This window comes from Paenibacillus sp. FSL H3-0321 (assembly GCF_038002865.1).
GTDB lineage: Bacteria > Bacillota > Bacilli > Paenibacillales > Paenibacillaceae > Paenibacillus_AQ.
The window spans coordinates 3,631,930-3,689,600 of record NZ_JBBODH010000001.1 but is presented as its reverse complement, the minus strand read 5'-3'; the positions used below and the strand labels follow the sequence as shown (position 1 = coordinate 3,689,600).

The 57,671-nt window shown below is 52.7% G+C and carries 48 protein-coding genes, 1 pseudogene and 1 riboswitch (2 of these 50 only partly in view); of the genes and pseudogenes, 31 read left to right on the top strand and 18 right to left on the bottom strand.

The annotated features are described in order from the left end of the window. Positions 1–511 carry the 3' portion of a formate--tetrahydrofolate ligase gene (locus MHI45_RS16305; RefSeq protein WP_341119207.1) on the top strand. 1,124 nt of this gene lie to the left of the window's left edge, so only the last 511 of its 1,635 coding nucleotides appear in the window; the start codon falls outside the window, past its left edge; it ends in the stop codon at positions 509–511. Between the two features lie 366 nt (positions 512–877). Next, a complete protein-coding gene (locus MHI45_RS16300; RefSeq protein ID WP_076109732.1) occupies positions 878–2,242 on the top strand; it encodes an FAD-dependent oxidoreductase in 1,365 nt (454 codons plus the stop codon). A gap of 75 nt (positions 2,243–2,317) precedes the next feature. Here MHI45_RS16300 and MHI45_RS16295 read toward each other — a convergent pair whose 3' ends face one another. Further along, positions 2,318–3,904, bottom strand: a complete 1,587-nt coding sequence (locus MHI45_RS16295) for a hypothetical protein (RefSeq protein WP_341119206.1) — start codon at positions 3,902–3,904, stop codon at positions 2,318–2,320. Between MHI45_RS16295 and MHI45_RS16290 the strand changes: the two genes are divergently transcribed. After that, positions 3,882–4,793, top strand: a complete 912-nt coding sequence (locus tag MHI45_RS16290; RefSeq protein ID WP_341119205.1) for a hypothetical protein — start codon at positions 3,882–3,884, stop codon at positions 4,791–4,793. The genes MHI45_RS16295 and MHI45_RS16290 overlap by 23 nt on opposite strands. 143 nt (positions 4,794–4,936) lie before the next feature. On the opposite strand, the pseudogene MHI45_RS35195 reads toward MHI45_RS16290, so the two are convergent. Then, a pseudogene (locus MHI45_RS35195) lies at positions 4,937–5,413 on the bottom strand (S-layer homology domain-containing protein); the annotation flags it as partial. A 385-nt stretch (positions 5,414–5,798) separates the two neighbouring features. Here MHI45_RS35195 and MHI45_RS16285 point away from each other — a divergent pair. The 4 genes from MHI45_RS16285 (at position 5,799) to MHI45_RS16270 (ending at position 9,521) form a co-directional block, all read left to right on the top strand. After that, positions 5,799–6,626 carry a formate/nitrite transporter family protein gene (locus MHI45_RS16285; RefSeq protein WP_076109687.1) on the top strand — a complete coding sequence of 276 codons (828 nt, stop codon included), beginning with the start codon at positions 5,799–5,801 and terminating at the stop codon, positions 6,624–6,626. A 472-nt stretch (positions 6,627–7,098) separates the two neighbouring features. After that, positions 7,099–8,316 carry an MFS transporter gene (locus tag MHI45_RS16280; RefSeq protein ID WP_341119204.1) on the top strand — a complete coding sequence of 406 codons (1,218 nt, stop codon included), beginning with the start codon at positions 7,099–7,101 and terminating at the stop codon, positions 8,314–8,316. A 49-nt stretch (positions 8,317–8,365) separates the two neighbouring features. After that, positions 8,366–8,896, top strand: a complete 531-nt coding sequence (locus MHI45_RS16275) for a GNAT family N-acetyltransferase (RefSeq protein WP_341119203.1) — start codon at positions 8,366–8,368, stop codon at positions 8,894–8,896. Further along, positions 8,877–9,521, top strand: a complete 645-nt coding sequence (locus MHI45_RS16270) for an MOSC domain-containing protein (RefSeq protein ID WP_341119202.1) — start codon at positions 8,877–8,879, stop codon at positions 9,519–9,521. Before MHI45_RS16275 ends, MHI45_RS16270 begins: the two co-directional genes overlap by 20 nt. Positions 9,522–9,655: 134 nt before the next feature. On the opposite strand, the gene MHI45_RS16265 is transcribed toward MHI45_RS16270, so the two are convergent. Continuing rightward, positions 9,656–10,204, bottom strand: coding sequence for a GNAT family N-acetyltransferase (locus MHI45_RS16265; protein ID WP_038597519.1), 549 nt, complete (start codon positions 10,202–10,204; stop codon positions 9,656–9,658). A 40-nt stretch (positions 10,205–10,244) separates the two neighbouring features. Next, positions 10,245–10,490 carry a DUF2164 domain-containing protein gene (locus MHI45_RS16260; protein ID WP_038597516.1) on the bottom strand — a complete coding sequence of 82 codons (246 nt, stop codon included), beginning with the start codon at positions 10,488–10,490 and terminating at the stop codon, positions 10,245–10,247. 205 nt (positions 10,491–10,695) lie between these two features. Between MHI45_RS16260 and MHI45_RS16255 the strand changes: the two genes are divergently transcribed. After that, positions 10,696–12,402 (top strand): glutamine--tRNA ligase/YqeY domain fusion protein, encoded by a 1,707-nt coding sequence (locus MHI45_RS16255; protein ID WP_038597513.1) that lies wholly within the window; start codon positions 10,696–10,698, stop codon positions 12,400–12,402. 117 nt (positions 12,403–12,519) lie between these two features. Here MHI45_RS16255 and MHI45_RS16250 read toward each other — a convergent pair whose 3' ends face one another. The 7 genes from MHI45_RS16250 to MHI45_RS16220 all read right to left on the bottom strand — a co-directional run bounded on the left by MHI45_RS16250 (position 12,520) and on the right by MHI45_RS16220 (position 21,937). After that, positions 12,520–13,740, bottom strand: coding sequence for an MFS transporter (locus tag MHI45_RS16250; RefSeq protein WP_076109683.1), 1,221 nt, complete (start codon positions 13,738–13,740; stop codon positions 12,520–12,522). 202 nt (positions 13,741–13,942) lie between these two features. Next, complete coding sequence (locus tag MHI45_RS16245; RefSeq protein WP_341119201.1) at positions 13,943–15,511, bottom strand: glycoside hydrolase family 43 protein; 1,569 nt, start codon at positions 15,509–15,511, stop codon at positions 13,943–13,945. Positions 15,512–15,538: 27 nt separating this feature from the next. Beyond that, positions 15,539–16,888 (bottom strand): ABC transporter substrate-binding protein, encoded by a 1,350-nt coding sequence (locus tag MHI45_RS16240; protein WP_341119200.1) that lies wholly within the window; start codon positions 16,886–16,888, stop codon positions 15,539–15,541. Positions 16,889–16,986: 98 nt separating this feature from the next. Continuing rightward, entirely contained in the window at positions 16,987–17,826 is an 840-nt protein-coding gene (locus MHI45_RS16235; protein WP_038597501.1) for a carbohydrate ABC transporter permease, read from the bottom strand. After that, the gene (locus tag MHI45_RS16230; RefSeq protein ID WP_341119199.1) at positions 17,819–18,763 is read right to left on the bottom strand and encodes a carbohydrate ABC transporter permease; all 945 of its coding nucleotides are present in this window, start codon (positions 18,761–18,763) and stop codon (positions 17,819–17,821) included. The genes MHI45_RS16235 and MHI45_RS16230 overlap by 8 nt, the downstream gene beginning before the upstream one ends. Before the next feature lie 112 nt (positions 18,764–18,875). Next, complete coding sequence (locus MHI45_RS16225) at positions 18,876–20,141, bottom strand: response regulator (protein ID WP_076109680.1); 1,266 nt, start codon at positions 20,139–20,141, stop codon at positions 18,876–18,878. Beyond that, a complete protein-coding gene (locus MHI45_RS16220) occupies positions 20,141–21,937 on the bottom strand; it encodes a sensor histidine kinase (RefSeq protein WP_341119198.1) in 1,797 nt (598 codons plus the stop codon). The genes MHI45_RS16225 and MHI45_RS16220 overlap by 1 nt, the downstream gene beginning before the upstream one ends. A 317-nt stretch (positions 21,938–22,254) precedes the next feature. Here MHI45_RS16220 and mobA point away from each other — a divergent pair, with 317 nt between their 5' ends. The 4 genes from mobA (at position 22,255) to MHI45_RS16200 (ending at position 26,555) form a co-directional block, all read left to right on the top strand. After that, positions 22,255–22,908 carry a molybdenum cofactor guanylyltransferase gene (gene mobA, locus MHI45_RS16215; protein ID WP_341119197.1) on the top strand — a complete coding sequence of 218 codons (654 nt, stop codon included), beginning with the start codon at positions 22,255–22,257 and terminating at the stop codon, positions 22,906–22,908. Between the two features lie 116 nt (positions 22,909–23,024). Further along, entirely contained in the window at positions 23,025–24,890 is a 1,866-nt protein-coding gene (locus tag MHI45_RS16210) for an ABC transporter ATP-binding protein (RefSeq protein ID WP_341119196.1), read from the top strand. Beyond that, the gene (locus tag MHI45_RS16205) at positions 24,820–25,500 is read left to right on the top strand and encodes a response regulator transcription factor (RefSeq protein WP_340896200.1); all 681 of its coding nucleotides are present in this window, start codon (positions 24,820–24,822) and stop codon (positions 25,498–25,500) included. Before MHI45_RS16210 ends, MHI45_RS16205 begins: the two co-directional genes overlap by 71 nt. After that, positions 25,497–26,555 (top strand): sensor histidine kinase, encoded by a 1,059-nt coding sequence (locus MHI45_RS16200; protein ID WP_341119195.1) that lies wholly within the window; start codon positions 25,497–25,499, stop codon positions 26,553–26,555. Before MHI45_RS16205 ends, MHI45_RS16200 begins: the two co-directional genes overlap by 4 nt. On the opposite strand, the gene MHI45_RS16195 is transcribed toward MHI45_RS16200, so the two are convergent. The 3 genes from MHI45_RS16195 to MHI45_RS16185 all read right to left on the bottom strand — a co-directional run bounded on the left by MHI45_RS16195 (position 26,548) and on the right by MHI45_RS16185 (position 29,713). Continuing rightward, complete coding sequence (locus tag MHI45_RS16195; RefSeq protein WP_076109676.1) at positions 26,548–27,291, bottom strand: SDR family oxidoreductase; 744 nt, start codon at positions 27,289–27,291, stop codon at positions 26,548–26,550. The two genes, MHI45_RS16200 and MHI45_RS16195, sit on opposite strands and share 8 nt — an antisense overlap. A 169-nt stretch (positions 27,292–27,460) precedes the next feature. Then, positions 27,461–28,069: a TetR family transcriptional regulator gene (locus MHI45_RS16190; RefSeq protein ID WP_341119194.1), complete on the bottom strand. Its 609-nt coding sequence runs from the start codon at positions 28,067–28,069 to the stop codon at positions 27,461–27,463. A gap of 63 nt (positions 28,070–28,132) precedes the next feature. Further along, complete coding sequence (locus tag MHI45_RS16185; RefSeq protein WP_341119192.1) at positions 28,133–29,713, bottom strand: aminotransferase-like domain-containing protein; 1,581 nt, start codon at positions 29,711–29,713, stop codon at positions 28,133–28,135. Positions 29,714–29,941: 228 nt separating this feature from the next. On the opposite strand from MHI45_RS16185, the gene MHI45_RS16180 reads away from it, so the two are divergent. Then, on the top strand, positions 29,942–30,553 hold the full coding sequence (locus tag MHI45_RS16180; protein ID WP_341119191.1) for a LysE/ArgO family amino acid transporter: 612 nt from the start codon (positions 29,942–29,944) through the stop codon (positions 30,551–30,553). Positions 30,554–30,644: 91 nt separating this feature from the next. On the opposite strand, the gene moaA is transcribed toward MHI45_RS16180, so the two are convergent. Further along, positions 30,645–31,646, bottom strand: a complete 1,002-nt coding sequence (gene moaA / locus MHI45_RS16175) for a GTP 3',8-cyclase MoaA (RefSeq protein WP_076109673.1) — start codon at positions 31,644–31,646, stop codon at positions 30,645–30,647. A gap of 384 nt (positions 31,647–32,030) precedes the next feature. On the opposite strand from moaA, the gene MHI45_RS16170 reads away from it, so the two are divergent. Next, a complete protein-coding gene (locus MHI45_RS16170; RefSeq protein WP_038597471.1) occupies positions 32,031–32,708 on the top strand; it encodes a TorD/DmsD family molecular chaperone in 678 nt (225 codons plus the stop codon). A 133-nt stretch (positions 32,709–32,841) separates the two neighbouring features. On the opposite strand, the gene MHI45_RS16165 is transcribed toward MHI45_RS16170, so the two are convergent. Next, entirely contained in the window at positions 32,842–36,042 is a 3,201-nt protein-coding gene (locus tag MHI45_RS16165; protein WP_340896214.1) for an efflux RND transporter permease subunit, read from the bottom strand. A gap of 114 nt (positions 36,043–36,156) precedes the next feature. Continuing rightward, the gene (locus MHI45_RS16160) at positions 36,157–37,068 is read right to left on the bottom strand and encodes a TetR/AcrR family transcriptional regulator (RefSeq protein ID WP_076109671.1); all 912 of its coding nucleotides are present in this window, start codon (positions 37,066–37,068) and stop codon (positions 36,157–36,159) included. A 227-nt stretch (positions 37,069–37,295) separates the two neighbouring features. Here MHI45_RS16160 and cls point away from each other — a divergent pair, with 227 nt between their 5' ends. Next, entirely contained in the window at positions 37,296–38,804 is a 1,509-nt protein-coding gene (cls, locus tag MHI45_RS16155; protein ID WP_341119190.1) for a cardiolipin synthase, read from the top strand. A 129-nt stretch (positions 38,805–38,933) separates the two neighbouring features. Here cls and MHI45_RS16150 read toward each other — a convergent pair whose 3' ends face one another. Next, positions 38,934–40,469: a phospholipase D family protein gene (locus tag MHI45_RS16150; protein WP_341119189.1), complete on the bottom strand. Its 1,536-nt coding sequence runs from the start codon at positions 40,467–40,469 to the stop codon at positions 38,934–38,936. Between the two features lie 258 nt (positions 40,470–40,727). On the opposite strand from MHI45_RS16150, the gene fni reads away from it, so the two are divergent. The 16 genes from fni to wecB form a co-directional block, all read left to right on the top strand. Further along, complete coding sequence (fni, locus tag MHI45_RS16145; RefSeq protein WP_445667519.1) at positions 40,728–41,858, top strand: type 2 isopentenyl-diphosphate Delta-isomerase; 1,131 nt, start codon at positions 40,728–40,730, stop codon at positions 41,856–41,858. A 40-nt stretch (positions 41,859–41,898) separates the two neighbouring features. Then, on the top strand, positions 41,899–42,369 hold the full coding sequence (locus MHI45_RS16140) for a GNAT family N-acetyltransferase (RefSeq protein WP_341119187.1): 471 nt from the start codon (positions 41,899–41,901) through the stop codon (positions 42,367–42,369). A 148-nt stretch (positions 42,370–42,517) separates the two neighbouring features. Beyond that, positions 42,518–43,861: a S41 family peptidase gene (locus tag MHI45_RS16135; protein WP_341119186.1), complete on the top strand. Its 1,344-nt coding sequence runs from the start codon at positions 42,518–42,520 to the stop codon at positions 43,859–43,861. A 190-nt stretch (positions 43,862–44,051) separates the two neighbouring features. Then, complete coding sequence (gene ychF, locus MHI45_RS16130) at positions 44,052–45,152, top strand: redox-regulated ATPase YchF (protein ID WP_038597457.1); 1,101 nt, start codon at positions 44,052–44,054, stop codon at positions 45,150–45,152. 353 nt (positions 45,153–45,505) lie between these two features. After that, entirely contained in the window at positions 45,506–46,573 is a 1,068-nt protein-coding gene (prfA, locus tag MHI45_RS16125) for a peptide chain release factor 1 (protein ID WP_076109669.1), read from the top strand. Positions 46,574–46,598: 25 nt separating this feature from the next. After that, positions 46,599–47,618, top strand: a complete 1,020-nt coding sequence (locus MHI45_RS16120; RefSeq protein WP_341119825.1) for a N5-glutamine methyltransferase family protein — start codon at positions 46,599–46,601, stop codon at positions 47,616–47,618. Positions 47,619–47,747: 129 nt separating this feature from the next. Beyond that, positions 47,748–48,932 carry an FtsW/RodA/SpoVE family cell cycle protein gene (locus MHI45_RS16115; protein ID WP_341119185.1) on the top strand — a complete coding sequence of 395 codons (1,185 nt, stop codon included), beginning with the start codon at positions 47,748–47,750 and terminating at the stop codon, positions 48,930–48,932. Positions 48,933–49,165: 233 nt separating this feature from the next. Next, positions 49,166–50,377: an FtsW/RodA/SpoVE family cell cycle protein gene (locus MHI45_RS16110; protein WP_076109666.1), complete on the top strand. Its 1,212-nt coding sequence runs from the start codon at positions 49,166–49,168 to the stop codon at positions 50,375–50,377. A gap of 108 nt (positions 50,378–50,485) precedes the next feature. Beyond that, the gene (spoIIR, locus tag MHI45_RS16105) at positions 50,486–51,235 is read left to right on the top strand and encodes a stage II sporulation protein R (RefSeq protein WP_256718050.1); all 750 of its coding nucleotides are present in this window, start codon (positions 50,486–50,488) and stop codon (positions 51,233–51,235) included. 130 nt (positions 51,236–51,365) lie between these two features. Beyond that, positions 51,366–52,643, top strand: coding sequence for an L-threonylcarbamoyladenylate synthase (locus tag MHI45_RS16100; protein WP_076109665.1), 1,278 nt, complete (start codon positions 51,366–51,368; stop codon positions 52,641–52,643). Positions 52,644–52,858: 215 nt separating this feature from the next. Then, a complete protein-coding gene (locus MHI45_RS16095) occupies positions 52,859–53,431 on the top strand; it encodes a manganese efflux pump MntP (protein WP_076109663.1) in 573 nt (190 codons plus the stop codon). 52 nt (positions 53,432–53,483) lie between these two features. Beyond that, a complete protein-coding gene (locus MHI45_RS16090; protein WP_076109662.1) occupies positions 53,484–54,071 on the top strand; it encodes a low molecular weight protein arginine phosphatase in 588 nt (195 codons plus the stop codon). A gap of 50 nt (positions 54,072–54,121) precedes the next feature. Further along, a riboswitch (ZMP/ZTP riboswitch) is annotated at positions 54,122–54,204 on the top strand. A 233-nt stretch (positions 54,205–54,437) separates the two neighbouring features. Next, positions 54,438–55,028: a TIGR01440 family protein gene (locus MHI45_RS16085; RefSeq protein ID WP_076109726.1), complete on the top strand. Its 591-nt coding sequence runs from the start codon at positions 54,438–54,440 to the stop codon at positions 55,026–55,028. Between the two features lie 87 nt (positions 55,029–55,115). Beyond that, complete coding sequence (gene glyA / locus MHI45_RS16080; protein WP_038597437.1) at positions 55,116–56,366, top strand: serine hydroxymethyltransferase; 1,251 nt, start codon at positions 55,116–55,118, stop codon at positions 56,364–56,366. Between the two features lie 460 nt (positions 56,367–56,826). After that, complete coding sequence (upp, locus tag MHI45_RS16075) at positions 56,827–57,456, top strand: uracil phosphoribosyltransferase (RefSeq protein ID WP_038597434.1); 630 nt, start codon at positions 56,827–56,829, stop codon at positions 57,454–57,456. 66 nt (positions 57,457–57,522) lie between these two features. Continuing rightward, positions 57,523–57,671: the beginning of a non-hydrolyzing UDP-N-acetylglucosamine 2-epimerase gene (gene wecB, locus MHI45_RS16070; RefSeq protein ID WP_038597431.1), read on the top strand. Its footprint extends 1,012 nt past the window's final position; only the first 149 of its 1,161 coding nucleotides appear in the window; its start codon is at positions 57,523–57,525; its stop codon lies off the right edge, out of view.

Sequence of the window (57,671 nt, the reverse complement as noted above, 5' to 3'; positions counted from 1 at the left end):
GATTGAAGAGGTGCTGAACGCCTGCAGCCGCCTTGGCGTGCCTGCGGCCGTTTCCAAGGTATGGGCAGAAGGCAGTGCCGGTGGACTCGAGCTGGCAGCGGAGCTGAAGAAACTGCTGGATCGTGAAGATGCAGGGAGATATGCCCCACTGTATGAAGAGAATTTGGATATTCCGTCCAAAATCAATAAAATCGTCACCGAAATTTACCGTGGTGCGGAAGTCGTGTTCTCCCCTGCGGCCAAACGCAGTTTGGCCATTATCGAACGGCTGGGCTTACAGCAGCTTCAGGTGTGCATGGCCAAAACACCGTATTCCTTCTCAGATCAGCCAAGACTGCTGGGTGCGCCGGAAGGCTTCACGATGGGTGTGCGTGATATTACATTGTCGCTGGGCGCAGGCTTCGCTGTTGTGATTACCGGTAATATTGTGACCATGCCGGGGCTCCCGGCCAAGCCGGCCGCCGAAGGGCTTTCCGTCGACGAAGACGGTGTAATTCACGGCTTGGAGTAGTCTCTATATCTTTTAGTATGGCCGAAACCCCGGACCCGCTGCGTAATTTGCGCGGGCTCCGGGTTTTTTTGCGTGATGGGTTTCCTGGATTGATATTATCCTGCTGCGCTGCTGCTGTTATCCTAGGCTGGCTGCTGCTTCCTGCATTTTTAAGACATAATGTCTTGCCGCCAGGGAAAAGCTAAAGGAAGCCGCAGAGCGCCGAAAAACGGCGTAGTTTATACATTTCAATTGTGAACAATATGAGAAGATGTACCAAAGGGCTTGCAATGTGATATTAATCACAATATAATCAGTATATAAAGTGAAATATATCACAAACAAAGAGACAAAAATATGCTTGCCAATTTGGAGGAGGAAGAAATCATGAAAGTAGCAGTCATTGGATGTACCCATGCCGGAACCGCCGCAATTGTTAATACCGCCCAGCTTTACCCGGATGCCGAAATTACGGTGTACGAACGCAATGATAATATTTCCTTCCTGTCGTGCGGCATTGCTCTATATGTCGGCGGAGTGGTTAAAGATCCGCAAGGCCTGTTTTATTCTTCGCCTGAGAAGCTCGCTGAACTGGGTGTCAATACAAAGATGCGCCATGAAGTGATCAATGTGGATACAGCCCGCAAAACCTTAAAAGCCCGTAATCTGGCAAACGGCCAGGAATTTGAAGATACGTACGACAAACTCATTATGACTACCGGCTCGTGGCCGATTGTGCCAAAGCTGGAAGGCATGGAGCTGGATGGCATCCTGCTCTCGAAGAACTACAATCACTCCAACACCATTATCGAAAAAGCGCAGCAGGTGGACAGAATCACCGTTGTCGGAGCCGGTTATATCGGTGTCGAGCTGGTGGAGGCTTTTCAAATGAACGGCAAGCAGGTTACGCTGATCGATGGTGAGGACCGGATCCTGAGCAAATATCTGGATGAAGAATTCACTACACCGATCCAGCAGACACTGGAGGATCACGGCATCAAGCTGGCGCTCGGTGAGAAGGTCAGCTCGTTTACGGGAGAGAACGGTAAAGTGACCAAGGTGATCACAAGCAAAGGGGAGCATGAGACCGACCTGGTTATCCTCTGCATCGGTTTCCGTCCGAATACAGAACTGCTGAAAGGGCAAGTGGATATGCTGCCTAACGGGGCGATTATCGTCAATGATTATATGCAGACCAGCCTCCCGGATGTCTATGCCGCTGGCGACAGCTGTGCGATTCATTATAACCCAACCGGCAAACATGCCTATATTCCGCTGGCTACGAATGCCGTACGTATGGGAACACTGGTAGCGCGCAACCTGGTGGCGAATACGATCCCATACATGGGTACGCAGGGAACATCGGGGATTAAGATTTATGAGGATAACATCGCCGGAACAGGACTGACGGAAGACGCGGCCAAAGCCGAAGGCATGGATATCGAGAGCGTGCTGCTGATCGACAACTACCGTCCGGAGTTTATGCCGACCTTTGAGCAGGTTCAGTTAAAAGTAGTATTTGACCGCGCCACCCGCCGGGTTCTCGGAGCGCAGATTATGTCCAAGATGGATCTGACACAGTCGATCAATACCGTGTCTGTCTGCATCCAGAACAAAATGACGGTGGATCAGCTGGCCTTCATTGATTTCTTCTTCCAGCCGCATTACAACAAGCCGTGGAACTTTCTGAACACTGCCGGCCTTCAGGCTTTGCCAAAGAGTGTGACACATAAAGAAACAGTGACGGTATAACAGATAAGAAAATACGCCCTGTCCAATCCTTCGAAAAGGTTGGCAGGGCGTATTTTTTTTAGCATGGTTTATTGGTCATTGGTAGTCGATATCCTCATGGAAATCAATGACATTCAGCCGGGCGCGGATACGTTCGATTTCTGTTGAGGTTAACGGAGCCGCGGGAGTCAGCTTGTAGTTTCTCCCTGTGATGTAGCTTATATCGTCCGCCGCTCCATTGGACGTATATGGAAGCTTAGTAACAGGCGATCTGGAGTAATCGGTGAAGTCAATGATGCTCCAGAGGGGGTCTCCGTCTCTTTTGGCAAGGACAATACGCTCTGTTGCAGTTTCTGTCCACAGATACCTTAAATCCCCCGGAGAATTCTCTCCGCTGACCGTGGTATATCCAGCCCCCCGGAACATCAGGGTGAATTCTGAATGTTCATTGCTGTGGGCTGTTTTTGTTTTGTAGATCTCTGCCAGTCCATGAACACCCAATATTTCAACGCCGGCATCTTTCGGGAACCTGCTGATGAAGTCCTGCCAGGTTGCGAATAGGTTGGGTGACCTCATCACCCAGTTGGTACCAATTACCAGGGAGAGGTAATTGACCGTATTTCTGTTCTGAAAAGGATTGTTGAGATACTGAGAGGCCAGATGCAGCTGAGGTTCTGCCTTCGTATCGCTTACAAATGGATCCGCCGGATGCAGTGTCCATCTGGATGCCCCTGTAATATAGCGGGAGCCGATGGGATCAATGCTTAGGGCATTCATAAATACATTGTTACTGTTAGTAGCAGCATCCTGTGCGGGCAGCATCGGATTAGCGATATGTGCCCAGTATGGCATCAGCGGTGATCCTTCAGCAGACAATTGGCCTACATTATACTGTGTTGCAGCCCAGCCCATGAACGCATCGATCCGGAAGTTGTCTTTTAACCAGGCAGCCTGTTCGGGGTTGATGGCATAGGTGGACAGTGACTTGGGACGATACTTGTCAGGAATACTCTCCCATACGGAGCTATCTCCGTTGGTGCCCCCCTGGTGCAGGGAATTGAGCGCATTATATCTGTACATGTACAGCCACGAGTTCATCTCTACAATCCATTGGGCCAGGTTGAAATTATCATTCGGATAGCCGGATGCGATCCCTACCTCATCTCCGTATAGATCCACGTAGTTAAGCACCTGTTGCAATTGAGGGCGCTGTGCATCATCGAACACAAACCGGCTGTCCATGGCCCAGGTTACCCGCAAATCGGGATCAATAGTTGCCAGTGTATTCCGCATGGTTTGCATTTCGGCAACTGTTGTAGCGTTTGCTCCTGTATCTTCCAGCAACAAGGATACAGTGAAATAAGCTGTTGAATTGTATTGAGGCGATAGTACCTCAAGTTCGAAGTTGCTGATGATGCTAAAGTCGGCGACCTCGGAACTGAGCAGGATTCGACCATGGATCATAGTTCCAGGCTTCGGGATGTTATAAAAGTTTGCTACCGTCCCATCCTCTGCCAGTACAGAGTAATCATCAGTAACCAGCACTTTGAGGTCTGGCGGCAAATGCTCCGGCATGATTTCGCTACCGTATACATCCAAGGTCACATAAGCCAGCTTCCAATCTTCCATAGATACATTAAACGAAGCGTCAATTGTATCGGTGGTTACCTGTACAGAATCCACTGCCTCATATACTGGCGGAACCGGTGTTGAAGCCGGTGAAGCGGATGGCACCGTTGTTGAAGCCGGTGGCACCGTTGTTGGATTCGGTGAAGCGGATGGCACCGGTGTTGGAGCCGGTGAAGCGGATGGCACCGGTGTTGGAGCCGGTGAAGCCGATGGCACCGGTGTTGGAACCGGTGAAGCGGATGGCGCCGGTGTTGGATTCGGTGAAGCCGATGGCACCAGTGTTGGAACCGGTGAAGCTGATGGCACCGGTGTTGGATTCGGTGAAGCGGATGGCACCGTTGTTGGAGCCGGTGAAGCGGATGGCACCGTTGTTGGATTCGGTGAAGCCGATGACACCGTTGTTGGAGCCGGTGAAGCGGATGGCACCGTTGTTGGATTCGGTGAAGCGGATGGCACCGTTGTTGGAGCCGGTGAAGCGGATGGCGCCGTTGTTGGATTCGGTGAAACCGATGGAACCTTTGGTGGCAGCGGTAAAACCGATGGAACCTTTGGTGGAACTGGTGAAGCGGATGGCACCGGTGTTGGATTCGGCGAAGCCGATGGCACCGTTGTTGGAGCCGGTGAAGCGGATGGCACCGTTGTTGGAGCCGGTGAAGCGGATGGCACCGTTGTTGGATTCGGCGAAGCCGATGGCACCGTTGTTGGAGCCGGTGAAGCCGATGGCACCGTTGTTGGATTCGGCGAAGCCGATGGCACCGTTGTTGGAGCCGGTGAAGCGGATGGCCCCGGTGTTGGAGCTGGTGAAGCCGATGGAACCGGCGTTGGATTCGGTGAAGCCGATGGAACCATTGTTGGAACCTGTGAAGCGGATGGACCCAGCGTTGGATCCGGTGAAGCCGGTGGAACTGGTGTTACGAGATCTGTAGAAGAAGCGTTTGGATAAGCGATCTCGCTATCTTCTAAAGGTGCGCCTTTGGGGACTTCAGGATAATCAGGCAAGTCACTACCAGGCTCAAGCAAATCTTGTATACGGTTGGCATCCTCAAGCAGAAGACATGCACGAGCAGTTACCATAGCTGCGCTTTGACGGTCAACGGACTGCTTTGGGTTAAACCGCTGATATTCATCTCCTTGGAACAGCCCGAGCTGCTGGGCTGCCCAGACGCTTGTTCGGGCTTTTTCCGAGATAGAATGACTATCCTTAAACGCGGGCATATCGCCTTGTTTTTGGACCTGGTCATACACTCCAAAGGCCCGGATATACCATACTGCCAAGCTCTCTCGTGTTAATTCACCTCTCCATGCTATTGTCTGGTCTTGTATAATGCCTGCAGACAAAAGCGAGCGTATGGAGGGAATGGCCCAATTCGGTGCCGCTTCCGTTGTTAGCGGATAGTCCGAACTAGGAATGGGAATGGATAAAGCCCTTGACATCATGGTGCCCATCTCTGCAATAGTAATCGGCTGATAGGGTCTGAACGTTGCGTTGCCATAGCCTTGAACGATCCCTCTGGAGAACAGCTGTGCAATTTCTTGATGGGCATAGCTGCGCTCAGTATCCACAAATGGAGCGCTATTTGCCCTTGCAGCTGGAGTGACAGCAGCAGTTCCGATTAGGATCAGACATAGCAGTGCCAGGCTGACACGCCTCAGGTTGTCTATCAATATGTATGTGCTTTTTCCTGTGTTTACGGGAACACGATCACCACCTCTTTTACTCCACTATCGGTACAATCGGCCCGAATATTTAGCGTGATATGGGATGTATGGTGAGAAATGTTTTTGTGATTAAGTTAATCTGAATTGTGTAGATAAGGTAAATTTGACATGTCAGTGAAAACTTTCACTTAGTTTTCCTGGACGTGACTTTTATCACGTAAATGTGATTGCGATCACGCTACAATGGCATAAAGGAACAAATTTTAAGTATTAAAAGGGGATAGGAATCATGGCTTATAACAAACCGCAGCAGATTGCCGAGGTAACGGTAGAGAACGGAATCAAGAAGGCTCACAACCCGCTTGCCACCGTACTTATTCTCGGTTTTCTGGGGGGAGCGTTTATTGCGCTCGGATTTTTACTGGATATTCGTGTCATTGCCGGTGCTCCGGCGGAATGGGGCTCCATCGCAAACTTTATCGGGGCATCGGTGTTCCCGGTAGGACTGATCCTGGTGCTGCTGGCCGGCGGGGAACTGCTGACAGGCAATATGATGGCCGTGCCGCTGGCATTTATTGCGAAAAAGATTTCCTTCTGGGAAGTCATCAAGAACCTTGTGCTGATCACGCTCAGCAACCTGGCAGGCGCGTTGTTCGTTGCTTATTTCTTCGGCCACGTTGTCGGCCTCACCGCAGACGGAGTGTATCTCGATAAACTGGTCGATATGGCTGAACATAAGATTGATGCAACCTTCCTGCAGGCCTTTGTCTCCGGGATCGGCTGTAACTGGCTGGTGGCTCTGGCCGTGTGGCTCTCATACGGGGCGGATAATTTCAGCGGCAAAATCCTCGGTATCTGGTTCCCGACCATGGCATTTGTGGCCATCGGATTCCAGCACGTTGTAGCCAACATGTTTCTTATTCCTGCTGCTATATTTGAGGGGCATTTTACCTGGGCACAATATTTCGGCAACTTTGCCCCGGTATGGCTGGGCAACCTTACGGGCGGAGCCATCTTCGTAGCCGCAGCCTATTATGTGGCTTACCTTCGCAAAGGGCCGGCGGCTGTGCAATCCGTAGAAGGTGTATCCTCTGTCGGAGTGAAGAAACACGCTTAATCCTTACTAATTAAATGCCGTGTTAAACGGCAATAGACACTCCTTGTAACCTTCTCTCTTCCAGCTAACGGCTCAAGAGGGAAGGTTCCCGGGGTGTTTTTTTGTGAGGTGAAATAGGGGTGCACAACACAAAATTCGCCGTGCATATCCGACTCGGGGGAACGAAATCGGGCTCACGGCGAATTAATAGGGAGTGTTTCATATGCTCTATTACCCGGGCAAACGAAGAACGAATCAGTCTTTGTTCAGCAATTTTATTTACGCATGGTGGCAGCAGTTATAAAATATAAAGATCCGATTGGACAGGCTTTTCACTGCTGGGCCTGGATAGGCCTTGGTCAAGAATCATGGGGGATGTTGTGTTTGAGTGACGCGATAATGCGTCAGTGTGAATGCTTGCTCTTCGTCCTGTTTTGGGATGATACTGGATGGAATTAATGACACATATATTACAGGGGTTGAAAGACAAGTCATGAGGTTTTTACAAGCTTATCCAAAGGAAGTCAAAGTATTTCTGATTGCCAGTCTCATTAATGCAACAGGCAGCGCGCTGATGTGGCCGCTTGTCACGATGTATGTATTTGATGAACTGGGCCGCAGTATGACAGATGCCGCACTCGTTATTGTTATTCAATCCCTCGGAGGCATATTCGGACAACTGCTGGGTGGATCACTCTATCATAAAGTTGGTGTCAAACGCCTGATCGTCGGCGCGCTGGCCATGAATGCCCTAGCCTTGTTTACCTTGCCGGCGGCAAGCGTGAACTGGAATATGTTCATGCTGGTGATGGGGCTGGTGGGTCTGTTCAATTCGTTGTCATTGCCGGCCATTCAGGCCTTTATAGGTTTCCGCTTCGCAGAACAGCGCGGAGAGCTTTTTAATGTAATTTATGTCGCCAATAATATTGGGGTAGCGCTGGGCACGATGCTGGCTGGTTTTCTGGCCGATATTTCCTATCTGCTGAGTTTTGTGCTTAATGGGCTGACCTCAGCCGTGTTTGCCGCATTTTTCTTTGTGTATTTGCGGAAGGTTGACACAGAGCCGGCCCATGCCGAGCCGCATAGGAGAAACGGCCCCGGAGAGCTGTCAAACTGGAAGCTTATAGGCCACACCCGAATCTATCTGTATATGGCCTTAGGCTCGATGTTTTTATTGATCGGCAACTCGATCTGGAATACGGGAGTTTCTCCGTTTATTATTTCGGAAGGCTGGGCTAAGAGCACTTACAGCCTTCTTTGGACGCTCAACGGGATTCTGATCTTCGCCGCGCAGCCGCTGGTAAGCTTGATCAAACGCTGGTTCGCGGAGACCTCGACGGCGCAGATGACGGCAAGCGCTGTTTTTTACCTGAGTGGATATGCAGTGATCTTGTTAATGCCAAGCTATCCTGGCCTGGTGCTGGCGATGCTGCTGACCACGCTGGGGGAGATGCTTATTTCTCCGGCGATGCCTTCATTTATTTCCGATCATGCGGACCGCAGTGCGCCCTTCTATCTCGGGCTTAGCGGTGGGATCGGCGCGGTCGGCAGAGTTCTCGGCCCCTATATGATGGGCAGCCTGTATGACCGGGGAGGCCTTGCGCCGACAGGCTGGCTGGCTTGCGGAATGGCATTGCTGGCGGTGGGATTCTTCGCGGTCCATGCCTTCATCAACCGTTCTGGCCGTGCACTGGAACAAAATGGGGTATAATGGTCTGTAGAAGAATCACTTAAAGGTAAGTCAAGGAGTGCAAAGAGCTATGCAACAAATTATTAGAGGCTCGCTCACGATTCGTCCCTCGGAGTTCAAGGATACCCGTGAGCTGATTATTCTCGATAACATGATTTGGACAGAGGAGACCACACCGGGTCCATTAATGTGGTGTTCCCGTGAGGATTATCTGCTCCATGCCCCTCCCGGTTCCCAGCTTGTAGCCTTGCAGGAAGGAGAACTATGCGGGTATGTCGGTTTCGGCTGTCCCAGCGGGATGGAGAGCAACCGCCATGTGTGCGAGGTGAACATCGCTGTCCATCCGAAGTTCCAGCGGCTTGGCATCGGCGGACAGCTGATCGAGGCGATCAAGCAGCATGCCGGAGAGAACGGGATACGCAAACTCCGCTTGCGGGTACTGTCCAGCAATACTCCTGCGCTCTCGTTCTACCGGAAATGCGGATTTGAGGAAGAGGGCCGGCTCAGGGAAGAGTTTTATCTTGGCGGACATTATGTAGATGAGGTATTTATGAGCTGTATGCTGACTGGAGGGAAGGGAAATGGAGGTCATTTCGCTTAATGTAGGCAAACCTGTAACGGTAGATTACCGTGGTAAGCCGCTGGAAACGGGGATTTATAAAATGCCGGCGGCTGGACCGGTACAGCTTCATCTTGAGGGATTCGCCGGTGACGGGCAAGCGGACCTGGTGAACCATGGGGGCCCGGACAAAGCGGTCTGTGTGTATCCGATTGAGCATTATGCCTTTTGGGAGGAGCAGCTCGGCAAGAAACTGGAGTTCTCCGCCTTCGGCGAGAATATCACAGTCAGCGGGCTGCTGGAGACCGAGGTCTGCATCGGTGATGTGTATGAGATCGGTTCGACTCTGCTGCAGGTCAGCCAGCCGCGGTTTCCTTGCTTTAAGCTCTCGCAGAAGCATGGCCCGGCTGATATGCCGGCCAAAGTGCTGGCTACCGGATACAGCGGATTTTATTTCCGTGTACTGCGTGAAGGTCAGATTACAGCCGGTGATCGAATCGTCAAGAAGGAACCCGGTGCGGGAGGCTACCCTGTAAAGCGGGTGCTCTACCTGATGGAGCATGGCCGTAAGGACAAGAGCGGTCTGGCCGAGCTATCGGAACTGGACAGCCTGGCGTCGGGAACCCGGATGAAGTTCCGGAGCTGGCTTGAGGCTGCGGAGAGCTAACGACTGCTGATATCCAAAATCGGTGAATTTGATGGTATGCCAAGTCCCCCCGGACGCCTGTTACGGGGGGCTTGGTTTGTTATAAAAGATCTAAAATTCCGTTACATCCGGCCGGGTTGTATATTTCCCACTGTTTAGCTCAGCAGCTTCCATTCACTGCGCAGCAGGCCGTATACCGCATGATTCACATAGCCCTCGGGCAGCTTCTCTGCCTGGCGCAGAACCCCTTCGAATACGAAGCCCAGCCGCTCGGGAATCGCCCGGCTGGGCTTGTTGCCCGTGGCGCAGCGGATTTCAATGCGGTTCAGCTCCATTTCCAGCAGCGCATAATCTACGAAAACCCGGCAGGCGCTGGTCATGTAGCCTTTGCCTTCATATCCTTCGCCAAGCCAATAGCCGATTCCGACAGAGCGGCTCTGCCAGTCTATCTCATGATAGCCGATAATGCCGGCCAGTTCTCCCCGGACCCACAGTCCGGCGGTGAAGCCGCCGTTGTCGCTGCCCTGCTTGACGGCATTTTTGATAAATGTGGCGATGTGGTCCTGTTCGGTGACTCCGTCAACCCAAGGCAGCCACTGCCTGAGCCTGCTCCGCGAGCGCTCTACCAGCGCGAACATGTGGCGGGCCTGCTCCGGCATCAACAGTTTCAGTACAAGCTCTTCATCAATGACATAATTAAACAAGCGGCTGCCTCCTCTGTGCCACTAGGGCCGGATGTACTGATTAACGTTTCTTCCATTCCAGAGCGTAAATATCTTCTTCCAGCGACTGCATCCGCTGTCCTACAAGGGCGCGGCAATCGCTCAGCGCTCCATTGTATAGGGCAGGTCCTAGCTCCTTAAGGAAGAAATCCAGCAAATTGTCGGCTGCGAGATGGCCGATGGTCTCTCCGCGTTCGGCTTCGAAGTAAGTGCGGATGTTCTCTGTAATAATGTCGCGCTGCTCTTTAGGCAGTTTCATCGGTTTCATAAGAATGAGTCCCCCATTGTTAAGTTATTCATTAATCATGCCTTATAATTTCCATGCTACTCTATCGCCGGGAGAGAAGTCAAAGCGTCCGGCAAGGATGAGTGAGTCACCCATTTTATTGAACATTCTACGGTTAACGGGTATATTAGTAGGAAACATGTTCATACAAGGAAGTAGAACAATACAGAACGAGAGGTTGATAGCTGTGGAGAACCGTGGAACACCCTCCAATTTTATTAAGAATGTCATTACTGAAGATCTGAGCTCGGGGAAGGTTAAGGAGATCGTCACCCGTTTTCCGCCGGAGCCGAACGGTTACTTACATATCGGACATGCCAAGGCGATCTGGATTAACTTTACGCTGGCTGATGAGTTCGGCGGAAAGACTAATCTGAGATTTGATGACACCAATCCGCTTAAAGAGGATACAGAATATGTGAATTCCATTCAAGAGGATGTAAAGTGGCTCGGCTATGAATGGGATGAACTGCGTTTTGCCTCCGATTATTTCGGAGAAATGTACGAGCGGGCAGAACTGCTTATCCAAAAGGGCAAAGCCTATGTCGATGACCTCAGCGCCGACGAAATCCGCCAGCTGCGCGGTACGCTGACCCAGCCGGGGCAGAACAGCCCGCACCGTGAGCGCGGAATCGAAGAGAACCTGGATCTGTTCCGCCGTATGCGGGCTGGGGAATTCAAGGACGGCGAAAAGGTGCTTCGTGCCAAAATTGACATGTCCTCGCCGAATATCAACCTGCGTGATCCGGTCATTTACCGTATTTCCCACTCGCATCATCATAATACAGGCGATGCATGGTGCATCTATCCGATGTATACCTTTGCACATCCTCTGGAAGATGCTATTGAGAGTGTAACTCACTCCCTCTGCTCATTGGAATTTGAAGATCAGCGCCCGTTCTATGATTGGGTGGTAGCAGAATGCGAGATGCCGGCTGTGCCGCATCAGTATGAATTCGGCCGGCTCAACCTGGCCCAGACGGTAACGAGCAAGCGCAAGCTGAAACTGCTGGTGGATGAAGGCCATGTGGACGGCTGGGATGATCCCCGTATGCCGACGATTTCCGGGCTGCGCCGCCGCGGGTACACTCCCGAAGCGATCCGCAGCTTTGTGCACGAAACAGGCATTTCCAAAAGCCAGGGTCTGGTGGACCTGCAAATGCTGGAGCATTTCATCCGTGAAGACCTGAAGCTGACCGTTCCCCGGACGATGGCCGTGCTGCGGCCGCTGAAAGTGGTCATTACCAACTATCCGGAAGGCCAGACCGAATACTTCGAGATTGAGAACAACGTGGAGAATCCGGAAATGGGCAACCGGCAGATTCCGTTTTCCCGTGAAATCTACATCGAGCGCGATGACTTCATGGAGATTCCGCCGAACAAATATTTCCGTCTTTTTCCCGGCAACGAAGTGCGCTTGAAGAACGCCTATTTCATTAAGTGCAACGAGTTCATCAAGGATGAGAACGGCGAGGTTGTGGAGCTGCACTGCACGTATGATCCCGAGACGAAGAGCGGCAGCGGATTTACCGGCCGCAAGGTCAAGGGAACACTGCACTGGGTGGATGCCAGCCAGGCGGTACCGGCGGAATTCCGCCTCTATGAGCCGCTGATTTCCGCTGAAGAAGCGGATGCGGAGGCTGAGATCGAAGGAATGGAGCCCGTGGCCGACAAACCGGAGCCGAGTTTCCTCGATCAGCTGAACCCGCAATCCATTGAGATTCTGCAGGGCTTTGTGGAGCCGGGTCTGAAGGACAGCGTGCCGCAGGACAAGTTCCAATTCTTCCGCCATGGCTATTTTAACGTGGACAGCAAATACTCCGCGCCGGGACATCTTGTGTTCAATCTTGTGGTATCCCTCAAAAGCTCATTCCAGCCGCCTAAACAGGGATAATTCATTGAATTGTAATCTGGCGGGCTAACACAAAAGCAGGCTTGGCTTCCTTATCGGGAAGTCCAAGCCTGCTTTTGTGTTATGTCCTAGGGGGTGTATCCGCTGCTTATGAGGCTATTATTCGTGGCCCGCCAGCTCTTCCTCCTGCTCCGCCGGGTTCAGGTAGTCGCCGCGGCTGACGAACAGCCACATTAAGCCGAAGCCAAGCGTTCCAATGAACGAGAGGAATACACCGGACTGGTACATGCTCTGGGCCCCGAGGTTCTGATACAGCCAACCGCCGAGAACACCGCCCAGAATCCCGGAGATGCCGCTCCAGGCCAGAGTGTAGAGGGCTTGTCCAGAGGAACGGTAGGGGCGTGGAACCAGCAGCATGGTCAGCTGCGTTCCCACATAGAAGAAGCCGCCAAACGTAATGCAGTGCAGAATTTGAATAAAAGCCACCTGAAGCGGTGTTGTCGCACCGGCCATCAGCCACCAGCGCAGGACAAATAAGACGCTTACGAGTGCCAGCCAGCCCAGCAGCACCGAGACCTTGCGTTTCAGGAAACGGTTGCACAGCAGCAGCACTCCTACCTCCAGGATGGAGGAGAGGAATACGGCAAGGCCGATCATTGTTTTGCTGCCCCCAAGCTCTGTAATGTAGAGCGACACGAAGGTGTTGTTCATCGTATTGGGGATGGAGACCAGAATGCCGAAGAAGATAAAACATAGAAAAAACGGATTATAAAAGATTTTTTGGAAGCCCTTGAACGGCAATGGCGCAACGCCTATGGAATGATCGAGCCTCGGCAGGGCAACCAGCGAGAGCATAGCTGCGCAGAGCAGTGCAGCAAAGAGATAAGACAAGATAGATACGCCGGCCCACTCAATAACGGGCCCGGCCAGGATCGCGGTCAGCGCCCATCCGAGTGAGCCCCAGAGCCGGAAAGAGCCGAACTTGTGATTCGTGCCGTCAATATAGCTAAGAATCATCGTGTTGCTCTGGGCGAACAGCGGACCCTGGAAGAAATAGAAGAAAAGGATGGAAACATAAATCATTTCATATGTATGCGCCTGAAATACAAGCTGAGACAATACCAGTGTTCCCGTCAGCATGACGAGGACAATCCGCCGCATATTCTGATAACGGTCACTCCATATGCCCCAGAAAGGATTGGCAATAATTGAAACGAGTGCGCCTACCGACATTAAGCTCCCGATCTCCAACTTGTTCATTCCTACATCCTGCAGATATAGTGGGAAGAAGCTGGTGAAGAGGACCACGGTTCCATACACGAAGAAATTGAACCATTTCAGAGAGCTGAAGGATGGATGCTTATTAAGGTACTCCCGCAAATTGGGCACTCCTTTCCCGCCAGATGTCTTGCATTCCTTGCTTCAGCCTAAAAATAGGCCGTTTCTAACACTGTAACACTTGTTGAAAAGGGATACAAACCAAGTTTTGAATGATTTTCCAGCCAGCTGTCTAATTTCTGCTCCCGCCAGCTTGTTAAGCGGAAAAAAGCCGATATCCTGGGATATCGGCGAGGAATTTAGCTTAGATATGGAAATGGTCAAAGTCCGCAAAGCCCCCGGACTGGACCGGGGCAAAGGAAGCTGCGAACAGGCCAACTTTGGCTCCGACCCACCGTCCTTCGGCAATCGTGAACGGCTCACCGAAATCGGTGTATTGTGAACCGTCCTTACTGAAGCTGAACCGGCAAAGGCAATCTTCCCCTAAGCTGAACCTTAAGTGCAGGCTGTCTGCACCGGTGAGTATCTCAGCTTTTTTAATATCCCCGGCTTCCGTGAGGTTCTCTGTAACACCACTGCTCTCATACTGGGTCAGCCGGAGCGCTCCGTCCTGGTCCATAGACAAGGCCAGATAGAAGGCCCGCTGTCCCAAGACCACGAGGCCCGCCCGTTCTTCGGAGGTGGCAAAGCTGGGCGTAATCTGTGCGGCTGCCGAAAAAACGGGAGCGGCGAACTTCTGCATGAGCAGCTGCGGGGCGTCATAAAGAGTGCGGCAGCCCTCTGGAAGTGCTGCGGCATACAGTCTCAAGCCGCCCCAGGGATTCAGGCTGTACCAGCCGGTGGCCGGATTGGCCTGCCACTGCCATTGCAGGCCGAGCGACGGTCCGCGGAAGTCATCTGCAGTTTGGGGAACGGCAATTTCTCCGGCGGCACGGATATTGGGCTTGCTCCAGAGCTCTACCGGCTCTCCGGTGTCCTGCCCGGGTGCAAGCCGGCCCATCAGCGGCCAATCCTCCTGCCATTCCATGGGCTGCAAATGGACGATCCGCCCGTGGGCGCCTTTATCCTGGAAATGAATAAACCAGGATTCGCCGGACGAAAGCTCAACCCATCCTCCCTGATGCGGGCCGTTCACCGGGGTATCCCCTTGATGCAGCACGATTTTATCCTCATAAGGCCCTTCGATGGAGCTGGAGCGGAAGACGGCCTGCCAGCCTGTGGGCACTCCGCCCGCCGGTGCAAAGATATAATAATAGCCATTTCTTTTGTACAGCTTCGGACCTTCCAGTGTAGGATGCTTTACTGTCCCGTCGATGATAATCCGGCCTTCATCCAGCAGGCTTCTGCCGTCCGGGGACATCCTGCAGAGGCTCAGAATATGCTTCAGGCCGGAACGGCTATGGGCAAAGGCATGGACCAGATAGGCCTGCCCGTCTTCATCCCAGAAAGGGCAGGGGTCGATCCAGCCTTTGGCGGCCTTCACCAGATGCGGCGGTTCCCAGGCACCAAACGGGTTATCCGTCTTGGTCATGAAGATGCCTTCGTCGGGTGTTGCGTAGAAGATCCAGAATTGCCCGTCATGAAAGCGCAGGCTGGGCGCCCACACGCCTTTGCCATGCTGCACGCGCTCATAGCCGGGAAGCTCCAGCTGCGGCAGCGCATGATTGACGAGGCTCCAGTTGACCAGATCCCGGGAATGAAGGATCGGCAGACCTGGCGTATGCGCAAAGCTGGAGGCGGTCATAAAGAAATCATCGCCTGCACGGATAACATCGGGATCAGAGTAATCGGCATAGATGATCGGATTTCTGTAAGTTCCGTCTCCCTGATCGGGAATCCAGCGTCCGGAACCTGTAACAGCATGAGTATTCATTCCAGCCCTCCCATTCGCGGCGGCGTATTATTTTTGAGTCTGATCATAGGACTGTTTCTCTGCCTCAAGCAGTTTAGCCCATTCGTCCAGCATTTCCGTTCCGGTCATTTTTTTAGCCATCACCTTTTGAATCATAGGCTCAATCTTTTTCTGGATATTGCTGTAGCCCGGTAGATAATACGGAGTGCCGGCAAAATGCGTATCGGCTGAACTCAGCAGCTCCGAAGCGGATTTCATATAAGGAATGTCCTGAATCCAGGCATCGGCGGCCGCCTCCTGATTGGCAGGGATTTCACCATAAAGCTTGGCGTACTGGCTGTTGATGTCATGGGACAGGTAGAAGGTCATGAATTTCCATACCGCGTCTTTGTTTTCGGCGGTTTTGGTCATGGTCAGACCCAGCGGCATGAGGCCGGGGTGTTCACGATAGCCGTTGACACCCTTCGGAAACGGTACGGCTTCAAATTTGGTATAGTCTCCGTTGAATGCTTTTTCATGGGAGCTTGCCGAGCCAAGGTTATGCACAACAACAGCCGCTTTGTCCGATTGGAAGGTGGCGGCGAGCTCGCTCCAGCCCTTGTTGAGATCATCCTCTGGAGTATAGACATTATACGCGCCTAAATATTTGTCCAGAAACTCTGCGTGCAGCGGATCATTGATCGTTGCTTTTCCTTCAGGCGTAAAATAATCGGCAATTCCGGAGTAGGAATACATCAGCATTTCCAGCGTATTGGCACTTCCGGCACCACCGCGGATACTGAGCCCGTAGCGGTCTTTGGATTTATCGGTAAGCTTGGCGACATCCTCGAAGAATTGATCCCAGGTATCGGGGAGCGCAAGGCCGGCTTCTTTGAACCAGTCAGGGCGCAGCCAGAGATTCCAGGTCTGGGAGCTGTATGGTAGCGCATACAATTTTCCTTCTTTGGTATCCAGCTTGCGGTTGCTGGCAATCAGCTCAGCGGAAATCAGATCCTTGTCGGCCCAGCTGTCATAATAGGCATCGAGGGGCTCCAGCACATCTCTGGCGAGCAGGTCGGCCTTGAAATCATTCATGATATCCGGTGCCTGTTCTGCGGAGATCGCGACATTTACCTTTTGCTCGTAAGCGGACAAATCGCCGGGAACCCCGAGATAATCCACCTTAATGTCCGGGTTCTCTTCCTCAAACTGCTTGATGATCTTCTCGAAAAAAGCGTTGCGCTCCGTAGTCACCGCAGCTGCCCAGAAGCTGATGGTTGTCTGCTTAGCCTTATCCCCGTTCTTGCTGCCTTCGCCTGATGAGGCGGAGTTCGTTGTCTTGTTCGAACCGCAGCCGGTCAATGCCAGCAGAAGCGAGGCGCCTACCAATACGGAACTCCGTAATTTTCTTGTCTTCATAAATCTTTAGACCTCCCTGAAAGTTATATTGTTGTATATATTAAGGACGTTTCCGGGAAAAGCCGGCCCGGCCCCGTCCTTAATGACTGGAGCCGGATTCAGCCCTTGACGGCACCGCCGAGGCCTTCCACCAAATAACGCTGGATGTACATGAACAGCAGCACAGGAGGGATCAGCCCGATAATGCTTCCCGCTGCCAGTGAGGCATACTGTACACTGAATTCACCGATCATAAATTTCAGCCCGATAGGAATTGTGAAGCGGTCCGGCGTTGTGATAAACGAGAACGCGACCAGGAATTCATTCCAGACGCCGATGAATGCGAAGGCGCTGGTTGCCACGATGCCCGGAAGCACGATCGGCGCAATAATGGCGAAGATAATGCGGAATCTTCCCGCACCGTCGACCATGGCCGCTTCGTCAATCTCCTTCGGAGTGGAGGCGATGAAGCCGCGCATCAATATCGTATTGAACGGGACCTGCAGCACGATATAGAACAGGACTAGCGAGTAAGGCGTGTTGATTAGCCCGAGGTTCTTGAAAATCAGGAACAGCGGAATTACAAACAGGATGACGGGCATCATCTGTGTAGCCAGCAGGATCAGCATAAAGGCGCTTTTTCCCTTGAACTTGAACCGGCTCATCGCATAACCGTTCATCACCGACAGCAGTGTAATGACGATCACCGACAGGATGGAGACCAGCACACTGTTGAGGAAATATTGCGAGAAATTATTATCGTTCCACACATTGATATAATTCTCGAAAGTCAGCGGAGACGGAAGATATTGAATCGTCGAGCTCATAATGTCCGTTTCTTTTTTTAGAGAGGTGGAGATAGCCCATAGAAAAGGAACGAGTACAAAGATCAGCGTTAAGGCCAGCGGAATGTAAAAGAGCAGCCTGCTGCCTATTTTGCGGCCGGTAGTCTTATTCATCCTGCATTCCTCCCCGGTTGAGTCTCAGGTACAGAATGACAAAGAACATCAGGAACAGGAAGGTGACGACGCCAAGCGCTGAGCCGTATCCGTAGTTGCCCTCAAGGATCGAGGTCTTCATCATATAAATCGGCAGCGTTGTCGTCATATCCATCGGGCCGCCGTTCGTCATCGTAAAGATCATGTCGATGGAGTTGAATTCCCAGATGGCTCTGAGCAGGGTGGCGAAAATAATGCTCTCCTTCAGATATGGAAGAGTGATATGAAACAGCTTCTTCAGGGGCCCGGCACCGTCCACCTCGCAGGATTCGTACACTTCGTGCGGAATGGTCTGCAGTGCGGCGAGCAGGGTGATCGCAAAGAACGGAATACCCCGCCACAGCTCGGCGAAGACTACGGAGCCGAACACAGTGCTCGGATTAGCCAGCCAGGCGATGGCTTCATCAATGATGCCAAGCTTCATCAGGATGTCGTTGATGATCCCGATATGCTGGTTGAACATGAGCGACCACAGCATGGTCGTTAGCACGCCGGATACGGCCCAGGGAACCAGCACCAGCGAGCGGACCAGGCCGCGCAGCCGGAAGGACTGGTTCAGCAGCAGAGCAACAATCAGCCCGAAGACCAGCTGAAGGGCCACCTCGGAAAACACCCATTTCAGCGTAGTGACCAGTGTGGTGTAGAACAAATCGTCTTCCGTGAAGATATGGCGGAAATTCTCCAGTCCGATATAGCCTGCTTCCTGCAGACGGGTGAAATCGTAGCTTTGAACACTCAGGTCGAATACCCGGAATATCGGAAAGATCAGGATGCCCGCAATGAGCAGGACTGTGGGGGCGATAAGTAAATAGGGAAGCCACCCGTCCCCTTTGATGCGTTTTCTTTTTCCCGGTTTGGATAAGGCAAGCTTGCCCCCGGTTTGTCGCGTAATATCCATAACTGCACCTCCAAAACAATCGTAATTCAGATAGCGGATCAGCTGAATAAGATATATTTCAAAGGTTGTTTGTTTTCTTTAACAGTTTGCGTATAAGTTAGCGGCTGCCGGCTTAACCCTGCTGAGCCTTACGGTAGTCCGAAGGGGACATGCCGAAGTGCTTTTTGAACAGCACGCTGAAGTATTGAGGATTAGGGTAGCCTACCTTTTCGCTAATTTCATAGGATTTGTAATCTGTCTGCTTCAGCAGCTCCGCCGCCTTTTCCATCCGGATACCGGCGATATATTCGATTACGTTGATCTCTCTGTATTTTTTGAAGAGAGTGCTTACGTACGATGGTGAGATATGAACTTCACCGGCAATTGCCGCGAGACTCAGCTTCTCATCAGCGTAATGTTTGATAATATACTGCTCCATTTGCTTCAGCAGCATGTGATGCGAATGCTGTGAATGGCGCATTTCATCACAGAAGAACAGGCCGGGTTCGCCGGCAACATCCTTCATATGCGCAGCCGTCAGGGCTTTATTGTAGGAGTAGGGGATCTGGGCGAAACCTTCGCACACGCTGCCTACACCGATGCTAACCGGAATTTTAAGACAGGCCTCAATCGTATTCCTCATCTCCTCCAGCAATTGGGCAAAGGAACCGTCTGGTTGATCCGCCTCGCCCGGTTTCTCCAGGTTAAAGAGAATATTGATTCTGTGATTGTAATGGACGAAAAAAGGCTTTGGAGCCCGGCCGCTGAACTGTTCAACGCCTATATTACGGATGGAGAACAGCAGCAGCTCGGCGTTCTCCTCAATGCCGGGCCGGGAGAAGCGCCGCAGATCTTCGGGCTGGATCACCGCGACCCGGAAGTAGTTCCCCTCCCAGCGGATGCCGAGGAGATCCATTTCGCGGCGTGCCCAGTCGATGCTGGGAACACCGGACAGCAGATCGGAGAAGAACTTGTTTTCAATCAGGGTTTGGCTTTTTTGAGCCTTCTCAGATTCCCGCAGCTCCTGCAGCAGACTGCGCCCGGCCGCAGCCACGGACTTCAGGATGGTATCATTGTCCTCGTATTTCAGAATGTAGTCGGAAGCCTGCAGGTGGAGAGCTTTCTTGGCATAGGAGAAATCATCATAGCCGGTCAGGAAAATAATCCGGGTCAGCGGATACGCCCTGTTCACCATCTCCGCCAGCTGGAGCCCGTCCAGCAGGGGCATCTGAATATCGGTCAGCAGGATATCCGGACGGAGCTGCTGAACAAGCAGCCAGCCCTCTTCCCCGTTCGCGGCGGTTCCGGTCACCTCGATGTCTTCAGTACTCCATTTCACATTGGCCCGTATGCCTTCCCGGATCCATTTATCATCATCCACAATCAGCAGTTTCAGCATTATAATCGTTCTCCTTTCGTATCGCCTGTATAGGGGAGGTACACCTTTACCTGTGTGTACAGGCCCTCTTCACTGTCGAGCGTTAATCCATAGCGGCTGCCGAAATGCAGGACAATCCTGCGGTGGGCGTTCCACAGCCCGTAGGTGATGGCTTCATGTCCTACCGTCTCTGATTCCAGCGAGGCGCGGAGCTGTGAGAGCTTGTCCCGGCTGATCCCGTGCCCGTTGTCATACACTTCAAAGACAGCATAGTCCCCCTCACGGCGGCCGGAAATGGAGAGGAAGCCGTGGCCGTGCTTGTTTTTGATTCCATGGTAAATGGCATTCTCCACCAGCGGCTGCAGCGTAAGCTTCAGAATGGGTAGCTCAAGCAGCTCGTCTTCGACTTCAATCTCGAAGTCAAATTCCTGGCTGTACCGGATGTTCAGTATCATCAGATAGCTGCGCACATGCTCCATCTCCTCACGGACCGGAATAATCTCGCGGCCTTTGCTGATGCTGATCCGGAAATAGGAGGTCAATGCGCTGACCATGGTGGAAGCGCGCTGCCGCTCATTCATATCAATCAGATGTTTGATGGAGCTTAGCGTGTTGTAGAGAAAATGGGGCTGGATCTGGGCCTGCATAGCCTGCAGCTCGATCTGGCGTTTCTTCTCCTGCTCACTGCGTACTGTCTCGAGCAGCTGGGCTACCGAAGCCACCAGGCCGGAGAGCCCGCGGGCCAACACGCCGATTTCATTATGCTGGTCCAGCTCAAAGCTGACGCCGAGGTCTCCCCGCTCGAAGCGTTTAACCTGCTTGGACAGGTAGCGGAGCGGGTTGCTGAGATTGCGGGCGACAACCGCGGCAGCCACGATGAACACAATTAGGATAAACAAGATCAGAACCAGGGAGATGTATTTGATGCGGGTTGCTCCCTCCAGAATATCCTTCTCCGGCACAACCGCTGCAAGCACCCAATGATTGAGCGGCAGGGTATTGTAGGCAATGGCCATTTTCCGGCCCGCCTTGCTGTCGGCTGTCAGGCTGCCGCTGTCCTGTGATCCGTTTCTTAGTGCGTTAATGGTTTCCCCGCTGAGTTCATATTCGGCATCCAAGGTCTTGGAGTAGAGCTCACCCTCCGGGCTGATCAGCATCAGCGTCCCGCCCGGACTGATCTTTACATTCTCCATAATCTCGAGAAAATAGCTTTCACGTAAATTAATAAGGACAATGCCGCTGGCCGGGGAATGTTCGGTGCCGATCATTTTGAAGCTGCTCATAACTCTCCGCTGCTCCACCGTCTCAAAGATCGTATCCTTATGGCTGTTCAGCCAATAGTAGCCTTTCTGCGAGGTATTATAGCGTCTGAGCCAATCGTTCAGATCAATATGGACCTGCCGGGGGACATATTCCTGCTGCAGGTTGAAGGATCTTCCGTTATTGAACGCGACGAAGATGGAATCGATCATCTGGAAATAGGAATGGTACACATCGTCAAGCTGGTCGTGCAGCTTAATGAGATCGTCATACCGGTTCTGGTCGGCCGCCTGGCCTTCTCCCGAGAGAATGCTCTGCAGGGCATCATTATCCTCCAGGCGCACCAGCTGTTCGAAGATTGTGAGAAACTTGTCGTTCATGAACAGGGCTGTCTGATGAGTGGTGTCGGCGAGGGCGTAGAAAGCGTTTTCTTTTAATTGCCGACTGGACGAAAGATAGGAGAAGAATCCGGTCAGCACGACGGATAAGACCAAAATGGGCAAAAAACAGATTAACAGCTTCGATTGGATAGGCCTGTCTACGAGGTAACGTTTCATGGGATAACTCCTTTTTGCAGATAAGATTTCCATAATGTTTACGTGAACATTTATGGAATGAGCCTCGCTTATCCTTAGGCAGCTGCCGGAACCGGCGCTTAGGAGGCCTTGAATTTAGAGTCTAGCACAGACCTCTGCAAAATCAACCAGTGTCTATATTTTTTCGAATTTTGAAAAAGTTCGCCCGCGTAATAAATTTCATTTCTTTCCTGCAGCAAAGGATATTTGAAGTGATAACTCGTCAGACTTGCTGTTTTCGCGCTGTAAAGTTTGATACGATACCCATAGAGAACAGGAGATTTCAGCGGGAGGGAAAAATGACACAATACACGGGAATTATTCTGACAGGGGGGGCTTCGAGGCGGATGGGCAGCGATAAAGCGCTGCTTACACTTGCCGGAGAACCTGTGATTGCCCGGCTGGCGGACGAGTTGGCCAAGCTCGCCGAAAGTACGGTCATTGCCTGCGGCCCCCGGGAGCGCAGGGAGTACGACTTCTTGCAGCTTCCCCAGATCACGGACCATTATCAAGGCTGCGGTCCTCTGGCCGGTCTTCATGCGGCGCTCAGCCATTCACCGACGGAATGGAATCTGGTGACGGCTTGCGACCTGCCGTTTGCTTCGGCGATATTTCTGCAGTACATACTCAGCTGCCATGCGGCAGCGTATCCCGAGACAGTGAGGTATAGAGCCGATTTGGGCGCGTCTGCCGCTGTTCCGGTGTCCGCCTCCGGCCGGACGCAGCCCCTGCTAGGGCTGTACCATAAGCGGACACTTCCGGCGCTGGAAGCAGCGCTGAGCGGTGGAAGGTTCAAAGTCATGGAGTGCCTGGAGTCGCTGGACGTTCTATATGTTTCAGAATCCGGCTTTACGCCTAGCCAGCCGGCGCCCTCCCCTTTGTACAATATGAATACAACGGATGATTATTTGGCTGCCGTCAAGCTGCTGCCACAGTTCAAGGGTCCTTGCTGAGAGCACAAATTTTTCCTTCGTTTAACTTCAGTTTACAAAGCGGCGTTAATGTGGAGAGGAAGGCGGACAGGAGCGGGACAGCTCCGAGATCTATCCGTCAGAAAAGAGGAAGTTCTATGAATAAATCCAAATCTTCACGGAAGCAGGGAGCGTCCTTGAAGCCGTTCCTGAAGCTGCTGCATGAGACTAAACCCTCCTACGGGCTGCTGGCTCTGGCGGTAGGGCTTAGTATGATATCGACGCTGGTGGGTCTGGTCATTCCTATGTTCACCAAGAATCTGGTGGACGGATTCTCGCTGGCCTCCATCAGCAAGCTGCAGATTGCGGGAATTGCCGGAGCTTTTGTAGCCCAGACGATTGCCGGAGGCGTCTCCATTTATTTGCTGAACTACGTAGGGCAGAAGATTGTTGCGGGACTGCGCGACCGGCTGTGGCGCAAATTTCTTGTGCTGCCGGTGGCCTACTACAATGATAACCGCACAGGTGAAAGCGTCAGCCGGATGACGAACGATACCGGAATTCTCAAGACGCTGATCTCCGAGCATTTGGCCAGCTTGTTTACCGGGGTAATCTCCATCGTCGGTTCGATATCGGTGCTGCTGTATCTGAACTGGAAAATGACGCTGGTGCTGTTCACGGTGCTTCCGCTGTCCGCACTCATTCTGGTGCCGCTGGGCCGGCAGATGTACAAAATCTCCAAGGGCACTCAGGATGAAACAGCATCCTTTACCGCTACACTGAGCGGTGTGTTGTCCGAAATCCGGCTGGTGAAATCTTCGGGCGCGGAGCAAAAGGAATATGAAGCCGGGCGGACCGGAATTATGAATCTGCTGTCCTTCGGCATCCGGGAGGGCAAAATCAGTGCGATGATCAGTCCGCTAGTCTCGTTTGTGTTCATGATGCTGCTGGTCGTCATTATCGGCTATGGCGGCATGCAGGTGTCCTCGGGTGCCTTGACTGCAGGTGAATTGGTAGCCTTTATTCTGTATTTGATCCAGATCGTAATGCCGCTCACCCAGCTGACCCAATTCTTCACCCAGGTGCAGAAGGCCAAAGGTGCCTCGGAACGGATCATTGAAACACTGGCTGCGGAAGAGGAGATTTACGAAGGGGCAGAGGAAGCGGATGGATTGCAGGGACCGATTGCTATAGAGGATTTAAGCTTTGGCTATAAAACAGGTGAGCAGGTGCTGGACAAGGTCAGCTTCTCCATGCTGCCGGGTCAGGTTACGGCGATTGTCGGACCAAGCGGAGGCGGCAAAACGACGTTATTCTCAATGCTGGAACGGTTCTATGAACCGCAGCATGGCGTCATCAAGCTGGGCGGTAAGCCAGTGTCGGTGTTTTCCCTGCGTTCCTGGCGCAAGCTGATCGGGTATGTCTCCCAGGAAAGCCCGCTGCTCTCCGGCACGATTGCCGATAATCTCGGCTATGGGCTGGACCGGAAGATCAGCGAGGAGGAGATGCGCCGTGCTGCAGCCATGGCCTATGCCGACGGCTTTATCCGTGAGCTTCCGGACGGCTATCAGACGGATGTGGGGGAACGGGGCGTGAAGCTGTCCGGCGGACAGCGCCAGCGGATTGCCATTGCGAGGGCGTTGCTGCGTGATCCGAAGATTCTGATGCTGGACGAAGCTACCTCCAGTCTCGACAGTCAATCCGAAGCAGTGGTGCAGAGTGCGTTATCGAACCTTATGCAAGGCCGGACCACGATTGTGATTGCTCACAGACTGGCAACCGTGGTAAATGCGGATCAGATTATCTTTATAGAGAAAGGCCGGATCACCGGCAAAGGAACGCACGAAGAGCTGCTGCGCAGTCACGAGTTGTACCGGGAATTTGCGGAACAGCAGCTGCAAATGAACACACCGCAGCTTTTGGAGGGCGGCAAAGAGGAGGCTACAGCAGAATATGGCCAAAATACTGGTAGTGGACGACGATCCGCACATCCGCGAATTGGTGGAGCTGTTTCTGAGAGCTGAGGGGATGGATGAGGTCTACGGCGCTTCCGATGGGGTGGAGGCGCTGCGGCTGCTTGAGGACAACAGCGTGGATCTGGCAATCATTGATGTGATGATGCCGAAGATGGATGGCTGGGAGCTGTGCCGCGCGCTGCGGGAAAGCTATGATTTTCCTATTCTGATGTTGACAGCCAAAGGGGAAACCTCACAAATTGTTAAAGGCTTCGAGCTGGGCACGGACGATTATCTGGTGAAGCCGTTTGAACCGCTGGTGCTGATCGCCAGAGTTAAAGCGTTGCTGAAGCGGTACCAGATTTCCTCCGCACAGAGTGTAAACGTCGGAAATTTGCGGATGAACCGCAAGACTTATGAAGCCTCCTCGGAGTTTGGGGAAATCACGCTGCCGCTGAAGGAATTCGAGCTGCTGTTCAAGCTGGCAAGCTATCCCGGGCAGACATTAACGCGCGACAGGCTGATTGAAGAAATCTGGGGTTATGATTTTGGGGGCAATGAACGGACGCTGGATGTGCATGTGGGCCGTCTGCGCGAACGTTTCCCCCGGGAAAAATATGGCTTCAATATCCGTACCATCCGTGGGCTGGGCTACCGTCTGGAGGTGGTTAATGGATGAGAAGACTTGGTAGGATTGTGAGAGAGATCCTTGGAATGGGGATATTGATCGCTGCCCTCTATGTTTCCTGGAATGGAGGATATTACGGAGTAAAGCTGCTGTCGGGACATTTTGAATGGTCTCTGTCCCCTTATGGATCGGGGCTGCTTGTTATGGCGCTGCAGTTTCTCATTCTTTTCGTTGTGGGCGGTAGCGTAGCTCTTATCGGACATGCCAGGGGGGATGAGAGAGCTTTCTATATTCCCATCCTGACAGCAATGCGGCAAATTTCCAAAGGCAATTTCAAGGTGGAGCTGGAAAACAGCAAGCGTTACGGGCAGTTTGGCGGAATCGTGGAGGGGATTAATGAAATGGCCAGCGAGCTGGGCCGGATGGAGATTATGCGCCAGGATTTCATCTCCAACGTCTCACATGAGATCCAGTCGCCGCTGACCTCGATTCGCGGGTTCGCCCGTGCGCTGCGGGAAGAGGGCCTTAGTGCAGACAACCGGAGACATTATCTGGACATCATCGAAGCAGAGGGCAGCCGGCTCTCCGGGCTCAGCGACAATCTGCTGAAGCTGTCGGCATTGGAGGCGGGCAGCTTTCCGTTTGAAGTGAAGTCATACCGGCTGGACAAACAGCTGCAAGATATGATTCTGGCCTCGGAGCCGCAGTGGCTGGATAAAGAGATCGAGTTGGAAGCCGAGCTGGAGGAGATTTCGGTGGACGCTGTGCAGGATCTGATGAGCCAGGTATGGACCAATCTGCTGCATAACAGCATCAAGTTTACCCCTGAGGGCGGGCATATCACCATACGTGTGCATCACGCAGAGGGTCAAGCCATTGTGGAAATCAGGGACAGCGGCATAGGCATCGCCGAGGAGGAGCTGCCCCGCATCTTCGAACGATTCTACAAGGCCGATAAAGCAAGAAGCGCCAGCGGAGGCGGGAGCGGACTGGGATTGTCACTGGTGAAGAAAATCGTAGATTTGCATAACGGGACGATAAACGTAACAAGCCGTCCCGGTGAGGGGACGGCTTGTACGGTGAGCCTGCCATTGCGGCTTAAATAAATCCGCCGTTTACGCGCAGCGTTTGTCCGGTAATCCACTTGGACTCTTCCCCGGCGAGGAAGCTGACGGCTCCGGCAATATCCTCAGGCTGGCCCAGGCGGCCAAAAGCATTGGCTTTCTTCAGCCCTTCAAGCTGTGCCTCGGATTTGCCTTCCAGGAATAAATCCGTGGCAACCGGCCCCGGCGCAACTGCGTTGATCGTAATGCCTTTGGCCCCGAATTCCTTGGCGAGCTGGCGGGTGAATTGTTCTACTGCACCTTTCGTTCCGGCATAGATGCTGTAAGCCGGGAACATTTGGCCATTGACCGAGGTGGAGAAATTAATGACCCGGCCGCCCTCTTCCAGATGGAAGAAAGCCTGCTGGCAGGAGAAGTAGGTCCCTTTGACATTGATAGCAAACTGCTTGTCGAATTCCTCCTCAGTAGCTGCGCCGATGAGGCTGTTTATCATGATTCCGGCGTTGTTGACCACGATATCAATCTTGCCGAACAGCTCCTTGGTATCCTTGAACAACTGCTCAATCTGCGCGGGTTTGCTGATGTCGGCCTGAAGGGCGGCTGCCTTTCCGCCTTTTCCCTGAATACCCTGCACCACAGCCTCAGCTTGTTTAGGACTGCTGGAATAGTTAATGATTACAGCGGCCCCTTGCTCCGCCAATCTCTCCGCAACGCTCCGTCCGATCCCTCTAGAGGACCCCGTAATGATAGCTACCTTACCCTGCAGGTTTTGATTCATGAATTGTTCCTCCTCAAAGTTTTGTTAGCATCACATCATAAGAATTTGCTTCGGACAAAACTGGCTTCGGAAGCATTCGCTTAGTTTTGTTAGCGTTACTTCATAAGAATTTGCTTCGGACAAAACTGACATCGGAAGCATTCGCTTAGTTTTGTATAAGATACCGGGTTTAACTGGTGACAGCCGCGAGGCCTCTGGCAAGTATTGTCCAGAGCTGTTCAAATTCCTGTCCGATGCTTCCGCTATGCCATTCATAGGCATGGGAAGGATGGTGGAACCGTGCCGTCGCGTAAAAAAGTGAACGGGCAATCGTCTCCGTAACGGCGATTGGCGTAATCATGCCTTCCTGAATGCCTTTGTCGATTACACTGCCCATCTGGCTGATAATCCGCTGAATATGAGTGTCAATGAGCTCGGAGGCTTCTTCCGTAACAGATGCATACATCTTGAACATTTCGCTGTCCTGCTCGGCGTAGTGATGTTTAAGCTCGATCAGCTTCGCGATATATTTCCTTAGCTGCTCCAGAGCATTTCCGGCTGCTGCAGCTGCCGCGATTTCTGTCAGAGGGGCAAGAATCAACTCGTCCAGCCATCTTTCCGTTACAGCCTCCCGCAATGCCGCTTTGCTGGGAAAATGCCGGTACAAGGTACCATGGCTGACGCCCAGCAGCTTGGCTACATCGGTCACTGAGGTTTTGTCAGGGCCGAACCTGCGCAAGGTCTGTTCAGCGGCGTCCAATATTTCCGTCTTGCTTAAAAAAGCGCTTGGTTTGTTCACGGGTGGATTCTCCCTTCGGTAGGTACAGCTTAACATGGAAGATGACAAATGACAAATATTAATTTATGTCATTTGATTAATTATGATATTTGCCAAGGCTGCTATTCCGTGCTCCATCTCATCCTCAGAGGCATAGGCGAAGGACAGGCGGAGATGTCTGCTGTCGCTGCGGTCATACAGATCCCCTGTATTCAGGAGTACTCCAGCCTGTAGTGCAGCCTTGAAGAGCCGGCGCAGCGAAAGAGTTCCATTCAGGGAGAGCCAGATGTAGAAACCTCCGGCCGGAATGCTCCAGGAAGCCAGCCCCGCAAAATGGATATCAAGCAGCTGCAGCATGAAATCGCGCCGCCGCCGCAGTTTTCCGCGTAACAGGATGAGATGCTGCTCATGATAACCGCCTTCCAGCCAGCGCGCGGCGGCGAGCTGCGACAGGGAGCTTGCGCCGTAATCGGTCTGCATCTTGATATCGGCCAGCCGGCGGACTACCGGCTCCGGGCCGACAATCCAGCCGATGCGCAGGCCGGGGCTTGCCGCCTTCGACAGCGTGCCCAGGTGGAGCACTCTTCCCTCGCGGTCCCGGGCTTTCAGGGGGTTGGGCGGGCGATCATCCAGCCATAGATCCTGATAAGCCCCATCCTCGAGAATGGGCAGTCCAAGTCCGCCTGCAATGTCCATTAAGGCGTCCCGTCGTCCCGCATCCATCAGAATTCCGGTGGGATTATGGAAGCTGGGGATGGTATAGAGCATGGCCGCCTTGCTCCGGATGGCTGCGGCTGCCAGCTGATCCGGTAAGAGGCCGTCTTTGTCCATCGGCAGGCCGCTGAATTTCACCCCCGCCGACTGGAAGGCGTGAATGGAATACAGGTAGGAGGGCTTCTCCAGCAGCACCGTCGAGCCGCGCGGCAGCAGGCCCAGCGCAATGAGCTGCAGACCCTGCAGCGCGCCCGAGGTAATGAGGATGGAAGACGGATCGGCCGCTATTCCGTTCTTCGACAGCTCCTGGCTGACCGCTCTGCGAAGGCTAAGGCTGCCAAGCGGCTCCTCGTAGGAGAGTGGCGGAAGCGGGTTCTGTGCCAGCTCGAGCAGCACCTGGCGCATCGACTCGCCGGGCAGCAGCCCGGGCGCAGGCTCACCGGTGCCGAGACGGATCAGCCCCGCTTCATATTCAAGCCTGTTGATGGCTTGTACCGCAGGCAGGTTAGGGTAGTGGATGCCTTCCTCCACGTAGTCATTCCAGTTGCCGCCAAGCTGGCCCGCAGCTCCAGTGGAGCGGGCCGCTGCATCCGGCCCGGAGGCTCCAGCCCTGCTTGAAGCGGCAACCCGGGTTCCTCCGCCCCGGCTGCCTTCGATCAGGCCGAGTGCAGCCAGCTGCCCGAGCGCGGTGACAACTGTGCTGCGGTTGACGCCAAGCTGACGGCATAGCTCGCGCTGCGGGACAAGCCGCATGCCGGGAGGCCAGGCGCCGCTGGAGATTTTGCCGATGAAATAGGCCGAGATTTGTCTGTGCAGCGGCAGCGGTGAAGAGGGGTCCGGCTTCCAATGGCCGCTTAAGCTTGCAGAATCATCAAGGGAAGCCGATTGGACAGGGGGAACTGCTGAGGGTGAGGCTGTAAGTGGATGGTCTGATTGGCGTTGGCGCGTCAAAGGACTAGCTCCTTTTTATAGGGTATAAATGCTGTTGGAACAAGAGTTTTGTTACTTGGAGTATATCACGCTTCGTCCGGGCTTCTATATTTGGTTGGGTAGTATTCTATGGATTTGGATGGTTACCTGAGCCGTTAGTGGGAGTAGGATCAATAGTGCAGCGAAGGACGTGTATGCTGCTGCCATACGTTGATTTGAAATAGACAGCAGGCTGGAAGGAGCCGGATGATGGCGGAAGCAATAGTGCATGGAATAATATTGGCTTTTGGGCTTATTTTACCGCTGGGGGTACAAAATATATTCGTCTTTAATCAAGGGGCACTGCATCCGAAATTTCGAAGTGCCCTGCCCGTTATTCTGACGGCTGCCCTGTGCGATAGTCTGCTTATTGCTGCTGCTGTCGGCGGGGTGTCGCTGGTTCTGCTCTCACTGGATTGGCTGACGCCGGTCGTCTTGGGGGCGGGCATCCTATTTCTTTGCTTTATGGGCTGGAAAATATGGTCCGCCGCTCCGGCAAAAGGAGAAGCAAAACGGCTATCGCTGAAAGGGCAGGTGGGTTATACCTTATCGGTGTCCCTGTTGAATCCGCATGCTCTGATGGACACGGTTGGTGTTATCGGCACCAATGCACTGCAATATGCCGGGAGTGAACGCTGGGTGTTCGCGGCAGCTGCCGCAGGGGTATCCTGGGTATGGTTCATCGGACTAGCGGCGGCAGGGAGAATGCTCGGGAAAGCCGACTCCTCCGGCAAGGCGGTCAGGCTGATGAACAAGGCTTCGGCGTTGCTGATCTGGGGAATTGCCCTCTATATGGCCTTTCAATTGTGGGAAAGCTTTTAGCTCCGATTCTGCTATTGTGAGTTGTTTTCTCGAAAAAAAACGGATACCCTGCTGCCTGCAGGGTATCCGTTTTGACTTGCAATCATAAAGGCTAGCCGCCGATTTGCGACATGCGGCGAACCGTCGGAGTATGGCTCTGCGCCTTTTTCTCCAGCGCCAGCGCCATCTCATGGTTATGCGGCTTGTTGCCGAGCGCCTGGCGGAACAGGGCTTGAACCGCTGCCGGATCAGCGGTCAGAGGCCGTACGTTATACTCATCCGCCCAATACAGGCAGGCTTTGATATGACCGTCCGCAGTGAGCCGCAGCCGGTTGCAGTTATCGCAGAAATGCTCGCTGACAGGGTGGATCAGCCCGAAGGTTCCCTGCGCTCCGACCACACGCCGGTTCTGGGATGGGCCGTTGCCCGAGGGCATCTCCGCTTCCTCGGTTGCCCAGCCTGCTTCGGTACAGGCTTCTACGACCGTCTCCAGCGGCAAATAAGTCTGGCGCCAGGAATCGCTTGCGCTGCCGATCGGCATATATTCGATGAACCGCACATTCAGCGGGCTGTGCAGGGTCAGCGAGATGAAATCCTTAATTTCATCATCATTGATGCCTTTCATCAGCACAACATTCAGCTTGATCGGGGAGAGCCCCGCCGCTTCAGCGGCTTCTATGCCTTTCAGCACCTTGGCGACATCTCCGCCGCGGGTAATCATCGCGAAGCGCTCCTGTTTGAGCGAATCGAGGCTGATATTCACCCGCGACAAGCCTGCCTGTTTTAGCAGTGCAGCTTTAGCCGGCAGCATGAGACCATTCGTGGTTAATGATATATCTTTAATACCCGGTATGGCAGAAATCATGGAGACAAGCTTCTCCAGATCCTTGCGGACCAGCGGTTCTCCCCCGGTCAGCCGGACTTTGCTCAGTCCCAGGGGCGCCAGCGCCTCCACCACAGCGGTAATTTCTTCATAGCTCATAATCTCGTCCTGCGGTTGGAATTGCATTCCTTCCGCCGGCATACAATAAATGCAGCGCAGGTTGCAGCGGTCTGTAACCGAAATGCGGATATAGTCATGTAAACGTCCAAAAGGGTCCGTCAGCGGTTCCATAGCGTTGCTCCCTTCATTTGTGTATCTTATTTAAATTTTAAAGATTGCTTCCGCTGCCGTCAATGGTGCCGTACATTGTTAGCTTTCTCGATACGCTCTGTGGGAGTATAACGGTTGTACGGCAGGCAAAAAGAACAACCTAAATAATAGGGGACAAAAGAGGAACGGCAAAGTCTAAATTTGACAATAGTACGACAATTACGGGGAATGGTCATAAAATGCTCACTGAAAGCGCTTTACAATTTCGATATAATTTAGGTGTGAAAGATTCGTCTCTATTCTATGTTCACTTTTGCGCAGCTCACAGCTATGATACCGGGGCATGCACGTGGCAATAACAGCGGGTGCGGCATCCGGTCAAACCAAGTAGGGAGGATTTGCAAAATGACGATAACAACAGTTCCATCACTTGTCGTGCCGGAGGCATTTAGCCGCTGGCTGGAGAGCCGGGGATTAATATATCAGATTTTAGTTGATTTTTACGGGAGAAAACCAACGCTTTCGCTGGTTGCCCAGTGGAGCCGCAACCGCCAAATGAGCGTAGCCGCGGAAATGACGGAGGGCGGAAGAGAGCTGAAGCGTTATCTGTGCAGCCAGGAGCCTGCCCAGCTTCCGCTGATCTGCGAGAAGGAGAACCGCGAATACAAACGGCTGATGAACGAACTGCCGCGTGAAGCTGCCCAACTGGGCCGTGAGCAAGAATTCTGCAACGTGCTCTCCGATGTGTACGCTTCGGCGGGGATCGTGTTCAAGAAATGCGGCGGCGAAGCCGATGACCATATCGCTATTGAGCTGGAATTTATGGCCGTGCTGCATGAACGGATGCTGTATAACAGCTTCTCGGTGAGAAGCGCCATGGAATTGCTGGAAATCCAGGAGAACTTCCTGGAAGAGCACTTACTGAGATGGACACCACAATTCTGCGAAAGACTGAATGCAGCTACAGACAGTCCTTTATATCTGGGGCTCAGCCATATGCTGGAGGAATTTCTGCCGCAGGATCTCCAGATGCTGCGCGCCTGGAAGTCTTCGCTGGAGAGCAGCGCGGCAGCCATGGTTTAGCCTGGATCAAGTAACGGTAACCGGCTGCTATCTATAGACTATGTTTACTTTCATATTAAGCACAAACAAAAGGCGCCTCTCCAATTGTGGAAAGGCGCCTTATTTATGAACTTTTGGTTAGTGTTCTTGAGTTCTATTCAATAACCTTTTTGCTGCGGAATTTCATCAGGAATTCATAGACTACAGGTACAACGACCAGTGTCAGCAGGGTGGAGCTGATCAGACCGCCAATAACGGTCACGCCAAGTCCTTTAGAGATAATGCCGGCGCTGTTCTCAAGTCCTGTAACCAGCGGCAGCAAAGCGCCAATCGTGGCGAGAGCCGTCATTAGTATTGGACGCAAGCGGGTGCCTCCGGCTTCAAGCAGTGCCTGACGGGTAGACATCCCTTCTTTTTCCTTGTGAATTACCCGGTCAATCAGTACGATCGCATTCGTTACGACGATACCGATCAGCATCAGTGCCCCCATCAGTGAAGAGACGTTCAGGGTTTCTCCTGCCAGCAACAGAGCGACGAGTGCTCCGATCACAGTGAATGGCAGTGAGAACAGGATCGCGAACGGTGCCAGACCGCCGCCGAAAGTAACAACAAGCACAAAATATACAATGGCAATAGCGGCCGCCATCGCAAGTCCGAGCTGGCCGAAGGTTTCATTGATTTGTTCGGTAACGCCGCCGAAGGAGATGGTAACTCCGTCAGGCAGCTCCAGGGCTTCGATCTTTTCCTTCACGTCATTTGAAGCGCTGTTTACATCGGTAGCAATGATTTCAGCGGTCACATTAACGCTCATTTTACCGTCAATGCGGGTAATCGAGTCCGGCGATGTGCCGTTCTCAATCTTCGCTACTTCGCCGATCGGCACTGTAAAGCCCAGCGGTGAGGTCAGCGTAGCCTCTTCCATTTCCTGAATACTGCTGTACGTATGAGTGTCGGCTTCAATATAGACATTATAGTTTTTGCCATCCACTTCCACCTCTGTCATTACAGGGCGGGCATTAACCGGACTCAGCTTCATGGCAATCTGTCCGGCAGTGAGGCCAAGCGAACTTAGCTTCGCTTGATCGGCAACCACGGTGTATTGTTCGTAACCTTCAGCAAGGCTGGTTTCCCCATCCTTGAAATTAGCGGTATCTGCATTCACGATGCCTGCTATCTCATCGGCTACCGGTTTCAACTGATCCAGGGTGTCGCCAAAAATATTCACGGTCAGCGTATTGCCGCCAAGGCCTCCGCCCATCATGCCGGACATATCGCCCCACACGCCTTCCGGCACCTCTTTGGTCAGCCCTTCAATCAGATTTTCCTTAACTGTGTCGAAATCTGGAGTATCACTGTCATAGGTAATATAGAAGAGACCTGAATTGCTGGAGCCCATTCCCATAAATCCACCGCCACCGATGGAGTATTGCATGTTGTCGATATGCTCTTGGGCCAGAATGTACTTCTCAGCCTTCAGTCCTTGTTCCTGGACATCTTCAGCGGTTTGTCCGGCTTTAGGTGCATAGGTCATGATGACACTCTTATCTTCCTGTGAAGGCATGAAGCTTACCCCGATTGGTTTGATCAGGAACAAGCTGCCAACCAGTAACAGAACCGCGACCCCGAAAGTAACCAGCTTATGGGAAAGGCACCAGTTCAGAATCTTCTGATAACCCAGAGCCATTTTGCCCGGTTTCTCTTCATGGTTTTTCTTGCCTTTCTTCAGTCCGTTACGGAACAGCGTATGCGCCAGTGCCGGCACAAGTGTAATCGCCACAACCAGAGAAGCGAGCAGGGAGAATACCATGGTCAGTGCAAACGGCAGGAACAGTTCGCCCACCATGCCGCTGACAAAAGCAAGCGGAAGGAATACGGCGATCGTTACAATTGTAGAAGACATAATCGGCACGAACATTTCGCTTGTAGCCGCGCTGATCAGCTCCCGGCCGCGCAGCTTCTCACCCGACAACGTCATACGCCGGTATATATTCTCAATGACGACAATCGAGTCATCGACAACCCGCCCGATGGCGACGGTCATCGCTCCCAGCGTCATCATATTGAGCGTGATATCCATTTGCCGCAGGCATAGAACAGCGATAAGCAGCGACAAGGGGATAGAAATGATCGAGATAATAGTTGAACGGATATTCCGCAGGAACAGCAGAATGATCAGTACGGCGAACAGAGCGCCAAAGACTGCCTTGGACAACATAGTATTTACGGAATCCTCAATCGGCTTGCCCTGGTCAAGCAGAACCGTAAGATCCATAGATTTATACTGCTGCTTTAATTCTTTCGTTGTATCTTTAACGCTGTTTACAACTTCAACGGTGTTGGCGTCATTGGACTTAACAATTTGAATCCCGATAGATTCTTTGCCGTTGGTACGGGAGATGGATTCGGACTTGCCGATAACCTCAATGGAGGCAAGCTCACCCAGCTTCACCGTCGGCAGGCCTGTTGGTACTGCAGCACCTGCGCCCGCGCCTGTTCCAGCGGCACCAGTACCAGTACCGGCTGCACCGGCACCACCGGCAACAGCACCACCACCGGCACTAGCAGCACCACCAGCAGCACCTGAACCTGCTTGTGCACCCGCAGCTGAAGGCACAAGCGGAATCGTCAAATTCTTAAGATCGTCTACTGTGGTAATATTGCCGTCTACAACAACGGCCTTTTGTGATTTCTCCATTTCGAACAGTCCCAGCGGAACACGCAGAGAGGAGGCTTGAACGAGGCCTTTAATGGTATCCTCTGTCAGCCCGTATTGCTTCAGTTTTTCCTGGTTGAATTTCAGGGAGACTTCCTTGACGTATTGTCCGGAAATCTGCACGGAAGCAACACCTTCGATATCCTCCAGGGCAGGACGGATATCATTCTCCGCGATGCGGGTCAGCTCTTCCAGATCCCCGGACTTGTCATCGGACAGACTCAGCGAGATAACCGGCAGTGAGCTAAGGCTGAAGCGGGAAATGGTCGGCTTCTGGGCATCATCCGGCAGAGCGACATCGTTCAGGGCTTCACGAACGGCTGCTGTGGCATTATCCAGATTCGCGCCGTAATCAAACTCGATTTGGATGTTGGAAGCATTCTCGAGCGAGGTGGAAGTGATCATCTTGACGCCATCCACATTGCGGAGCTTCTGCTCCAGCGGCTTGCTGACATCATTCACAACACCCTCCGGTGCTGCACCTGGATAAATCGTTGTTACACTGAGATAAGGTATACTGATATTAGGCAGGGTTTCCTGCTTCATGGTCAGGCCGCTGTACAAACCGGCGAATACGATAATAATGGTTAGCAGCCATATCGCGAATTTGTTCTTAAGCGAGAAATTAATTAAGCTTTTCATAAGTAGTGTTTCTGCTCCTCTCGGACTTTCCTATGGAAAGCCTCTATTTATAATTTACTGGTACTGCCTATCCGGACTTCCTCTCTCTGTTTCCACTTCCTTTGGTCTTAAGGGTTAATATAAACCGCATGTGTTCTGCATGTAAGGAGAAATCAGCTTATTCAAATCCTGCAGTTCCTTGTCCAGTACAGGGTAGCTCTGCAGGTTGGTCAGCATTCCCCGGATAATTGCCTTACGTGGGTGTGGCATGAGAATCTCACTTTCCAGAATCCCCAGAGATTCAAGCCCTTCTTCCAGACTTTGCGTGTCTACGGGAGTAGCGCTGAGCAACACCTTCATTTCTTTAATCAGCTGCAGCGGACTTTTGCGCGGGTTGTCCCCATGTTCCTCGAGCCACTGTGTGAGGTAGGCAGAGGAGATCAGGGGATCAGGCTTATCGGCGAGCAGGCCCGAGACGACGATGTCCAGCAGATCCACAAGATGGTCGGCCATACGTGCGATTGATACAGTTGACCCTTGATTGAAAATAACCCGGATATAGGAGTGGATCATCCCGCTCCCAAGCAGGCTTAGGTCTCCTGTGTAAGCCAGAATATCGGGCCCATACAGGGTTTCGAGTTTATTCTGGAACCAGGTCAGCAGGGGAGCGTTGCTCTTGCGCAGCCATTCCGGCACTTCCATTACGCCTTTTCCGGCAAATTCCTGAATTTGACGCTGCAAAAACTCGCGAAGCTCGTATACATGATTAAGCAGGATCTCGACCTGGTTGCGCAGTTTCTCCCGCGGGCTTCTCCGGCTCTCCAATTCCTCGCGCTGCAGGGGATCACGAATCATGCGGAAGCAATATATGTAAATGCTGCGTTCCAGCTCTTCCTTGGACTTGAACACCAGGTACAGGCTGCCCTTGGAGATTCCGCATAGCTCAGCAATTTCCTGCATGGAGGTGGAGGATGAGCCTTTTACAGCGAATAGCTGCATGGCTGTTTTGATAATCTGTTCTTTTTTGTTTGCGTTTTTGTCAATCACAAAGAGGTATAACTCCTTTCCTGACTATTGGGTTCTGTAAATGACTCTAAGGTCAAGGCGATTATATTATATATTTTGCGGCAATACAAATTTTTGTATGGAGAGTTTAGCTTATTATTGTAATTTTTGTTTTGCGGACGATTCCAGTAGGAAGAAAGAGATTATTCATGTAATATATAAATGTGTCATTTTAGTGATGTACGGAAGAAAGAGAAGGTAGGTTGCATATGAGAAGAGGATTGCAGGCGATAATCATTATCGGGGCTTTGCTGGCATTTTATTATTTTGGTTTTGGTTTACTTGGAAGTACCGCCGGTACGATCATCAGTATTTTCTCCACGTTGACCGTCATCTCGATCGGGCTGGGGATTTTTATGGAGAATCGCAACCCCTCCACAACGATGGCCTGGATTCTGCTGCTTGCGCTGATTCCGGTAGTGGGACTCGTCTTTTATTTCCTGTTCGGACAAAATGTGTTCAAACGGCGTAAATATGATAAGAAGGCCCAGCGTGACCTCATGGCTTATGAACGGATTGAAAATGATGCCCTGCGCATGCACCAGGACTGGTCGGTCTTTGATCCTGCCCACCAGAAGCTGCTGGGATTATCACAAAGGCTCGCGCGGACGCCGGTTTCTTTTAATTCAGAAACGCGGATTCTTACCAATGGGGAAGAAACCTTCGGCACCCTGCTGCTGGAGCTGCGGCAGGCTCAGCATCATATTCATATGGAATATTATATTTTTCGGGCCGACCATATCGGCACCCGCATTCAGCAGATTCTGATCGAGAAGGCCCGTGCGGGCGTTGCGGTCAGATTCATGTACGACGCCGTAGGAAGTATTCAGCTTTCCAAAGCGTTTCTTAAGGAACTAAGCGATGCAGGAGTGCAGGTTGCCTCATACGGCAATTCCACCTCTTTTTTCTCCAGCAGGGTTAATTACCGGAATCACCGCAAAATTGTTGTCATAGACGGCGATGTCGGATTTATGGGCGGGCTTAATGTTGGTGATGAATACTTAAGCCGCAGCAAAACGTACGGCTTCTGGCGCGATACCCACATGCTGCTCAGAGGCGAGGCAGTACGTACGATGCAGATTATCTTTCTGCAGGACTGGATGCATACAACGGGTGAGAAAATACTGGAGCAGGACTATCTCTCGCCGCAGCTGCGGTTCACAGCCGGGGATGGAGCTGTGCAGATTATTGCCAGCGGACCGGATAACGAACGGCGTGCGCTGAAGAATATCTTCTTCTCCATGATTACTTCCGCCGAGAAATCGGTCTGGATTGCCAGCCCTTACTTTATTCCGGATGAGGATATTCTGACGGCGATACGCGTGGCTGCAATGTCCGGGCTTGATGTTCGGCTGCTGTTCCCCGCCAAACCGGATAAATGGCTGCCGTTTCTGGCGTCACATTCCTATTTCCCGGCCTTGCTGGAATCGGGTGTGAAGATCTATGAATACGAGAAGGGCTTCATTCACTCCAAGCTGCTGATTACCGATGGCGAGATAGCCACAATTGGTACTGCAAACATGGACATGCGCAGCTTTCACTTGAACTTCGAGGTCAATGCGCTGCTGCTGCAGACAGAGAGTGTCTCCCGGATCGTTGCTGATTTTGAACGCGATCTGCTGTCTACCCGCCAGATTGTACATGAGACCTTCATGAATAAACGGCTCCTGGAGCGGATGCTGGAATCTGCAGCCCGGCTGATGTCGCCGCTGCTCTGAGCACGGAAAGATAACGGACAAGTAAAAACCGCCGGAAGAAGCTGATTGCAGCTTTCCGGCGGTTTTTGATATGCGGTGAACCTTGCTGCACTGCATCAGTTAACAGGAACTGCTTCATGTTTCTGTAAATCAGAATGTTGTCAGACCCAAGCGGGTCTGCATACGGTAAATAATATATTTGAGCCAGGTCACATCGCTTTGGTAATCCTCCAAGGGCAGACTGTATTCCGCTCCCTCATTGTTCCAAAGTGTGTTGAAGTAGCTCTCCATCTCCGCATAGAGCGGCTGATCCTGCGGCACGGATACCCAAAGATTATTCTCCAGATTGTAATCGTCCAGGTTGCGGGCCGTGAAGTTGGTGGAGCCGCCCAGAACGATTGAGTTGCCGGTCGCTTTGGCAATGAACATGAGTTTGGCATGATACTGCTCTTTGCCCGTATTGTACCAGCGGATGGCAATGTTGCCATCCGAACGCCGGTTCAATTCCCAGGCCACCGGACGGTTCGGGATACCGATTTTATCACGGCCGAAGGCGTTTTGGTTCGGGTCCAGCAGGAGGCGCACCTTTGCGCCGCGTGCGGATGCTTCCTGCAGTGCATCAATAATGGTGTCGTCGGCAAGATAGAACATGCCCATCCAGAGGATGTCGCCCTTCTGGGCCGCACGGATTCCTTCAAGGGCATATTTGTTGACCTTGCCCTCGGTTAAATATCGCACCTCCAGCGTACCGCCTGCGGCAGTTTCACTCCCCGTGAGTACGGGTTCTTTGCCAAGCAGCGGACCTGCTCCGGACAGGTCTGCCGCGGCCTGCTCAGTCTTCAGGATATCGGCAATAACGGGACCGCTTACCTCCAGCGCGATATTGGAATGGTAAGCACTGGCATCGTGGACATTGCCGGAGGAGATCAAAGCTGTATTCTCGCTGACTACAACTTTGCGGTGATTGGCCTTTACATTCAGCAGCTTCATATATGAGCGGGCTGTGATATCAGGCCCTCCGCTGGCCATAAGATTAGGAATCCAGCCTGTACCGGTCTGCCCAAACCACTGCATAAAGGTCCGCCATACGGCAGAGTAGGCAGGAGTGGAGTCGCGCAGCGCGTTTACATCAGTCAGAATGACTTTGATTCCCGCGGCTTTCATCTCTTCCAGCAGAGGATTGGGGGCAGAGCCGTAATTAGTGTTGACCTCATCGGTGATAAAGACAACATCCATAGCGGGGTACGCTATTTTCTGCGCGATAAGCTTATCAGAAAGCTCCCGGCTGACCGCAGGAAACTGCTGATCCTTATGGGTATACCCATTGAACAGAAATAAGTCAACGACCAGAAACTCCCGCGATTCTTCGATAATTTGCAGCATCCTTGGCAGGATCTGCTCTTCCCGGTGCTGCGACCCATTGCCGCCCTGGTAGGTCAAATCATGCCATAAGTGCACATTTTGAACCTTGTACACCGGGCTTTCAGAAGAAAGGCCCGGAGGCAGCGGTTTATGGGTCTGGTAAATCATTACACCGGCTAACCATAACACGAGCACAGCAGCAGCAAGCAGCCATAAGCGACGGCGTGGGAGGAGGCGTTTTTTTGCAGCAAAGGATGAGTCCAATTCCATATTATAAGTAGATTGAAGGGTTCCGGGCATAATGGGATGTTTGCGTCGATTCATGGGTTAATCCTCCTGAGTATGCCGCAGTGTCAAGCCAGTCTTGTAGCCTGCGTTGGCATTGTAACAACCTATTAACGCCCGTGGGGGAGAAGTGAAGCAGCAGCTGCGAAATCGACCAATTTATAGTTTGGATGAACCTCTGATACCTTATGCCATTGTCCTGACGATATACAAGGGGGGACCCCTTTCTGTAAATTGCTCTGCGGCGATGCTATAATGAAGCATGCTATGGAAATGGAGGGAGTCAGGATGAATCTTATGCCGCAGGATGAAGGGCCCCGGCTAGTAAAGGAACGGTTCAGCCCGGAGCCTGGCGGAGATCCGCAGACTGCAGACAGTGCAGGGCATACATCTCTGCTGCCTTCATCCACAACGGGTGAGCGCAAAATTGAGCATGTGCGCCTCTGCCTGAACGAGGAGGTCGGCGGCACCGGGATAACGAGCGGTTTCGAGCATTACCGGTTCCGGCATAATGCGCTTCCGGAGCTGAACTTTGACGATATCGCGCTGCGTACGACCTTCTTGGGGAGGGAGCTGCGTACACCGCTGCTGATCAGCTCCATGACCGGCGGGAGCAAGGCTACCGGGGCAATCAATGCCCGGCTGGCGGAAGCAGCCGAGCGCCGGGGCTGGGCGCTAGGTGTAGGTTCGGTGCGTGCGGCTGTGGAACGCTCCGAGCTGGCCGGGACCTTTCATGTACGCAGCATAGCCCCGGGAATTCCGGTCATCGCCAATATTGGCGCTGTGCAGCTAAGCTATGGCTTTGGCGTGGAAGAATGCCGCCGGGCGGTGGAGATTGCCGGCGCCGACTGGCTGGTGCTGCACCTGAACGGGCTGCAGGAGGTGTTCCAGCCGGAAGGCAACACGGGTTTTGCTTCCCTGCTTCAAGAGATCGAGAAGGTATGCCGGACGCTTGAGGTGCCGGTAGGCGTGAAAGAAGTCGGCTGGGGTATCGATGGCGATACAGCGGTCCGGCTGTACAATGCCGGTGCGGCTTTTATCGATGTGGCCGGTGCAGGCGGCACCTCCTGGAGCCAGGTCGAGAAGTTCCGCAGCAGCGATCCGGTACGGCGCGCGGCGGCGGAGGCCTTCGCCGACTGGGGAATCCCCACTGCCGAATGCATTGCCGAGGTGCGGGCGGCTTCACCGCAGGGCGCGCTTATCGGCAGCGGCGGGCTGAGGCATGGGGTGGACGCAGCGAAGGCGCTGGCGCTTGGCGCTGATCTGGCCGGCTTCGGCCGGAATCTGCTGGGCCCGGCGGTGCAGTCCGAGGAAGCGCTGGACCATGCGCTGGCACAGGTGGAGCTGGAGCTAAGGACGGCGATGTTCGGCATTGGCGCGCCGGATCTTGCAGCTCTGCGCAGCAACCCGCGCCTGATCCGCAAGTAGGGGCGAGCGAAGATTATGGAGTAAGGAAGGATTACAAATCATGATTACATTAGTCCAAATGGACGAAAGTGCTTTTCAATTTTTCTGGAGTCAATCGACCCGCGATTATGCGGAGGATAAGATCAAAGCGGGGGCATGGGATGCCGAGACTGCGCTCAGGCAGTCTCAGGAAGAGATGGTGCGTTTCCTGCCCAAAGGACTTCACACCGAAGGGGCCTATCTGTATTCTGTTATGGAAACAGAAAGCAATACTCAGGCCGGTTATATCTGGTTTAATGTAACGGAAGCACGCACGGGACGGGAAGCTTTCATCTATGATATTTATATTTTTGAGCCGTATCAGGGCAAAGGTTATGGTAAACAGGCACTGCTTGCGCTTGATGAGTCCGCCCGGGAGATGGGTGTTTCCAAAATCGGCCTGCATGTCTTCGGACAGAACAACCGCGCTTTCGAGTTGTACAAAAAGATGGGCTACCTCGTTACGGACATCACCATGTCCAAAACGCTTTGAGAAGCCCGGCTCATCGCAGCACACAGAGACCTCGTAAAGGGGTCTTTTTGGCATTCCCCAGAACGCTTTGGATTAGAAAAATGTGACTTATCTGATTTAATTCGGATGAAAAGGAAAATATGATTGTCTTTATAGGGAGAGATAACTTATGCAAAAGACAATTCATTCTAACAGAGCAACGGTATGTTCAAGCCTTATTCTCTTATTGGCCTTGACCGGCTGTAATGGCGGGAATTCGGGCAATCCGGATGGTGCTGCCGCGTATTCTGATTCAGGATCCGGTTCCGGCACCGCGGCGGCAGAGGTTGCGGCTGCACCTTCAGCGGTGCCGGCTACCGCACTTTCGGCCGAATCCACCTTAACAAAGGAGCAGAAGCATGAGGATTTTGAATACATGTACAAGATTCTGCAGGAAAACTATCCGTTTTTTGAAGTGAACAAGCGGGCAAATGGTGTAGACTGGCTGGCGGACAAAGATAAGTATTTGGAGAAAGTTGAAGGAACTCCGACGGACCTTCAGTTCTATGGAGCATTAAATGAAATCCTCGCGGATTTGCACAATGGACATACCTATATGCTGGAAAGAGAAATGTACCATTATTACCGGCAGATCTTTGATGGCAATCCTGTCTATAAACCATGGAGCGATATCTTGGAGCAGAAACAGGTAAAAGCACGTTACGGAGCTGCCGAAGCTGCGGCCACACCTGAGGAGAGCAGCAGCGGAAGTCAGGCTGAACTCACACAATCCTTAAACCTTTTCCACCGAATCCTTGAACCCGGGAAATCGGCTTATTTGCAGGTGGAAAGTTTCGGGACAGAATACACAGAACAGGATGGGCCGGCCATTGCGGATTTTTTAACCAAGATCAAGGACTATCCAACGCTTATCCTCGACATACGGGGCAACGGTGGTGGAGATCAGTGGTACTGGATGAGCAATATTGTAGCGAAGCTTACGGATAAAAAACTGCCGTATAAAGAATATTTGCTCTTTAGAGGCGGAGATTATGAGCAGCCGTTTCTGGCAAGCAGAGGGTTTGGGGAGGTGCCCGTTAAGGGACTGGAGCAGGAAAAGCTGCCGAAGCTTCCACCTGAAGCTATGACGGATTTCAAATCTTATTTTGTGAATACCTATGATATTACTCCCGACCCTGTAGGGTTTAAAGGCGAGATCTATTTGCTCGTTGACAGGAATGTTTACTCCTCATCGGAGAGCTTTGCGACCTTTGCCAAAAGCACGGGGTTTGCTACCCTGGTGGGCGAGAAAACGGGCGGGGACGGGATCGGGGCCACACCGCTTATCGCCGCTCTGCCCAATAGCGGATTTGTACTCAACTTTCCGGTGGTGCTCGGTCTGACGGCAGATGGATCACCAAATGATGAATTCAAGACCTTGCCTGATGCTGTTGTGAATGCCGAAAAAAACAGAGAATGGCACAAAGACGAAGCGATCCAGAAGGCACTGGAGCTGGCTGCCTCACGGCAATAAGCACGGCTATCTAATGCCAGCCGTCTAACCGCCATGCGCAGGTAAAGGCCTGCTGCTTCCGCCCTTTATCTGACACATCCCCCGGACATCCGCTGTTGCTGGAGATTTTGTTCTAATATATAATGGTTTAGATCATGTCAGTAATTTATGCGGGCGATCAATACAACCGAAAATAGGAGTTGTCATATAAATGGCTTTGAAAGCTGGAATCGTCGGACTGCCAAACGTTGGTAAATCCACTTTGTTTAATGCAATCACGCAAGCGGGTGCAGAATCCGCTAACTATCCTTTCTGTACAATCGACCCTAACGTCGGTGTGGTAGAAGTACCGGACGAACGTCTGGATAAGCTGACCGAGCTGGTGCAGCCGAACAAGACCGTTCCGACGGCTTTTGAATTTGTGGATATTGCCGGACTCGTGCGCGGCGCGAGCAAAGGTGAAGGCCTGGGCAACAAGTTCCTGGCCCACATTCGTGAAGTGGATGCGATTGTCCATGTGGTTCGCTGCTTTGTAGACGAGAATGTAACGCATGTAGACGGCAAGGTTAACCCGATCAGCGATATCCAGACGATCAACTTGGAGCTGATTCTGGCCGATCTGGAAAGCCTTGAGAAACGGATTGAGCGGTCCCGCAAAAATATCAAGGGCGGCGACAAGAAGTATGCCCAGGAAGTTGAACTGCTGGAACGGATCAAGGAAGCCCTGTACGAAGATAAACCGGCACGCAGTGTAGAATTGTCTGATGATGAGCTCCTGATCGTGCGCGATCTGCATCTGCTGACCTTGAAGCCGGTGCTGTATGCGGCGAATGTGGGCGAAGATGAAGTGTCCAGTGCCGACAATAACCCGTATGTCCAACAGGTCCGTGAGTTTGCCGCTGCCGAGAATGCAGAGGTTGTGCCTATCAGCGCCAAAGTGGAAGCGGAAATTGCCGAGCTGGAAGGTGAAGACAAGGCGATGTTCCTTGAAGAGCTGGGCCTGCAGGAATCCGGCCTGAACCGCCTGATCAAAGCAGCCTACAAGCTGCTGGGATTGTATACGTATTTCACAGCTGGCGTGCAAGAGGTTCGTGCCTGGACCATCCGCCGCGGAACAAAAGCACCTGGCGCAGCCGGTGTCATTCATACCGACTTCGAGCGCGGCTTCATCCGGGCGGAAGTTGTAGCGTATGCTGATTTGGTAGCCGCAGGTTCGATGAACGGTGCCAAGGAACGCGGACAGCTGCGTCTGGAAGGTAAGGAATATCTGGTACAGGACGGCGATGTCATGCATTTCCGTTTCAACGTATAAAACGTATAAACAGTCTTTGCTTTGTGTTTAAACGTCAAGAAGGGGAGCCATTTCGGGGTGAATGTTCACCTTCGGATGGCTCCTTTTTATAAAAAATAGAAGTGTTTATATGCTTCAAGCTATAAATTATCCTTCTATTTCTCGCTGGAACGGCAGAATAACCTCACCGCAGGTTCTGCATAATAAGGTGCGGGAGCTCTGTGTTAAAAAATCCCTCAAATCTATACGGGGGCAATGTAGCCAATTGGCATAATCGGTGGTATAATATAAAGTCGTATATCTATTTTTATTGTATCTAATAATGCAAACATTATTTATTGAATATGAAATTGAATCAGGAGAGGTGAATTCCCTTGTTGGACCGATTGCAATCCCTGGCGGACCGCTATGAGAAACTCAGTGAACTGCTTTGTGACCCGGATGTTGCAAACGACAGTAAGAAACTGAGGGACTATTCCAAAGAACAATCTGATTTGCAGCCTGCTTTTGAGGCTTATACCGAATATAAGAATGTAATGGAAGAGCTGGAAGCGGCAAAGATGATGCAGGCTGAGAAGCTCGATGATGAAATGAAGGAAATGGTCAAGATGGAAATCGACGACCTGTCCTCACGCCAGACCGTGCTGGAGGAGAAGATCCGCCTTCTGCTGCTGCCTAAAGATCCTAATGATGAGAAGAACGTAATTGTGGAAATCCGCGGCGCTGCCGGCGGAGATGAAGCAGCTCTGTTTGCTTCCGATCTCTACCGCATGTATACCCGTTATGCAGACGCACAAGGCTGGCGCGTAGAGCTGATGGATGTGAATACAAATGACCTGGGCGGCTTCAAGGAGGTCATCTTCCTTATTAACGGCCGTGGTGCTTACAGCAAGATGAAATTCGAAAGCGGAGCACACCGTGTGCAGCGCATTCCAACGACGGAATCAGGCGGACGTATCCATACGTCTACTTCTACCGTTGCAGTTATGCCTGAAGCTGAAGAATTTGAGATCGAAATTCATGATAAAGACATCCGTGTCGACACCTTCTGCTCCAGTGGTGCGGGCGGACAGTCCGTTAATACTACCAAGTCTGCCGTACGCGTAACCCATGTGCCTACAGGCATCGTGGCTACCTGTCAGGATGGTAAATCGCAGAACTCCAATAAGGAAAAAGCGCTGCAAGTGTTGCGTGCCCGGATCTCAGACTTGAAACGCCAGGAAGAGGAAGCTAAATATTCCGGCGAGCGGAAGAGCAAGGTCGGCACAGGTGACCGCAGTGAGCGTATCCGTACGTACAACTTCCCGCAGAGCCGGGTTACCGATCACCGGATCGGACTTACGCTGCACCGTCTGGAACAAGTAATGAACGGAGATATTACCGAAATTATCTCAGCACTGTCTATTGCGGAACAAGCGGAATTGATGGAAAAAGGAGAATAATGCTTTGAAACACGACTCTTATGTCATGCCTTACGTGCAAAGCATCCGGGAAGCCTTTGCGGAGGCTTCTTCTTTTTTGGCCGGACATGGGTGCGTTGAGCCGCAGCGCAGTGCGCAGCTTCTGCTGGAGCATGTGCTGGGCCTGACCGGGGCGGCGTATTATATGGCGCTGGCTGATCCTTTTCCGGCAGCGGTGAAGGATGCCTGGGAAGCCGGAGTTACCCGCCGTGCAGCTGGGGAACCGGTGCAGTATATTATTGGCGAGCAGGAATTTTACGGACGGGCCTTTGAGGTGACGCCGGATGTGCTAATCCCCCGGCCGGAGACGGAGCTGCTCGTCGAAGCCATTCTGCGCTACGCTGCGGAGCTGTGGCCGGACGGGATGGTGAATGCAGGAGCGGGAGAAGCGCAGGGAGCTGCGGACAGCTCCGTGCATACAGGCAGTGCAGCCGGAGCTGAAGCGGCTGCACCCAGCACAGAGGCAGGCGGCAAGGAAGCCAGCCCCGCCAGCGGCGCAGGGGAAGCACGCGCCGCCCGTCCGCTGACCGCCGTCGATATCGGCGCCGGCAGCGGAGCGATCTCCGTCACGCTGGCGGCGGAAGCGCCGGCGTGGGTGGTCTGCGCCGGCGATATCTCGCCGGGCGCACTGGCGGTGGCCGCGCGCAACGCGTTGCGGCACGGCGCGGCAGTGGACCTGCGGCTCGGCGATCTGCTCGAGCCGTTTGCGGGGATGGAGACGGATATTCTCGTCTCCAACCCGCCGTATATTCCCGGCGGCGACATCGCCGGGCTGCAGCGCGAAGTGCGCGACCATGAGCCGCGCACCGCGCTGGATGGCGGCGATGACGGGCTTGACCCTTACCGCCGCATGATGGAGCAGCTGCCGATGCTCCCGGCCCCGCCGCGGCTGGTCGGCTTTGAGCTCGGCCAAGGCCAGGCCGGGCAGGTGGCCGCGCTGCTTGCGGCGGCGGGCCACTGGAACGAGATCGTGACCGTTGACGATCTCGCCGGAATTCCGCGCCATGTGCTGGGCATCGCAAGATAGGAAGCAGGAAAGTTAAGTGTTAGAAGATGGAATTTTATTTTTGCTGCCCCTTCCTTTACAATAGATTTTGACGGAACTTCCCTGCAGGCATGAATCTGGAGGAACCAGTACAGAGTAAGGAGACAGAATATGCTTCAGAAGATTAAAAAGATTGACGGCGTCATCGTAATAATTCTAGTGCTGTTGATGGTCGTCAGCATTTTTTCCATATACAGCGTCACGCATGGAAGGGAAAAACTGGACGGGGCACATCTCCGGATGATCAAATTTTATGTGCTCGGCATTATTGCTTTTGTCGGACTGACGTTTGTGGATTACCGGATACTTGTTAAATACGCTTTGTATATTTATATAACAGGGATCGGAATTCTGGTTCTGGTCAGCTTTGTGGGCGCAGAGCAGAATGGCGCCCAGGGCTGGATTAAGTTCGGAGGATTCAGTTTACAGCCGGCAGAGCTGTTCAAGCTGATCCTGATTCTTTTTCTAGCGGCCGTGCTTGTCCGCAAGAAGAGAAACAAACTCCGCTTCTGGAGTGATGTCGTACCATTGGGCCTGCTTACATTACTGCCGTTTATGATCGTCATCAGCCAGAATGACCTGGGTAACGCGCTCTCTTATCTTGTGATTCTGGTGGGGCTGTTATGGATCGGCAATATCAAATTCTCACATGCGCTCATTGGACTGCTCGTAATTGCCAGCGCTGCTACCGCTGGGATTATGAGCTATATTCACTATCACGATGAAATTAAGGGGTTCCTTGACGATATTGGGCGTTCACACTGGATTGAACGGTTTGATCCTTGGCTTGTGCCCGATAAAGCAACGGCCAAAGCGAGCTATCATACCAAAAACGCCAAATTGGCAATTGCCTCGGGCGGCATGAGCGGCGAAGGGTATATGCAGGGGACTTCCGTACAGACGGACCGTGTGCCGTACACCTATTCCGACTCCATCTTTGTTGCGATTGCCGAGGAATTCGGCTTTGTCGGCTCGGCGCTGCTGCTGCTGCTTTATTTTATTCTGATTCACCGGATGATCCTGATTGCGCTGGAGTGCAAAGACCGGGGCGGGCCTTTCCTGATTGTAGGGATTGTCGCAATGATGCTATATCAAATCTTCGAGAATATCGGGGCTTTTATCGGTTTAATGCCGCTTACCGGAATCACCCTGCCGTTTGTCAGCTACGGGGGCACCTCGCTTATGATTAATATGGCCAGTATTGGCCTCGTCATGAGCGTGCGGCTGCATGGACAGGATATTGAGGAGGATTTGCCGACATCTACTTTATACCCTTCCCCTGCCAAGCAAGGATAGTTTCGCTACTAAATAACAAACCGCTGGAGAACATCTATGCAGATGAACTCCGGCGGTTTTTTTCTATGATTAGGTTTGAAATGGGAGTGTGAGTGATCAGGAAGATTATGGGCCTAAGCTATAAAATTGTATCCGGGCTGTAAAATGTTTTACAATGGGAATAAGTGGCTGCTATACTGTGCGGTTATGTTGTACATAAGTCCAAAATCCGGATAACTTAAGGAGTTCGCCCTATGCTGCAAAGGCTCAAAAAAATTGACGGCGTCATCATTGTTATTCTGCTCTTGCTGATGTGTATCAGTATCTTTTCTATATATAGCGTCACTCAGGGAAGAGAAGGCATGGGCGGAATGCATATTCGAATGATCAAATATTATGGGGTGGGTTTTGTTGGCTTTGCCGTGCTGATGATATTTGATTACCGGCTGCTCGTTAAATATGCGCTGTTTATTTATATTATGGGCATTGGGATCCTGCTGATGGTCAGCTTCTTTGGAAAGGTGAAGAACGGGGGCCAGGGGTGGATCGGAGTCGGTGAATTAAGCTTTCAGCCGGCCGAGCTATTTAAGCTGATTTTGATTATTTTTCTGGCTGCCGTGCTGGTACGCAAAAATAAAAATCAGCTGCTGTTCTGGCGGGATGTCGTGCCGCTCAGTCTGATCGCACTGGTTCCCTTTCTTCTCGTCATCAGCCAGAATGACCTTGGCAATGCGCTGAGCTATCTCATCATTCTGCTGGGCGTCCTGTGGATTGGCCATATTAAATTTTCGCATGCCCTGATTGGGCTGCTTATTATCGGAGGCTCCGCGACTGGCTTTATTTTGACCTATATTAACTATCATGATCAAGCAGTAGTTTTTATTAAAGAAACTCTGGGGCGCGATCATTTTATCAGACGCTTCGATCCTTGGCTCGTTCCTGATGTGGCGAGCAAGGATGCGAGTTATCAGACCCGGAATGCCAAGATTGCCATTGCTTCCGGAGGGATGAACGGAGAGGGGTACTTGGAGGGAAGTTCCGTGCAGAACAATATGGTGCCTTATTTGTATTCGGAATCAATTTTTGTGCAGATCGCGGAGGAATTTGGATTTGTTGGATCGGCAGTACTGCTGCTGCTCTATTTTATCCTGATTCACCGGTTGATTCTGATAGCCCTTGTCAGCAGGGACCGGGCAGGACCGTTTCTCATCGTAGGGATTGTAGCCATGCTGCTGTATCAGATTCTGGAGAATATCGGGGCTTATATCGGTTTAATGCCGCTGACGGGAATTACCCTGCCCTTTATCAGCTATGGAGGAACTTCGATTCTGATTAATATGGCCAGTATGGGCATTGCCATGAGTGTGCTTTTATACGGACAGGATATGGAAGAGGATCTGCCGATGCTTGCCGCTCCCTCAGCCCCTGCCGGCAAATTCAGCAGCATGATTCCGTTTGTGAAATAGCGGATATCGAACTGCTAATTATATATTAATAGATTGCTAGGTTTGCAGCCTCTCTTCCCTGGACATACTAGGGACATAAGAGTTTCATAGGGAGAGGGGCTGCAGGAGATGGATGTCAATAAACCGGGAATACAGGATTCCTTGCGCGTAACCGTTAAGTATACTGCCATTTTAGTTTGTTTTTTTATGATCCTGATGATGGCCTGGGAAGGGCAAAAAAGCGATGCGGCGATAGCGGAGGTAACCATTCCTCAGGATTCGATCCGTTTGCGCATTCTGGCGAACTCGGATATGACGGGCGATCAGCTGGTCAAACGCCAGATCCGGGACTCCATTGTTGAACAAATGAACCAGTGGGTAGCGGAACTGGAAGATCCCCAGAGCCTGGAGCAGGCGCGGACATTGATCCGGGGTCATCTGCCGGAGCTGAATGCGCTTGTCGCGGACGAATTGGAAAAGCGGGGGATTGAGTACACCTATAAGGTGGAACTGGGTGTGGTTCCTTTCCCGACTAAAATGTACGGTGGTACGGTGTATCCGGCCGGGGAATATGAAGCGGTACGGGTTACGCTCGGTGCAGGCAAAGGGCAGAACTGGTGGTGCGTACTGTTTCCGCCGTTATGCTTCATTGATGCAGGCTCGGGAGATGCGGCTGCCTCCTCCAAAGGAGCAAAGACCGTTTCCGCTGCTGGAGCGGAGGATGGAGCCAAGGTGAAGGCTGCGGAAGCGGGCAAGGTGACAACCGTTTCGGCTGAGAATGGCAATGGGGATGAACAAGCTTCGGCTCCGAAAGTGCGGTTCTTTATCTGGGAACTGCTGCACAATCTCTGGAGCTGGATCAGCGGATTATGGTCTTGAGCAGATATTAGTCTTTCTGGCTCGTGGTTGCGAGATATGTTACGATATAGGATGAACTTGAGCGGATTTGCTGCGGCCCCACCTGGTGGGGCCGTTTTTGAGATTTAAAGAGATGATAAGGTGATGAAAAATGACAGAGCAGAAAGATTACCCGTTCGCGGCCCAGCGCCGGAGCGGAAACGTAAAGAATATGGTTTACTGGGAACTGGATTCCGTAAAGGAAACTGGAGATCACCCGGCTGCGGCTCCGGTGCTGCGGAGTGAGGCGGATGAGCGTGCGATCACAGCGGCTGCAGCCATGCTGCGCGAAGGAGGAACGGTCGCATTTCCGACCGAAACGGTGTACGGGCTTGGCGCGGATGCCCGGAATACCTCTGCAGTAGAGGCGGTTTTTGCGGCCAAAGGGCGCCCTTCCGACAATCCTCTAATCGTGCATATTGCGCAGCGGGCGGATCTGGATGACCTTGTGACGGAAGTGCATCCGGTGGGCGCGGCATTGATCGACGCATTTTGGCCCGGTCCGCTGACGCTCGTACTCCCGGTTCGGCCCGGCGTGTTGTCTCCGCTGGTGACGGCCGGGCTTGATACAGTCGGCGTGCGTATGCCTGACCACCCGCTTGCGCTCGCGCTGCTGAGCGCAGCCGGCTGCCCGGTTGCCGCGCCCAGCGCCAACCGTTCCGGGCGGCCAAGTCCGACACTGGCCGCCCATGTGATGGAAGACCTCGCCGGATACATCGGCGGGGTTCTGGACGGCGGCGCCGCCGGGGTCGGCCTGGAGTCGACCGTCGTGCAGGTGCAGCCGGACGGGACGGTCGCTGTGCTCCGTCCGGGCGGCATTACCGCCGAGCAGCTGGCGGCGGTTGCGGGTGCCGGGGCTGTGGACACCGCCCCGGCCGCTGCCGTGGACTTTGCCGCCGGTGCAGCCGGCCCGTCCACGGCCCTAGTGGATGCGGACGCCGGTACCGGCTCCGCATCCGGCCAGCCTGCCGGCGCGGCGCAGGCCGCCGGTAATAGCAGCCCGGCGCCGCGCGCGCCGGGCATGAAGTACACGCACTACGCTCCGCGCGGCTGGCTAGGCGTAGTGCGCGGCGTTTCCCCGCAGCGCGTGGCGGGGACCGCCGCAGATCTGCTGCAGGCGGCGCAGCGGAACGGCGAAGTGACGGGCCTGCTCCTCTTCGAGGAACACCGGGCCCTGTATCCCGCCGTTCCGGCCGCCTGCGTCGTTTCCCTCGGCTCGCTGGACTCGCCGGAGGAAGGGGCGCGCTCCCTGTATGCCGCGTTGCGGCGCTTCGATGAAGCGGGAGCGACCTACATCCTGGCCGAGGCTTGCCCGGAGGCCGGTCTCGGCGCAGCCATCATGAACCGGCTGATGAAAGCAGCCGGTGGTTCCGTGATCGACGCCGGATAATTTCCGGCTCCGCTCACACAGTGCCCTGCGTTGAGGCCCCGCAGGGCACCCCGACCAGGGCAATGCCGGTCGAGTCCCTCCCGGCCGCCTGAATTTTAACCAAAATCCTTTCACCCAGCGGTTTCCCCGTCTCCGGCCTCTCCCGCTCAGTCATGATTGCCGTCTTGTCCGCATATCGTTGTTGTACAAGACTATCGGACTTTGGGGGTATAGGCATGGGCATAGCAGGGGAATATGCTGGCTGGGGCCAGCTTGTAACGATTGCCATTATGGCAATCGCACTCGGGATGGACGCATTTTCGCTCGGTGTAGGAATCGGGATGAAAGGCATCCGTCTTTTGCATGTGCTGCATCTCAGCCTGCTTATTGCTTTTTTTCATGTGCTGATGCCGCTGCTTGGCTTGTTTACCGGCAGCTATGTGGGACATCTGCTTGGCCAGGTAACAACTTTCGCAGCCGGGGGGCTGTTAATTCTGCTCGGCGGACATATGGTGTTCAACTCTTTCCGGGCCGGTCATGATGGAACACGGTCTATGGATCACCAGACCTTCTGGGGCATGCTGCTTATCTCACTGAGTGTAAGCGTGGACTCTTTTTCTGTTGGGGTATCGCTTGGTATGTTTGTGAATAGCATAGTTTTAACTGTTCTAGCTTTTGGCGCCTGCGGGGGACTTATGGCGATTACCGGTCTGCTGCTGGGCAGGCGGGTCAGCCGTGGACTGGGCGATTACGGGGAGGCGCTGGGCGGAGCGATCCTGCTGGCGTTTGGATTGCTGTTCATCTTCTGATACAATAACGGCAAAAGAAATTTATTTTATATTTTATTTGGAGGTGGAAAGCATGCTGCATATTTTATTCGTCTGCACCGGGAATACATGCCGCAGTCCTATGGCTGAAGGGCTTCTGCGGAAACTTGCGAAGGAACGCGGAATCGAGCTGGAAGTGCGGTCTGCAGGCGTATCTGCCATTTCCGGCACTTCCATATCCAGACACGCTGGAGCAATCTTGCGGGAAGAGGGCATTAATGATCAGATTATCTCCTCACAGCTGAACGCAGAGATGGTGTCCTGGGCGGATCTGGTGCTGACCCTGACGGGGGGGCATAAACGGCATTTGCTGCAATATTTTCCTAGCGCGGTTACGAAGACGTATACCTTGAAAGAATATGTCCATGATGAAGAGGCGGTTAATAGCGATATTCAGGAGCTGGACAGCTTGTATGCAGATGCGGAACTAAGCATAGCACTGGGCGGAGAGCCGAAGGCGACCGATTTGCAGCGGATAATCGAGATCCGCCAGCGGATTCCAAGCTTTGATATTACCGACCCTTATGGCGGTTCCCGTGAGGATTATGAGCTGGCAGCAGCGGAAATCCGTACCGCTCTTTACAATCTGCTTGATAAATTGGAATCCTTACGCCGTTTGTAAAGAAGGTTGATTTTTCGCAGCCTTTCCTTTAAGATGAAATAAATATTATCCGGTTCCGGTGTAACTGGCGACAAATGTGGATCAAACCACGATGGAGCACTGGAATAAACGGCCGGTCGCCTGGGCAAAAGAGCACATCCGCAGCTTCCTGCGGACTGCTCTTTTTTGTTTAAAATGTATGTAAGATTAAGCTGCGCTTTATCTTTCAGCGTTCATTCCCTGCTGTGGCGCAGCGGTACCTCTGCAGTAAAAACACGGTTTGGTTTGAACTGAGTTGCAGTCAACGTTGAGGAGGCAGAAGTGATGGATGAAGTCATGAAGCAGGACTCTTGGGAAGAACGCGCTCCCGGCAGTCCGGCTGCGGAAGTGGTAGAACCGGGGGGGACTGAGCTTACCTTGGCTGCTGCCACCGCAGCAGTCGTAGGCGAACTGGCGGAAGCCGGCAAGCTGGGGCCGGGAAAAATCCTGGTCGTCGGAGTCAGTACAAGCGAAGTAGCCGGCGTCCGGATTGGAACCGGCGGGGCGCTTGAAGTGGCAGAGCAACTGCTGCAGGGTGTTCGCCAGGTTGCTGATAAATGGGGGTTTCATCCCGTATACCAATGCTGTGAGCATTTGAACCGTTCGCTTGTCATGGAGCGTTCTTTGCTGGAGTCGCTCGGACTGAGGGAGGTTTCGGCGGTGCCGATACCGGGAGCCGGCGGTTCAATGGCTGCCGCAGCGTATCGCTCGATGTCCGACCCTGTTTTGGCTGAAACGGTGGAAGCCCATGCCGGGATTGACATTGGTGAGACGCTGATCGGCATGCATCTGCGCCGGGTAGCGGTTCCGTTTCGCCCGAGCTTGCGCTATATTGGTTCGGCTAGAGTCAATGCGGCCTGGAGCAGACCGCCTCTTATCGGCGGCGAACGTGCGGTATACCGTACACCGGAAACCAGTGGTGCACAGCTCTGCGATTAAGCAGGGCAGCGGCTTTTAGGCAATACATTAACAATCAGGGATTAAATAAGTACAACATAAACTAAAGCACTAGGGAGGAAATCAAAAATTATGGAACAATTGCGTAAGAGTGACCCTGCAGTACTGGAAGCCATGGGACTGGAACTAAGCCGCCAGCGTGCCAACATTGAGCTTATCGCTTCGGAAAATATCGTCAGTGAAGCAGTAATGGAGGCCATGGGCTCCGTACTCACGAATAAATACGCCGAAGGTTATCCTGGCAAACGTTACTATGGCGGTTGTGAAGATGTGGATATCGTGGAGAATCTGGCCCGCGACCGTGCCAAACAACTGTTTGGTGCCGAACATGTCAATGTGCAGCCACATTCCGGCGCTCAGGCCAATATGGCAGTTTATCTTGCCGCGTTGAATCCTGGCGATACTGTACTGGGGATGAACCTGGCGCATGGCGGCCATTTGACACACGGCAGTCCTGTGAATGCCTCCGGCTTGCTTTATAACTTTGTTGCTTATGGTGTGCAGGAAGACACATTCCTGATCGATTATGATGAAGTGCGCAAAGCCGCCTTCAAACACCGTCCTAAATTGATTGTAGCCGGTGCAAGTGCGTATCCGCGGACGATTGATTTTGCAGCACTCGGTTCCATTGCGAATGACGTAGGTGCACTGTTCATGGTCGATATGGCTCATATCGCAGGGCTGGTTGCTGCGGGTGTTCATCCGAGTCCGGTTCCGCATGCCCACTTTGTCACTACAACAACGCACAAAACCTTGCGTGGTCCGCGCGGAGGCATGATTCTCTGCAGACAGCCATGGGCCGCGGCCATTGATAAAGCTGTATTCCCTGGTTCCCAAGGCGGACCGCTGATGCATGTGATTGCCTCCAAAGCGGTTTCCTTCGGTGAAGCATTGCAGCCATCCTTCAAGACCTATGCCGAGAATGTGGTGAAGAACGCTAAAGTACTTGCGGAGACGCTGATCGGAGAAGGAGTTAACATCGTTTCCGGCGGTACGGACAACCATCTGATGCTGCTGGATACCCGCAATCTGAGCATTACCGGAAAAGATGCGGAGAAAGTACTGGATTCCATCGGTATTACCGTGAACAAAAATGCAATCCCGTTTGATCCTACCAGCCCATTTGTAACCAGCGGCATCCGGATCGGAACACCTGCGGTTACTTCGCGCGGCATGGACGAGCAGGCTATGGTAACAATCGGCCGCATTATCGCAAACGTGCTGAAGAATCCGAAGGATGAAGCTAAATTGACTGAAGCGGCCCGTGAGGTCGCCCAGCTTACAGATCAATACCCGATTTATCCGGGTCTTCAGTACTAAATATCCACTTTGCGGCCAGACTATTCCGAGCTTAAAATCTTTCGCCTCCGTTGCGCCGGTATCCCGGCTGCTTCGGGGTTTTTTTTGGGAGATGATATAAAGAAGCGAGGTCTTCATGTGACATAATGTTCACATTTTAAAATTGAAAACAGACTGATGTTGTCGTGAAATATTCATGAAAGTTCATGGAGTTTTCATTAAAATAAGTGAAAAAAATGTGAATAGTATTAAATGCATCAAATAGAACAAACTAAAGCGCACTCTATTTCCAAAGTACTCGGGATTTTCCTGACTGTACTGGAAGGAATAGCTTGCCTTTGTTTATGCTTCCGCGAAAAGGACTAAGTCATCGTAGGTGAAAAGAGCCTCCGGTGATGATATAATAGACAGGATTTAGCCACGGAAGAAGCAAAAGCGCTTTCTATGGCGAACAAGACTCACAATTACCGGAGGGACAGAAATGGGAAAATTGGTGATTTGCGATCATCCTTTGATTCAGCACAAACTAACATTTATTCGCGATGTGCGGACCAACACGAAAGAATTCAGAGAGCATGTCGATGAAGTTGCTACACTGATGGCTTACGAAATCACGCGGGATATTCCGCTGGAGACAATTACTGTGCAGACGCCGGTGGCCGAAACACAGGGCAAGGTTATCTCAGGAAGAATGCTGGGCTTGGTACCGATCCTGCGGGCCGGGCTGGGGATGCTTGAAGGCGTTCTGAAGCTGCTTCCGGCAGCTAAAGTAGGACATGTCGGCTTGTTCCGTGATCCGGAGACCCTTCAGCCTGTCGAATATTACATTAAGCTTCCTACGGATGTGCAGGAACGGGAATTGATCGTTATCGACCCGATGCTGGCAACAGGCGGCTCTGCAATTGCAGCAATCACTTCTTTGAAGAACCGCGGCTGTACCCAAATTAAGATGATGAATCTGATTGCCGCCCCTGAAGGTGTTGCCGCTGTACAAGCAGCCCATCCTGATGTGGATATCTATGTGGCAGCACTGGATGACCATCTGAATGAACACGGGTATATCATTCCGGGGCTTGGCGATGCCGGAGACCGGTTATATGGAACCAAATAATCTCTAGAGAAGTAATATAGAATAAACGTAAAACAAGCATCTATTTTAGAAGAGAGGGTGGGGGTTATGTCCAAAATTAAAGTAATGACGATTTTCGGAGTGCGCCCCGAGGCGATCAAGATGGCGCCTCTGGTCCTGGAACTGAACAGGCATCCCGAGCACATCGAATCTGTTGTATGTGTGACCGCGCAGCACCGTGAGCTGCTGGATCAGGT

Coding starts and splice junctions, on each gene's coding strand:
- MHI45_RS16300 (WP_076109732.1), top strand. CDS start 878: ATGAAAGTAGCAGTCATTGGATGTACCCATGCCGGAACCGCCGCAATT.
- MHI45_RS16285 (WP_076109687.1), top strand. CDS start 5,799: ATGGCTTATAACAAACCGCAGCAGATTGCCGAGGTAACGGTAGAGAAC.
- MHI45_RS16280 (WP_341119204.1), top strand. CDS start 7,099: ATGAGGTTTTTACAAGCTTATCCAAAGGAAGTCAAAGTATTTCTGATT.
- MHI45_RS16275 (WP_341119203.1), top strand. CDS start 8,366: ATGCAACAAATTATTAGAGGCTCGCTCACGATTCGTCCCTCGGAGTTC.
- MHI45_RS16270 (WP_341119202.1), top strand. CDS start 8,877: ATGGAGGTCATTTCGCTTAATGTAGGCAAACCTGTAACGGTAGATTAC.
- MHI45_RS16260 (WP_038597516.1), bottom strand. CDS start 10,490: ATGAAACCGATGAAACTGCCTAAAGAGCAGCGCGACATTATTACAGAG.
- MHI45_RS16245 (WP_341119201.1), bottom strand. CDS start 15,511: ATGAATACTCATGCTGTTACAGGTTCCGGACGCTGGATTCCCGATCAG.
- MHI45_RS16240 (WP_341119200.1), bottom strand. CDS start 16,888: ATGAAGACAAGAAAATTACGGAGTTCCGTATTGGTAGGCGCCTCGCTT.
- MHI45_RS16235 (WP_038597501.1), bottom strand. CDS start 17,826: ATGAATAAGACTACCGGCCGCAAAATAGGCAGCAGGCTGCTCTTTTAC.
- MHI45_RS16230 (WP_341119199.1), bottom strand. CDS start 18,763: ATGGATATTACGCGACAAACCGGGGGCAAGCTTGCCTTATCCAAACCG.
- MHI45_RS16225 (WP_076109680.1), bottom strand. CDS start 20,141: ATGCTGAAACTGCTGATTGTGGATGATGATAAATGGATCCGGGAAGGC.
- MHI45_RS16220 (WP_341119198.1), bottom strand. CDS start 21,937: ATGAAACGTTACCTCGTAGACAGGCCTATCCAATCGAAGCTGTTAATC.
- mobA (WP_341119197.1), top strand. CDS start 22,255: ATGACACAATACACGGGAATTATTCTGACAGGGGGGGCTTCGAGGCGG.
- MHI45_RS16210 (WP_341119196.1), top strand. CDS start 23,025: ATGAATAAATCCAAATCTTCACGGAAGCAGGGAGCGTCCTTGAAGCCG.
- MHI45_RS16205 (WP_340896200.1), top strand. CDS start 24,820: ATGGCCAAAATACTGGTAGTGGACGACGATCCGCACATCCGCGAATTG.
- MHI45_RS16200 (WP_341119195.1), top strand. CDS start 25,497: ATGAGAAGACTTGGTAGGATTGTGAGAGAGATCCTTGGAATGGGGATA.
- MHI45_RS16195 (WP_076109676.1), bottom strand. CDS start 27,291: ATGAATCAAAACCTGCAGGGTAAGGTAGCTATCATTACGGGGTCCTCT.
- MHI45_RS16180 (WP_341119191.1), top strand. CDS start 29,942: ATGGCGGAAGCAATAGTGCATGGAATAATATTGGCTTTTGGGCTTATT.
- moaA (WP_076109673.1), bottom strand. CDS start 31,646: ATGGAACCGCTGACGGACCCTTTTGGACGTTTACATGACTATATCCGC.
- MHI45_RS16170 (WP_038597471.1), top strand. CDS start 32,031: ATGACGATAACAACAGTTCCATCACTTGTCGTGCCGGAGGCATTTAGC.
- MHI45_RS16165 (WP_340896214.1), bottom strand. CDS start 36,042: ATGAAAAGCTTAATTAATTTCTCGCTTAAGAACAAATTCGCGATATGG.
- cls (WP_341119190.1), top strand. CDS start 37,296: ATGAGAAGAGGATTGCAGGCGATAATCATTATCGGGGCTTTGCTGGCA.
- MHI45_RS16150 (WP_341119189.1), bottom strand. CDS start 40,469: ATGAATCGACGCAAACATCCCATTATGCCCGGAACCCTTCAATCTACT.
- fni (WP_445667519.1), top strand. CDS start 40,728: ATGCCGCAGGATGAAGGGCCCCGGCTAGTAAAGGAACGGTTCAGCCCG.
- MHI45_RS16140 (WP_341119187.1), top strand. CDS start 41,899: ATGATTACATTAGTCCAAATGGACGAAAGTGCTTTTCAATTTTTCTGG.
- MHI45_RS16135 (WP_341119186.1), top strand. CDS start 42,518: ATGCAAAAGACAATTCATTCTAACAGAGCAACGGTATGTTCAAGCCTT.
- ychF (WP_038597457.1), top strand. CDS start 44,052: ATGGCTTTGAAAGCTGGAATCGTCGGACTGCCAAACGTTGGTAAATCC.
- MHI45_RS16120 (WP_341119825.1), top strand. CDS start 46,599: ATGCCTTACGTGCAAAGCATCCGGGAAGCCTTTGCGGAGGCTTCTTCT.
- MHI45_RS16115 (WP_341119185.1), top strand. CDS start 47,748: ATGCTTCAGAAGATTAAAAAGATTGACGGCGTCATCGTAATAATTCTA.
- MHI45_RS16110 (WP_076109666.1), top strand. CDS start 49,166: ATGCTGCAAAGGCTCAAAAAAATTGACGGCGTCATCATTGTTATTCTG.
- spoIIR (WP_256718050.1), top strand. CDS start 50,486: ATGGATGTCAATAAACCGGGAATACAGGATTCCTTGCGCGTAACCGTT.
- MHI45_RS16100 (WP_076109665.1), top strand. CDS start 51,366: ATGACAGAGCAGAAAGATTACCCGTTCGCGGCCCAGCGCCGGAGCGGA.
- MHI45_RS16095 (WP_076109663.1), top strand. CDS start 52,859: ATGGGCATAGCAGGGGAATATGCTGGCTGGGGCCAGCTTGTAACGATT.
- MHI45_RS16090 (WP_076109662.1), top strand. CDS start 53,484: ATGCTGCATATTTTATTCGTCTGCACCGGGAATACATGCCGCAGTCCT.
- upp (WP_038597434.1), top strand. CDS start 56,827: ATGGGAAAATTGGTGATTTGCGATCATCCTTTGATTCAGCACAAACTA.